The sequence below is a fragment of the Vibrio sp. Y20_XG_PY13 genome (assembly GCF_024181925.1).
Classification (GTDB): Bacteria; Pseudomonadota; Gammaproteobacteria; order Enterobacterales; family Vibrionaceae; genus Vibrio; species Vibrio parahaemolyticus.
Map to the genome: position 1 here is coordinate 230,104 of NZ_JAMZAL010000001.1, position 57,671 is coordinate 287,774.

Below are 57,671 nucleotides of genomic sequence, written 5' to 3' on the forward strand. Positions count from 1 at the left end.
AGCCTTGGCACCTGTTGGCAGCGAAAATCCTTGCTGACAACGGTCATAAAGTATTGATGCACGGTTATCACGACCGCCAATCTGGTCGTTTACACGCCGAAGATTACCTTGATAAGTTTGCGATCAAGAAAGCGGAATCAGCAGAAGACGCAAAGCGTGTGTTAGAAACACAAAACATCGTGTATCTACCGCTGAGTGTGTTTGCGCCGCAAGCAGAAACCATGATTGGTTGGAAGAATCGTTATGGTCTTAGAACGCCGATTAATACCGTGGTTCGAGCACTGAACCCGGGGCAGGCGACAGTCGGTATTCGTGGTAGCTTCCATCCTGGTTTTCAGCAGCTCCATGCTGAAGTCGAGTACGAAATTGGCCAAACGGCGCATGCTGTGGTGTCGTTTAAAGGCCAGTCGGGTGAGTCAGAATACAACCCGAAAGTAAGCCAGACAGTATGGCTTAGTCAACCCAGTGGCGTGACATCTCACTACTGGACAGAGCAAATGCTGTCAGAGGTGCCAATGCCTACGGTTTGTCCATTTGGTACAGAAGAAACCGACATGAATCAAATGGCGAACACGGTGTTAGCTACCATGACGGTTGTCTTGTTTGCTGAAATGCATGACAGAGAACAAGCTTTTGAACGTGCATTTTCGTACTGGGCGTCGTATTGCGCAGCGAACTGATTGCATGACTGCCTAACGATACAAAGTTGTTGGATCGGAATCCTTTATCTATTGTTTGTGTATGCTCGTCAGTGATGAATTTATCACCACAAGTCTCTCTTTGCTGGTTAGCATAAACATCACCATTGCGGTGATGGGTTTACTTTTCGATAAGAAACGAGGACATGGATAATGCTAAAGCACACGACGTCAAGTGAAAAGGCGGCTCACCCCATCCCGCAAGAGGCCTTCGATTGGTACGACGAATACGCGCACGGAAAGATCTCGCGCCGAGAATTTCTTAATCGGCTTGGTGGCCTTGCGGTGCTAGGGTTTAGCATGACCGCACTGGTTGACGCGCTGACACCAAATTACGCGCTTGCCGAGCAAGTCTCCTTCAATGATCCTGAAATCAAAGCCACGTACGAAACCTTTTCGTCGCCGAATGGGCATGGTGAAGGGCGTGGTTACTTGGTGATGCCTCAGAAAAAGACCATCAAATCACCAACGGTTTTGGTGATTCATGAAAACCGTGGCCTCAACCCCTACATCAAAGACGTCGCTAGACGACTAGCGAAAGATGGTTTTATCGCCTTTGCTCCCGATGCTCTCTACCCGTTAGGTGGGTATCCGGGAAATGATGATGAAGGGCGAGCAATGCAAAAAGAGATGGACAGAGCCAAGATTGAGCAAGACTTTATAGCGGCCGCTAAATTTATCAAACAGCACGAACATGGAAACGGCAAGCTTGGCGCGGTTGGTTTCTGTTTTGGTGGTTATGTCGTCAATATGCTGGCAGCAGTTATGTCAAATGAGCTCGATGCAGGCGTACCTTTTTATGGAACACCCGCTGCAGAAGAGATTCAAAAACAAGTGAAAGGCCCATTAATGTTGCATTTCGCAGGGTTGGATAAACGTGTGAATGACACTTGGCCTTCGTACGAGCAGCAGTTGATTGCTTCAGGTGCGAAGTACCAAGCTTTGATGTATGAAAACGTCAATCATGGTTTCCACAACGACTCAACCGCACGTTACGCACCCGAGGAAGCGGCTCTTGCTTGGGAACGTACCTTAGCTTTCTTCAAAGAACATCTCATCGCCAGTTAATCGGAGTTGGCACATTCCTTGTTTTATCTCCTTTAGTGAGTGAGATATTAACAAGGAATGTGCATGACTCAATCAACGTCAAAAACACCCATTATCGTCTGCTGTGACAGCCTTCAAGAGCAAGCTCGATTGTCCGGCTTATTGAGCAAAGATTACGACAACATCATCGGTAGCCAATTGGCACAACTAGAAGCGTTAATGCAACGAGAACCGTCAGCAAGCGTTGTGGTTGGATGGCAGCAACCAACCGCGGAACTGCGTTTGATCGTCGATTTCTGCCGACAAAAATCGGCACCACTTCTTATCGTCTTAAAGCAATTATCATCGAATGATATCAATCGGTTATCAAGCCAAATGGATTATGTGTTGATGCCTCATGATACTGAGTTTGCTCTTCAACCTTGGATTGACCACGCAACTTTGGTACGTGAGCGGTTCGAGAGAATGAATTCAGAAATTGAATCGCTGACGAACAAGATTGAAGAGCGAAAGCTGGTGGAAAAAGCCAAAGGCTTATTGATGAAAGTGCACAATGTAGATGAGGAACACGCGTACAAAGCAATGCGAAACTCTGCAATGCAATCGAGTCAAACGCTTACTCAAGTTGCGAAGAACCTGATTACGGCATTGCAGTTAATGGATTAACTTCTCTACTACTTTGGAGTTATGGTGAAAATTCTACCGTGGTGCGTGTTGCACTAACAGTAAGCAAATACAATTGTTTGGTAACTAGGGTTAACTCTAATTTGCTGTATTTAAAGTAAAAAATTAGTTGGCACAGTAATTGGATTAGTTAGAACGGGTTTATTGTTGAATCGCTTATCTCAATTATCAATGGCGGTAATTGCAGACTTAGCAACGGCGCTACTGCTCTTCGGAGTAGTAGCGCTTTTTTTATGGGAGCAATCCAATGAAATGGAGTTCGATGCTGAAAGTGTCAGCAATTTCGTTATCGGTAATCACCACGGTTAGCGCAAAGGCAGGGTTGAGTGAGCCAGAAATTGAAGACCTGAAGTTTGGTTTTATTAAGTTAACCGATATGGCGCCGCTAGCGGTTGCCTACGAGCAAGGCTTTTTTGAAGACGAAGGGTTATACGTCACGCTCGAAGCGCAAGCAAACTGGAAAGTGCTGTTGGACCGCGTTATCGATGGTGAACTCGATGGCGCGCATATGCTGGCAGGGCAACCGTTGGGCGCAACGATTGGTGTCGGCACAAAAGCAGAAGTGATTACCGCGTTCAGTATGGATTTGAACGGCAACGCAATCACGGTTTCCAATGATACTTGGGAACAGATGAAGCAGTACATTCCAAAACAACCAGATGGCAAACCTGTTCACCCAATCAAAGCAGATGCACTGAAGCCTGTGGTCGACAGCTATCTGGATAAAGGCAAACCGTTCAATATGGGCATGGTGTTTCCTGTTTCTACTCACAATTACGAGTTGCGTTATTGGCTAGCGGCTGGTGGGATTCATCCCGGTTTTTACGCCCCAGATTCTGGTGACAACAGTGGTCAGTTGGATGCTGATGTTCTTTTGAGTGTTACACCGCCACCACAAATGCCAGCCACAATGGAAGCGGGCACAATCAAAGGGTACTGCGTCGGCGAACCATGGAACCAGCAAGCCGTATTCAAAGGCATTGGTACGCCAGTCGTGACCGATTACGAAATCTGGAAGAACAACCCAGAGAAAGTGTTTGGTGTGTCCAAAGCATGGGCAGAAAAGAACCCCAACACGCACATTCGTGTCGTGAAAGCCCTGATTCGAGCTGCGCATTGGTTGGATGAAAACAACAATGCCAACCGCCAAAAAGCGGTGAAGATGTTGGCGAAAAGCGATTATGTGGGAGCCGATGCCGATGTTATCGCCAACTCAATGACAGGCACGTTTGAATACGAGAAAGGCGACAAACGAGATGTACCAGACTTCAACGTGTTCTTCCGTCATAACGCCACGTACCCGTACTACAGCGATGCGATTTGGTATCTGACCCAAATGCGCCGCTGGGGACAAATCTCAAGCGAGAAATCCGATGATTGGTACATGGATGTGGCGAAAGAGGTTTACCGTCCAGATATCTACCAACAAGCAGCTCAAGCGTTAATTGAAGATGGTGTGTTGAGCAAAAAAGACTTCCCAGATTTCAGTGCTGAAGACGGTTTCCGTGCGCCACAAACACACTTTATCGACAACATCGTTTATGACGGTCGTGAGCCAAATAGATATCTAGAGAAGTTCTCTATCGGGCTTAAAGGAAAAGACAAGGTTTAACCATAGCGATAAACGCCACAGGCAAGGGGATTCGCTTGTGGCAACAAGGATGTAAATATCTTAGGAGTGAGTATGTCTAGTAACGTCATTTCCCTTTTTCCTGCTAAGCAGGTAGTGAACCGAAGTCGGTTGGTGCTTTTACCCGTCATTGGTTTGCTGATCTTTTTGGCAATGTGGCACTTAGCAGCGAGAGAAGTACAAACTTCATTAGGTACGCTACCGGGGCCAGTGCAAACTTTTCAGCAGTTCAACAACCTTGTCGATGACCATTGGCAAGAGCGAGAAAAGGAACAAGCGTTTATCGAGCGTCAGGAAAAACGTAATGCTGCGAAGTTAGCCAAGAATCCAGATGCGGAAGTGAAGATTCGTCCTTACACAGGTAAACCGACGTTCTTCGATCAAATCGTAACAAGCTTAGTGACTGTGACTGCGGGCTTTCTGTTGGCGACAGTTATCGCGATTCCACTTGGCATCGTGCTTGGTCTTAATCAAGGGCTGTATCAAGCGTTCAACCCAATCATTCAATTGCTCAAGCCTGTATCACCTTTGGCGTGGCTGCCTATCGTAACCATGGTGGTGAGTGCCACTTATGTGAGTGATGACCCGATGTTTGCAAAGTCGTTCATTAACTCTCTGATCACAGTGGCGCTGTGTAGCTTATGGCCGACGCTGATTAACACTGCTGTGGGCGTGACGAGCGTTGATAAAGACTTAATCAACGTGAGCAAAGTGCTTCAACTTTCGTGGTGGCAGCACATTCGCACCATCGTTTTACCTTCTGCCATTCCAATGATCTTCACCGGTTTACGTCTTTCTTTAGGTATCGCTTGGATGGTGTTGATTGCGGCAGAAATGCTCGCTCAGAACCCAGGGTTAGGCAAGTTCGTTTGGGATGAATTCCAGAACGGCAGCTCGGCATCATTGGGTCGCATCATGGTGGCGGTCATCACTATCGGCTTTATTGGTTTGATGCTCGATAGAGGCATGCTGCAACTTCAAAAGTGGTTGTCTTGGAATAAACAACAAGCGTTGAGATAAGGGAAAAGATCATGGAAAAAGCATTATTAGATCTAACGCGTTTAGGGATGCGATTCCCAACGCCAGATGGCGAATTCATCGCGCTTAAGAACGTCGATTTACAAATCAATAAAGGTGAGTTTGTATCCCTGATTGGTCACTCTGGCTGTGGTAAATCAACTGTATTGAACTTAGTCGCAGGGCTGTACATGCCAACAGACGGCGGCGTGATAGTCGATGGGCGAGAGGTGGCAGGGCCGGGACCCGACCGCGCGGTGGTGTTCCAAAACCATTCATTATTGCCTTGGTTAACCGTGTATCAAAACGTTGAGCTCGCAGTAAAACAAATTGCCGGCAAAAAGGGCAAAGCGTGGATTCAGGAGCAAGTGAATCACTATTTGGAGTTGATTCAAATGCAGCATGCCGCGCACAAAAAGCCGGATGAAATCTCGGGTGGTATGAAGCAGCGAGTCGGCATTGCGAGAGCACTGGCACTTCAACCGAAGGTTTTGCTAATGGATGAGCCATTTGGCGCGTTGGATGCGTTAACTCGTGCGCATTTACAGGATGCACTGATGAAGATTCAAGCCGAGCTGAACAACACCGTCATCATGATCACCCATGACGTGGATGAAGCGGTGCTGCTATCCGACAAAATCGTGATGATGACCAACGGACCGGCTGCAACTATTGGTGAAGTGTTAGAAGTGAATCTACCTCGCCCTCGTGAGCGTGTTGCACTGGCAGATGATGCGCAGTATCAGAAGTGTCGACAAGCGGTGTTGAAGTTCCTTTACGAGAAGCAATCTAAAACCGAGATTCCAGCTTCGAAAGAAGACAAACCCAAAACCGCAGCGCAAACGGCATAAGGAGGCAGCGATGAACAGTCCTTTAACGATCCCAGTAAAGAACGCATTGAGCCACATCGTTGTGGTAGGCAACGGTATGGTCGGGCAACACCTCGTCGAGCAATTAGTGCAGAAAAATGCGCATTTGGAGCACCGAATTACCGTGATTGGTGCAGAGCGTTTTATCGCGTATGACCGTGTACAGTTGTCCTCTTTGTTCGCGGGTAAGTCTCATGATGATTTAATGCTGAGTAACCAAGAATGGTACGACATGCATGGCATCCAACTGGTACTTGGCAGTCAAGTAACAGGCATCGACAGAGAGCAAAAGCGCATTCTGCTTGATGGTGAAGATGTGCTGGGTTACGACCAACTCGTGCTCGCGACCGGTTCGTACCCGTTTGTGCCGCCAATTGAAGGTAAAGACCGCGATAACGTGTTTGTCTACCGCACGCTTGATGACCTTTCACAAATCAAGAAGGCATGTGAAGGCGCAAGAACAGGCGCAGTGATTGGTGGTGGCTTGTTGGGTTTAGAAGCGGCAAACGCACTCAAACTATTGGGGTTAGAAACTCACGTTATTGAATTTGCACCCCGCCTGATGCCCGTACAGTTAGACGATGGTGCCGGCTTAGTGCTGAAAGAGAAGATTGAAGCGCTAGGGCTAACCGTTCACACCTCAACGGGTACGGAACGAATCTGCGATGGTGAAACGGCTAAGCATCGCATGGTGTTTAAAGACAAAGATCCTCTCGAAGTGGATGTGATTGTCTTTTCCGCAGGGATTCGCCCCCAAGATGAGTTGGCAAGGCTGGCTGAGCTAGAAGTAGGCGAGCGAGGCGGTATTGTGATTAATAACCAATGCCAAACCAGCGATGAGAACATATACGCGATTGGCGAATGTGCCCTTTGGGAGCAGAAGATCTTTGGTTTGGTCGCTCCCGGTTACACCATGGCGAGAACCACCGCCGATGTCTTGACTGGAATGCCGAGCGAAGGTTTTAAAGGTGCAGACATGAGCACCAAACTCAAACTACTTGGGGTGGATGTGGTGTCTATCGGTGATGCACAAATGCAAACCGAAGGCGCACAGGAAATGGTCTTGCAAGATGCGGTCGCAGGCATCTACAAAAAGCTGGTGGTTGATGCGAGTGGCACTCAATTGCTTGGTGCGATTCTCGTTGGTGACAACAGCGATTACGATGCGCTCTTACACTGTTATTTGAACAAAACGGTCCTGCCAGACCACGCGGCGAACCTGCTGTTTGATACTGGAATGCTTGATGGAGAGATGCCAGACAGCGCCATTATCTGTTCTTGTCACAACGTCACAAAAGGCGACTTAGTTGCCGAGATTCAAGCTGGCACTACCAACCTGACGGACCTTAAAGCCAACACCAAAGCCGGCACGGGCTGTGGTGGCTGTAGCAATATGGTGAAGTCGGTATTGGATACTCAACTGGCAGCCATGGGGGTAGAGGTTAACAACCACCTTTGTGAGCACTTTGAGCTCAGTCGGCAAGAGATGTTCCATATTTGCCAAGTGGAACAGATCAAAGACTTCGACACCTTAATTGCACTGCATGGCAAAGGGCATGGGTGTGATATCTGTAAGCCGACAGCGGCATCTGTGTTTGCTTCTTTGTGGAATGAACACATCATGGAGCCTAAGCATCAGTCTCTACAAGATTCTAACGATGCCTTTATGGCAAACCTACAAAAAGATGGCTCTTATTCGATTGTGCCTCGTGTCCCTGGTGGCGAAATTACACCAGACAAACTCATTGTGATCGGCGAAGTTGCTCAGCAATATGATCTGTACACCAAGATCACTGGCGGTCAGCGAGTGGATTTATTTGGTGCGCAGTTAGAGCAACTTCCTGAAATCTGGCAAACCTTAATTGATGCTGGTTTTGAAACAGGGCACGCCTACGGCAAATCGGTGCGCACCGTGAAATCTTGCGTCGGCTCTACTTGGTGCCGCTATGGTGTTGATGACTCGGTCGGATTAGCCATTGATTTAGAGAACCGCTACAAAGGATTGCGAGCGCCCCATAAGCTTAAGTTTGCCGTATCGGGTTGTACTCGCGAGTGTGCAGAAGCGCAAAGTAAAGACATTGGGGTGATCGCCACCGAAAACGGCTGGAATCTATACGTTTGTGGTAATGGCGGGATGAGACCACGACACGCTGATTTGTTTGCATCCGACCTATCCAAATCAGAGTTGATCACCATGATCGACCGGGTTTTGATGTTCTACGTCAGCACCGCTGATCGCTTACAGCGCACGTCAGTGTGGATGGAGAACATGGAAGGGGGCTTAGACTACCTTAAACAAGTGATTTTGGATGACTCTCTCAACCTATGTGACTCATTGGATGAGCAAATGGCACGAGTCGTAGATACCTATCAATGTGAGTGGAAGAGTACGTTGGATAATCCTCAAAAATTGCAACGCTTCCGTCCTTTCTTGAACAGCACGTCGGGTAGCAAAGTCTTACCGTACCAGCGTGTGCGCGGTCAGCGTATTCCCGTGAAACAGGAGGTGTAAATGGCAGCTTTAACCAAAGTGAAATTGTGTCAGCTTGATGACCTAATGCCGTTCATCGGTGCCACGGTGTTGATTGAAGGCGAGCATGTCGCGCTATTCTACATTCCTGATAGCGGTGTTTACGCCGTTCAAGATTGGGACCCAATTGGTAAGGCTTATGTGATGAGTCGAGGGATTGTCGGTGATATCGACGGTGAGATTTGTGTTGCATCACCGCTATACAAACAACACTTCAGTTTAAAGAGTGGGCAATGTTTGGAAGATGATGCGCACTGTCTAAAAACGTGGCAAGTAACGGTAGACGATAATCAGGTTTGTTACTTAGTCGAAGAATGATCCTCGAAATTAGTTTGCTCGATATGAGTGAATTCTTAGCGTAAGAGACAAGCGAATAAAGCTCCAGAGACAGCACAGTATGGCTCTGGAGCTTTTTACTATTTGGAAGGATTCACTTGCAGTTCGGTATAGCCGGTCGAGTTGTCCATCGCTCTGGTAAACTCAAGTTCTGAGTAAGAATGGATGATCAACTCTGCGGTGGTATCTATAACCGTGCCTTCCATTAAATGTCCACCCCAGACTCGTCCTTCACGATCAGACACCGAGATATGAACGTGTTGATGTTCAGGCGTCAGGGTTCCCATCACAGAGACGATTTCAAATGGCTCTTTTTTGGTTAACGTACTCTCTGCACCTGCCAAACGAAGGTTGAGGTCAGAGATACAGCCAACGCATGAGGCAATCGAGCCTGCTTTGATACCGTGCTGCTCGACCAATTTCGCAAGGCTCAGTTTTAAGTCCATGCCTTTGGTAAGACGTACTGCTATCACTTCAATCGACATGTTACTTCCTAATCAAAACCAGCAAGCAGGAAAGGGCCGTATCTAAGTCGGCATAACGTTTGGCTTTGCCAAGTACGCGCATGCCTTGCATGTTGTTGAGAACGAAACGAGCGAGTTCTTCTGGTTTCAGCGTTTTCGGCACTAAGGTTTCTTTTTGTGCGTTTTTCAAGGCATCGGTAATGATGTCGATTAAATGATCAAATAAAAAATGCCCTTTTCTCAGTACATCATCGTCTTCGCCGGCGTGCTCTATCAACGCATTTTGAATAAAACACCCACAACTTCGCTTGCGTTGCAGGTCCGCAAAGGACTTAAGGAAAGACTCAAGTTCCGGCAGGGATGCGCCGTCTTTCTCTAAATCGGTGAGTGAGGGCAACGAGACTTTTTTTAGATAAGCATCCAGTGCTTCGTAGTAAAGCTGCTGCTTATCACCATAGGTGTTGTAAAGGCTAAAGCGGTTGATATTCAACTCGTCAGTGAGATCAGAAATGGATGTATTAGCAAAACCTTTGCGCCAAAAAACGTCCATAGCGACTAAGAGTTTTTCTTCTCGATCGAAGTTGGCTTTTCTTGCCATATGCGTACCTACCTGAGCGGTTTTTCTCAAACCACTCCTAAACTTATTGAACAACTTTTTGGAAATGAAGTTCTTGACTGATCGTTTATAAACTGGCTACAGTATATCCTAACCAATCGGTTAGAAAAAGAAAAAGGATACAAAATGAAGCTCTATGAAACAGCAATGACTCCAAGTTGTAAGCGAGTTAGCATTTTTTTAAAGGAAATTGGTGGAGAGGTTGAGCGTGTCGCGTTGAACGTGCGTGAGGGCGATAATTTGTCTGAATCTTTCAAGCAAAAAAGCGTGAATGGCAAAGTGCCATTACTGGAGCTAGACGATGGCACAACGATCTGTGAAAGCGTGGCTATTTGCCGCTATCTCGATGAAGCGTTTGAAAATGACTTAGCTCTGTTTGGCGCAAATCAATTAGAACGAGCACAGGTGGAAATGTGGCACCGTGTCGTCGAGTTCCAAGGCCTTTATGCGGCATTCCAAGCGTTTCGTAACATTACGGCGATCTACCAAGATCGTGAAAACTGTGTGGCAGCGTGGGGTGAAGAATCCAAGTCTCGCGTCCTCGAGTTTTTGCCAACATTAGATAAACGTTTGTCAGAGAGTGAATACATTGCGACAGACCAGTTTTCCGTTGTCGATATTACCGGTTATATTTTCATTGGTTTTGCGGTGAATGGTTTGAGTATTGAAGTCTTCGAGAAGTACCCAAACATCGCTCGCTGGTTTGAACAAGTGTCTACCCGAGACGCATTCCAAAGCTAATTTTTTCGCAGCGAGCGTTTTCTCTCTCGCTGCGTATTGAACGCCAATGACAAAAAGGTATTCAAATACTTCAAGTTTTCTCTTCTTTTTTTACTCATCTCCTATAATTATTTTTATATACAACAACCTCAATAGGCTTCAATGCGTTTTAGAGCAGAGTGCTCTTAGTCTGTAGACGTTCTTTTCATTTAGAGATGTCTGGCAAGAGACAAGGAGAGGTTATGAATCTTCAAATCAAAACCATCAACAACGTACTGTTTGCTTCGCTCGTTGTTTCTATTTTTGGTTTAGTTGCGATGTACCTGAACTATACGCAGCAAAGTGATCAAATAGAACAATTGCGCGGGCAGCTTATCGAAAAAGAAAATCAGATAGTCATTTCAAACGAAGCATTGTCTTACACCCGTTATCAGCATCAACTATTAGCCGAAGACTACAGTCGTTTTAGAGATGAGCAGTCAATAAATAGAGTACTTCGTTAGTCGCTACAAGCGTTGAGGAGAGAGATGAAACCAATCTTATTGGTCGACGATAGCAAAACGGTATTGCTTTACATGACCTCCGCATTGCAAAAGCAAGGGTACGAAGTCGTCGCGGTGGAGGACGGTGAGTCTGCAATTGAAGTCCTGACGCACCGAAAAGATATTCAGTTTGTTCTCAGTGACCTGATGATGCCTGGGCTCAGTGGTATTGATTTGTGTCGTCTACTCAAATCTGCGGCGTTTGAGCGGTATATCTTTTTTGTCCTGCTTTCTTCACGCAATGATCAGGGCTCGATTGTCAAAGGCATTGACGCTGGCGCGGATGATTTCGTAGATAAAAAAACATCGGTAGAAGAGCTTCAAGCACGCATACGAGCAGGGTTTCGTACTCTCGATTTGCACAATATGTTACTCGCGAGAAATCAAGAATTAGACGTCGCTTACCAAACGATTCGACAAGATCTAGAATCTGCTGGTGATCTCATGAGGCAGCTTTTACCGATAGAGCAGCAAATCGGAGTGACAAAATTAAGTTATTCCTATCTTCCTTGTTCTCAGCTTGGTGGGGATATGCTCGGTTATACTGCGCTTGATGAGCAGCATGTGGCGTTTTATGTATTCGATGTTTCTGGGCACGGTATCTCGTCTGCTCTGATGTCGTTTTCCATTCAAAAAACGTTATCTCGAAGCTGTGGACCGGAGTCGGTAACGACAGATCTTGTCGAGGGCGAATATGTTGTTTCGGAGCCGAATGTGGTGGTGGAGAGGCTCAACCTTCGATATCAACAAACGCCTGACAGCCAATTGTACTTCACAATCGTTTACGCAGTTTTGAATACTCAAACAGGCAAACTGAGGTACTGTACCGCCGGTCACCCTAAGTTCTTATGGCGACATCAATCAGAAGCAACCATTGATATGGTTGGTGATGAGAATTTTATAGTAGGCGCGTTAGCACCAATGCAATACAAGAGCGGGGAAATTACGTTAGAACCAAACGACTCGATTTGGTGTTTTTCTGATGGCGTGGTTGAAGCGCGGTACGACAATGAGCTTTTCTCTGTAAATCGTTTAATCGCGAACGTACAGAGCGTTTCTGGACTTCCATTTGAAGCACAGGTTTCTTCTGTCGTCGAAAGCATTAAACGTTGGCAAGTGAAGGAAGAGCTAGACGACGATTTGACGCTTTTACAACTTCAATGGTCTGGTCCAAACACGTCGACATGTGAGGGTGAGGATGACTGATTACGAGTTTAAAAAAACGTTTCTTAGCTCACTAAAATCTTCCCGTGAGGCGAGTAAGCAGCTTGCCGAGTTTCTCTTTCAACATCAGGTATTGGTAAGTGATGTCCAACACCTCGAATTGTGCGTAGTTGAGGTGATGAACAATGCCTTTATACACTCCTACGATGAGCAGGAAGGTGAGCCGATTGAGCTCGAGTGTGCAATCTTATCTGACTCTAAGTCTACTCAGATCGAAATGCGTATTTCTGATTACGGTCGTCCTATTAAAAAATCGGTTTTCCAAGAGCACACGAATAAAGAAATAAAAGCACCAAGCTTGTTTGATGAAGACAGCTGGATGTCGTCAGGAAGAGGATTAATGTTAATAAGTAATCTAGTTGACAGTTTTCAGGTACTGAGATGTGGTCGAAAAAATACGTTTGTATTGATTAAAAGAGAGGGGCGTCTAACAACCAAGCAAAGTTCTGTCACTTTACCTAGTTCTTAGTTTTCGTCCATGACGAATTAGCGTTATTTATTTGTTATCGGTGGTGGAAGCCGATGACAGAAGCGCTTCTAGTTCTTCTCTGGTCAACAAGTCTTGCGGATTTAGCATCCCGCTCTCGTCGTCCAAGGACATCTTGGTTCTGCTGATCAAATATCGCTTTTGAGTAGGAGTTAAGTCCTTGAGCGACTCAATCAACTCCTTGAAATGGTTGTTGTCCATGTTCATAATTTCCCCGTTCTAAGCCTTAAGGTGTTTTATTTTAAGTTGTCTAAGTAAGCGAAAATCTGCTTTTTAATTGTCACCAGCTCGTTATTAACTATAGTTATATCTTCGCATTCTGGTGCAGTATTGTTTCTTGTATTTGTTTCTATCTTCTCCAGCGCAACAACTGCGATATCTTCTCCAAAGCCTTCTAGAATGCCTTTCAAGCTGTGTGCCATCAGATACAGCTCTGGCCAATTTTGTTGTACGAACATTTCATTTAGTTGTTCTGTCGCATCAGAGTAATCCTCCAAGTACGTTGAAAAGACAGCAATGATGATGTCTACGTCATTGTCCATGTATTGATTGAGCAATTCGAAGTTGATCATTTTCACTCCCTGTCGGTTACGTGATAGCTAAACGGTTCGGGTATCTGGCTAGAAAAAGAACCAGAGAGATAATCGCTTAACCATCGCGACCAATTTGGTGGCAATGCCCTTTGTTTTAAGAAGTTAACCACCGACTCCGAATTAGAATGGTATTGTTGGTCCGGCGCTGCCAGAGCGTTCAGTTTTGTCTCTACTGAAAATGGATAATCGTATTCGTGTGGTACGATATTGCACTCTTGAAGTCGGACTGATGAACACGATTGATTGATGACTCCGAGCAAGCTGCGTCTGATAGAAAACTCACCAAAAAATGCTAATAGCGGAAGGGCTTGTTTCAATAATGCTATCGGCATTTGTGTTGGAATATCGTAAAAGTAACTCAATGACTCTAGCAATTTTAGGTGCGCTTCTGCCGCGCGAGACTCGACGAGAAGTAGCTTGCACTGCATGAGCTGCTTAAAAGCTAATAGATTGACTTGCTGCTCTTTACCCAACTGCTTTTGCGTGAGTAAACAGAGTTCATTCAGTTGAACAAGCACTTTCCTCTTGGAATGAATATGAGTAAGCGTTTTAAAATGGTCGCTGACTAAATCAACGTAAGAAGAAAGGACATTAAGCCATTGGGCATCGGTTTGTGATAAATGGGCTGCATAGGTACGGCCTAGCTCATAGAGATCTTCAAACAGGCCCAACTTGGCAGTAATTCGGGATGCTGAGAGAAAACGAGAACCATTACTTGGCGTGAGCGAAAAAGCTCTTTTTGCCAAACAGAGCGCATGTCGTTGTTGCCCCAAGCTTTCATAAAGACCGATCAAACTGTCAATGGCAGCCAAGCAGAGCGGATTCCGAGTTACATAATCAGCCAGAACTTTGACTGCTTCAGATATGTGCCCTTGATGATGCAACAAAAACGCCGTCGCACACACTTTACTTGCATGCTCTTTCTGACTGCAGAGAGGTAAATAATCCTCAAGTAGTGTGTAGTCACGTCTTTCAACTAAAGTATCGATAATCAGAGATTCAACACAAATACTGGACGCGTGGGTCTTGTGAAGCAAGATGACATCAGATAGTAAGAGAGGTTGTGAAGCCAGCAGTCTTTTTGTTACAGCGGCAATGTGCTGTTGTTCTTGCAGTGCTTGGAGCATTTTCGTGTAAAGTGCTTTTGTTTGAAGGGGTTTTGTTAGCAGGTGACGAACCCGCCCAGAGCTAGAAAGTGCTGTGAGAACTGTCTCTTTTGTGGCATCGCTAGAAATCATAAGCACAGCGGTTGTGTCTGAAATCAGTTGCGCTCTGCTCAGGAGGTGAACGAGATCCAAACCTGTGTATTTTTCTGCAAGATGGTAATCAATCACTAAGAAGGAATAAAAGCGAGTTTTTGCGGCGAGTAAGGCCGCTTGCGTGTTAGTCACGCAAGTGATGTTAGAAGCTTTTGCGCCTAATGCAATGAGTTGGTGTTTCACTAGCAGTGATGATGTAGAACAGTCATCAACGACCAGGATATTGATATCACCAACGGCGACTCTTCCCTCGGCCAAAGTCTATCTTCCTTACTACAGCTACACTAATAAGCTAGTCATCTGAGTGCATAAAGGCAAGGCGTTTTTGAGGAAAGGGGCTTAGAAGCCCCTTAAATGAAACAAAATTCGTTAACTTTGCTTGGAATCTTGCTCAATTTGTTTCATCAAATCGTTCGCTTTCTTCATTGCTCGTCTAGCGCTGGTGGTCTTTCTCTTATTCAACAGAATGTCGGAGAATTGTAGATACTTGTCCGCTGTTTGGAAGCGTAGGTCATTGATATCTTGGAATCCAACAGGGAAGTTTTCAGAGAATTTATCGACGTCTTTAACTAACTTATCCAAATGTACAGTGGTTCTTGCTTGCTTTAGGCGATAGTACAGGCCATCAAACTCGTCTTGATACAAGATTCGAGCGGCATCGATAGGGAAAGGTAACGGATTGCTCGAATCTATCGCCGTTTCATAGAGCTTCATTTCGAGCACCGCATCTTTCATCGCATTGCTTATCTCTAAGTTAGCTTTATGTTCATCGCTATTGGTGAAGAACGTGTTGCCAACCTTTATCAATGTTACTAATGCCGCTGCATCACGATCTTTCAACGCGTCACTTAAGTGTTTACCAAACACGTCACTAGAAAGTGAGCTCGGTACGAAAGGGTAGTCCTGATGGATCTGGTTTAGCTCTTCTTTCAGCTCATAGATAGACTTGGTATCTTCTTCCTTATCGTAACGTGATTTCTCCAAATGACTGTTAATCTGACGAGCAATAGAAAGTAGAGTAGAGTGCTTACTTGATTGAATGTCTAATGCAAGAACTTCGATTTTATGTGAGTCCGGGTAGTATCCCTTGGCCTTTTGTAAAATAGCCTCAATCTCATCGTAATTCGGATAGCTAGTTGCATCGGAATTGAGTACATCGTCTATTTCTGATTCAAATTGACCGAGTAAATAGGGCTTATGTAGACGGAGCAACCCAGCTTTAATTAGAGGATGAAGGGCATCGTCACCATCGATTAAAGAGCGGCTATGCTCCGGCGAGGTACTTAATAGAAGCTCTGCATTTTGGATAACTTCGTTTTGTTGACTGAGCTTTGCTTCTAGACCGGAAATGGCAACTTGCTGTTGATTGTAGACTAATCCAAGACCTGCCACAAACAACAAGCTGGCTGCGACTCCAGTGGCCAAGGGCCAATATTGCTTGTTCAAACGACGCTTAACTGTCTTTGCATTAAAATCAGCGGGAATTGTGCCAGTTGAAAAAATCTTCGAGAAAATCGGCCACTTCGCTATTGGCATATTTGCTGGTTTAGAGACCTTAATATTTTTCTTTAGTGCTTCATTGACAGGTGTTCTTGAATATGGATGCTTACAACTCAACAATTCATACGTAATACAACATAAGGCGAACATATCATCGCTTATGTTTGGTTCTTTTCCTGAGAGCAGGTTGAGTGAGGCGTAGTTAGGCGTGTAGCCCAGCGTTTCTAGATCTTCTGTTTTACGTTTTGCTGCATACTGATCTTGTTTGATCTGGTGAGTTTTCGACACACCAAAATCCAAAAGCTTTACATGGCCTTCGGAGGTTAAAATTACGTTGGCTGGTTTTAAGTCGGCGTGTACAACACCGAGCGAATGAGCATAGGATAGTGCGTCGAGGATTTGGTTGAGGATAGAAAGCATTGCATGGTACTTCAAACCATTTGGACGAGATCGTTGGATTAAACTTTCCAACGTTTCGCCGTCAATATATTCCATCACTAAAAAGTAGATATCACCGTCGACTCCGAAATCAAAGACCCGGATTACGTTTGGATGACTAAGTCTTTGTGTTTGTTGCGCTTCTCGAATCAACATTCTTGCTGTCTCTGGCTGAGACGCAAACTCTTTCTGTAAAACTTTTAGAGCAACATAAGGGGACTCCGAGCCAGAAGACTCAAGAATTTTGTCTTTTGCTAAATAAACATCACAGAGTCCACCATGACCTAAAATAGACTCAATTTCGTAACGGTTTTTTACTGTTTGCCCAATTAAATTTGAGTTAATAACACTTTTGTTTTTTGTGTTCTTATTATCACTTTTGTTGATAGGTGGTATTGTGTTTTCTTTTTGAGACAGTTTTGTATCCGTTTCATTTATATTTTCAGCGGAGTCTTGTTTATTAACGTTTTTAGCGGGTTCAATTGCGTTTTCTCTTTTTTGAGTCTTTACAATTTTTGTTTTATCTCCGCTATCGCTGCTATTTATAGATTTGTCTTTATTTTTTTCTTCCATCACAAGGACTCCATATAAATGATGGGGTTAATATATATATTCCTGCTAAATGAAAAATACTTCGGTTAGATTTTCTCGGCCAAACTAACATCGGTTTTTTGACGGGTGAAAGTTTCAGTGTCAAAAATTTGAACCTGGTTGGATATTTAAAATTGTTCAACAATTCATGATTGCTTTGATAAAAAAATGATTCATTATGCCGTCAATAGTTTTTATAACAGCTATAAGAACTCTATTAATCTTAATGTTAATAATTAAAGATTCAAATCTAATTATAAAAATCGATATATAAATATTTAGCAGGTCTTTGGCGAGGTTTTTCATGAAATTGGTATTGACCATAACGAGTTTCCACAAATTTACTCCGGAAATAGAGAGTGAGTTTGTGTTTGAATCAAGTGATGAGCATGCAAAGGTAACCTTCGGACGCTCAGAACAATGTGACTGGACGTTACCAGACCCTGAGAGAGTTATTTCTGGGACTCACGGCGAATTGATTAAATTTGGCGATAAATATCTAATTAAAGATTTATCAACAAATGGCACATTTGTTAATAATGCAGTTACTCCAATCGGCCAAGGGAATGAGCTTGCTTTGTCCCATGGTGACACTGTTGCTTTAGGCGATTATCAAATACAAATTAGTATTAGTGATATCTCTGAAGATAGGACAGAGCATCAATTTACATCTAACCCAGAGGTTAAGACGCCAGTTGGATTCGAACAGCACGTAGAATCGATTCCAGAGATGGAAGATTTTGGTTTAAGCGCTGCCGAGTTGATGGATGAAAGTGTCCCATCAGATTTTCAGTTAGACATTGGTCTAGTAGATGATTTTCTAGAAATTCCGAGTCACGGAACTGAAGTACCACAACCTAAAGTTACATCAATGCAGCCTGATACCAACGCTAAAAGTCAAAAACCTACAGTGCATCGAGGTGAACTGGAAGCCTTCATTTATGGCATGGGGATCGACCCCAATATGGTACCAAGCCAAAATCGAGAGCAGTGGTTTGAACAATTAGGTCAGTCGTTTTCTCTTATGCTTATTGGGCTAATGGAGACTCTTCACAATCGGGCTGTATTTAAACAAACCAATCGCGTTAACCATACTGCATTTAGAAAGTCTGAAAATAATCCACTAAAGTTTTCAGCAAATTTGGAAGATGCAATTCACAATTTGTATAACCGTAAAACGTCAAGCTTTTTAAAGCCTAATGCCGCAATAAAAGAAGCATTTAACGATATTGAAAATCATGAGCAGGCTTTAATGCAAGGAGTAGCGGGTACGGTATCGAGTGTCATGTCTCTCGTTGAACCTAATACTATTTATTCAGATGCATTGGCTAAAGACAATGTAATTAACAAGGTTATTCCAGCAAGAAAATATGCTCAGAGTTGGAAGCGCTTTGAAGGTATTCATAGCCAATTAATAGATGAACTTGTCAATAAAGAGTCTCCATTTTATTTAGAAGATTTTGCTAAGCACTACGAATTAGCGCTCAAGAATAAAGGTTAAGGTGGGATTGTGAAACAAATTTATAAATCATTTTTGCTGTTTATATTTTTAGTATTAATGGGATGCTCCGCCGCTAATTTAGTGGTCGACCCATATGCGGATTTAGAAATAACGGCAAATCATAATATCAACCCTGACTCGAATGGAAGACCATCACCAGTTGTTGTATATGTATTTGAACTTACATCAAATACACTGTTTGAGAGCCAAGATTTTTTCTCTATTTATGAGGAGCATGAAAAAGTACTCGGTCCAGACTTGGTGAATAAATATGAAATATCTTTGACACCAGGCCAAAAAGAAATCTACCAAGCTAGTATGTCTCCTAAAACAGAATATTTGGGTATCGTAGCCGCGTTTCGCGATATTGAGAATTCAAATTGGCGACAAGTCATTAAAGTAGATAAGACGGGTTACAACACTTATCAAATCTCGTTAGAAGATCTGTCTTTGGTCGTACAATAACGTTTAGTTGGCTAATTATAAATGATGCAATACTCCAAGACGGCTTGGTGCGAGGGGATGTTTCTGCGTCCCCAGCATTTTCAACAGCACGAACGCGCAATATCTAATGAATATAAAGGCTTACACAGTTTAGGTGGCTCATATAACTGGGGCGTTTGGAATTGCCGTGTAAAAGAACATGCCTTAAAAACAGGCTTGATTGAACTTGATAATCTTCAAGCAATTCTTCCTGATATGACGCTGATAGACTTTTCAGCAACGACAAGTTTTCTGTCTCCTTTAAAGGTAAAAAAAGGGACGGAAAATACCTTAGTGAAGGTGATCGTTCCACTCTCAAAAGTCAGCAGTAAAATGATCGCGGATCCAAGTGAAACAACGGTTTCTCGGTATTTACTTCAAGATCTAGACGTTATTGATAACCTGACGGGCCAAGATGAAGAAACGATTCAAGTGGCCTCATTAAATATCGAGCTGAAATCAAGCAATGAGCAGTTAACAGGTTATATAGAGCTACCAATCCTTAAGATTAAAGAAGTTTCTACGGAAGGAGAGGTCATTCTTGATGACTCTTACGTACCGCCACTTCTAAACTTGTTAAATGACAAGGTGATGACGGGGTATCTACGTAATGCAATGGCAATGACCAAGATGCGCGCAGATGTTATCGCTCAACGACTTGTTAAAGGAAAAGCGGCTTCAGCATCTGCGGTAGATTTCATAATGCTGCAAATGTTGAATCGATATGAAGCCATATTGAAGCATTTTAGTGAGCTGGAGAAAGTACACCCCTTAGAGCTTGCGACAACCTTTAAAGGCTACATAGGCGAGTTGGCAACGTTTTCTCACACCACCAAGCGCTTACCTAATCTCAAAGCTTACGATCACCTTGAAGTTGCAAGTGTGTTTGCTGAACTTAATCAAGTCCTTAGTCAGTACTTGAGTGTCGTTCTTGATCAGACTGCAAGTAAGTTGCCACTAGAAGTACGTCAGTACGGTATCCAAGTGACACCACTTCCAGATAAGCGACTATTGGAATCATGTCAGTTTGTATTGGCGATTAAAGCGGACACAACAACGGATGAGATTAGACGCTTAGTCCCTGCGCAATTGAAGCTTGGTCCGGCAGAACAGATTAGAGATCTAATCAACAACCAGATTAATGGAATTAACGTAGCTCCTTTAAGTGTCGTGCCACGACAGATTCCATATCAAACGGGGTATGTTTATTTTGAGGTCGTTAAGAAGGGGCCATTCTGGATGCGACTTAAAGACAGCGGTGGTATTGCACTGCATTTATCTGGTCATTTCCCAAATCCGGACATAGAGCTTTGGAGCATTAATCAATAAAAGTGGTAAGTATGGAACAGACGATAGTAAAACCTACTCCTGGCGGAAGAGCGGCTGTATCTAAAGCTCAGCCTCAAAGATCAGCAGACAGTACTGTTGTGATATCCAAAAGCCCTGAGTTGGTTAACAACGATTCAGTTGTTGCTTATGGAGATAATCCACTATTGGCAGAAGCTAATGGTCTACTTTCGATTATTGGACAAATCAGAGCAACAGCTACTCATTCCGATCCTTTATTTCTCAAAGAAACGCTCGCGCAAAAACTTAGGGATTATGAGAATCGTCTGCGTCAACATGATGTTGACTTGGAAACCATTGATACCGCACGTTATTGTCTGTGCTGTTCTTTAGACGAAGCAGTATTGAATACCAATTGGGGGAGTCAATCGTTTTGGACACATGATTCTCTGTTGAGCTCTTTTTACGCGAGCAGCCAAGGTGGAGAGGCTTTTTTTAAGCATCTAGATAGCTGTTTGGCTCATCCGGAATCCCACTTAGATTTACTAGAGCTAATGTACGTATGCTTATCTTTGGGTTTTATAGGCCAGTATCGTTTAGAAAAAAATGGGCTTGAAGCTCACCGTAGATTGAGAAAACAAGTTGTATCAGTGCTTAAGTCACATGGTCGCGGAGTACAGCAAGAGCTTAGTAACAAAGTAGAACAACATATATTGGCAGGTGCTCAGGTTTCGGAACGTGCACCTCTGTGGGTGGTTTGTTCGGTAACTTCCGCACTGCTTGTTTGTATTTTTATGTACTTCAGTTACGAGTTGAACAAAGCTTCCAACCAAACTTTTGCTCAATTGGTAAACCTGATTCAACCAACCCCAGCTGTTAGTAATCCCATGGTTGAGTCAAAGTCAGCACCTATTGCCGAAAGAATATCTATGTATTTAGCAACGGAAATTGGCAAGGATCTTGTCACTGTGGAGGCGCTGCAAGATAGAGTTCGCATTTCTCTTAGAGCTCAAGACCTATTTGAATCTGGTAGTGCGAGCGTTGTGGCTTACATACAGCCAGTTATTTCTAAAGTTGCACGTACCTTAGAAGCGACACAAGGGAAGATCATAATTACCGGGCATACCGATGACCGTCCGATATTTACCAGCAAGTACCCATCCAATTGGCACTTGTCTTTAGCTCGCGCAACTTCTCTTTCCGAACAGTTAATCGCCAACAGTGCACTTAAAGGTAGAGTGATTCCTGAAGGATTGGGTGATGCGAGACCTTTGGTAGAAAATGACAGTGAAGAGAACCGAGCAATGAATCGTCGAATTGAAATCGATCTTATTGTGGGCAACTAACGGTTGGGCAATGAAATGAGTATTAAAGAAATAGGCAGAGTATTTACCCAAAGATGGTTTCTTGGTTTAGTTGGTGTAGCCGCGTGCTCCATTTTTATTTGGGTTGTGGGTCCTCTGATCACGGTTGCAGGTTACGAGCCGCTTAAAAGTGATTTCCAACGTTTAGTTACGATCTTAGTGATTGTTTTTGCTTGGGCGCTTATCAACTTAACAAAGCAGCACAAACAGAAAGTTAGAGAAGACGAAAGTATTCAGACGTTGCTTGAAGTAGACAGTCAGTCAGACAAAGAAGCCGCCAGTGAAATTGACGTAATGCGCGATCGTATAGAGCAAGCGATCAAAGTTGTGACAAAAACGCATAAAGGAAAGCGTAGTTTGTACGATTTACCTTGGTACGTTCTGATTGGTCCTCCTGGAACAGGTAAAACCACGGTTCTAAAGCAATCTGGCTTGGAATTTCCGTTAGCTGAGAGCTTAGGAGCTGACTCTATAGCTGGTGTAGGTGGAACACGTCACTGTGATTGGTGGTTTGCTAATAAAGCAGTACTTATTGATACAGCAGGACGTTACACCACGCAAGATAGTCAAGAAAAGGTTGACTCTAAAGCTTGGCACGGTTTCTTGGGGTTGCTTAAGAAATACCGCACTCAAAGGCCTATCAATGGCGCTATCGTTACAGTCAGCCTAGCAAGTGTGATGTCTCAAACTCGTACAGAGCGTAGCTTACATGCCAGATCAATAAAATCTCGCCTTCAGGAACTCAAAAATCAGTTGGGTATGCAATTCCCAATCTATGTTCTGCTGACGAAAATGGATCTGGTTGCTGGCTTTAATGAATTTTTTGCTGATTTAAGTAAAGAAGAGCGTGAGGAACTTTTTGGATTTATGTTCCCACGAGAAGTTGATGACGAACGTGGTGTCATTTCTCTCTTTAATAAAGAGTTTCACGGCATGTTGGAGCGGCTCGATGCGCGCATGTTACGTATATTAGAAACTGAAGATGACTTAGAAAAGCGCACGCTAATATTCGAATTTCCAAAACAGCTGCGAGTTTTACAAGCAAACTTAGATGAGTTTTTGTCTGAGATATTTGCGCAGAACACGTTTGAAGAGCCAGCCCTTATTCGCGGTGTTTTCTTGCTTAGCTCTGTTCAAGAAGGCATTCCTGTTGATCGACTGATGAGTGAATCAACTAATGGATTGGGACTAGGGAGGTTGCCTTTAGCGACAAACGTTAACAGTTCGCATAGCTATTTTGTTAAGAATCTTTTTGAGCGAGTCATCTTTAAAGAGCAATTACTAGGTACCGTTAACCGCCACTATCAAAAGCAATCTGGATGGATGCGTACGGGCATATACGTGGGTTGTGTTGGTGTTCTTGTTGGTGCTTCTGCTCTTTGGTTCCTGAGTTATCAATGGAATTCAAAGTTAATTGTCGATACCAATAGCCAAGCAAATCATATTGAAGCGATGATAGGTGCAGAGAGCCTTGATTTTGAATCGGACGTTATCAGTGCTGTAGACACGTTAGACAAGATCATGATGTTGCCACTAGGGAAAAATAGTGAATATGGTCATTCTGATGCAGTGAAAAAGTTTGGTCTGTATCAAGGTGACAAAGTTTCTCAAGCAGCAAATAACGCGTATTCAGATGCTCTTTCTCAACACTTTGCTACTCTGCTGTCAGAGAGTTTGGTCTCGGAAATGGAAGCGAATAAGCAGCATCGTGAATACTTATACGAGACGTTAAAGACGTATTTAATGTTGTTTAATCCGGAAAAGTATCAACAAGAAGAGGTAATTGCTTGGTTCAACTTCTACTTTGAACGTCAGTATCCAGGAGAGTTAAACAAAGAGCTACGTGAGCGTTTGCTAGTGCATACTAAAAACTTACTAGAGAACGACGAGAAAGGCTTCTCAATGGATGCGACTGCTATTAGTGCAGCACGAGAAGTTCTAACGCAAATGTCACTTCCAGAGCGTGCATATCAGCGTATGAAGATGCAGTTTGCTAAAAGCCACGTTCCGTCTTTCCGTTTAACAGACGTGTTAGGACCTAAAGGTTTAGAACAATTTGAGCGAGCAAGTGGAAAACCTCTATCGCAAGGTATTTCCGGTTTTTATACCTACAACGGTTTTCACAGCATTTTCCAAATTCAGATTAATCGCACCGTCAAAGGATTGATGGAAGAAAACTGGGTGTATGGGGATGATCTTAAAGCTCATGAAATTGATCATGATAGTGCTATTCAGGGGGTTCAAGCCCGCTATTATCAAGATTATGTCAATGAGTGGAAAACTCTGATAGAGGATATTCAGCTTAAACAAGCTCCAAGTTTGGCTTTAGCAACAGAGCAATCAAGAGTTCTATCCGGTGTAGAAAGACCAATTGAATCACTTCTGCGTGCAATACAAAAGGAAGTGGGGTTATCGAAAGTAACGTTATCGGAAAATCAAAAGGCAGCAACGGAAGTCGCAGCAAAGGTTGCAAAAGTGAAGTTTTCTAATACGGCAGACAAACTCGATATGTATTTGCCTGAAGAGAATGGATTTAATGTTGCTCTACCAGGTAAAGAAGTTGAATCCCATTTCACCGAAATCTTACGACTTAGTGAACAAGACTTTGATGATATTCAGCAAGCGATGGTGAATTTGCGTTCGTACTTATCTGATTTGTCTAGCTCTGGCAACAATCAAAAAATTGCTTACAAAAGCATATTGGATGGAACGGTGACTCAGGATGTTGCTGCCTCCTTTGCTAGAGCAAAAGATCTCTTACCAAAACCGTTTAATCAATGGTTGGGAGAGTTGTCACAGGAATCGGTTAAGTTTGCAGAAAGCGGCTCTAAAGATCATCTAAATCAGCTTTGGGTGACTAATGTAGTGCGTCCTTATCAGCGGACTATAGCAGGTAGATACCCATTTGAACCTAATGCAACGAAGGAAGTTCGTCTAAAGGACTTTCAACGATTCTTCGGGTACGGTGGTACGTTGGACTCGTTCTTCCAAGAATATCTGGAGCCGTTTGTTGATACGTCTAAGAGTCGTTGGAGACTAGAAAAAGAAATTGGTGTAAGGCCTGAGACGCTTGCGGTTTTTCAAAGGGCAAAACGCATTAGACAATCGTTCTTTGAATCAGATAACTCGCTACGAGTCGAGTTTGGTATGAAACCCGTATATCTAGATCAACACATTACTCGATTTGTGCTAGAGCTAGGTGACCAAGACTTGGTTTATAAGCACGGTCCTGCGAGATCGAAGGAACTTCGCTGGCCATCGGGTCAAGATCAGACACGTATTGTGTTTACACCGCCCGAATCAAAACGAGAAATTGCTCATACCTATGAAGGGGAATGGGGCATTTTCAAACTATTGGACCAATCACTCAAGGCTCGACCAGAGTCCCGCAACGACAACATTGTCATGATCGATTTGAAGGGGAACAAGGTTCAGCTTGAGTTGATTCCATCTAGTGCAATCAACCCATTTTGGTCTAATGAGATGGAGAGGTTCAGATGTCCGCAAACCTTGTAACGCCTGAGTGGGGCTACATCGGAAAAATGCCGGCTAAAGGTGACTTTGTTAAGGACGGTATTTCTCCTGAATTTGCAAACCGTTGGCACGACTGGCAGCAAGCTGTTATTGCAGTGAGTAAAGAGCAACTGGGTGACACTTGGAATGATTATTTTTTAATTGCACCAGTTTGGCATTTTGCACTGGATGTGAGTTACATGGACGATGCTACGTATATCGGCAGCATGATTCCAAGTGTAGATGCATGCGGTCGCTACTTCTTTTTTACTGTTGTTCGAGCGGTAAAAGGCAAAGCAGCACAGTATTGGGCACAAAGTGGCTGGACTGAAGATAGCCAGGCTCTAGCACTGTCAGTGTTAGATGATGAATTTGTATTTGATGCATGGCACCGAAGCATGCAGGAAAAGTGTGAGCTTGTTTCTGAAGTATCGATATGCAATGAAGAAATGGCGCTTTTGTACCAAAGCCCGATCTCAACAGTGTTTAGCTTTTCAACTGAAGTAAAGCAAAACACGTTGTTAAATCATCTAATTGAGAGTCAACAGAGAAAACCATGCTTCTGGTGGACAGAAGGCTCTACTCATATTGAATCATGTATGTTTGTTAGCACTGGGCTGCCATCTATTGGCCAATTCTCTGCAATGTTAGATGGTCGTTGGCAAATGTGGAGTTGGTAGGAAGCAAAGAATGAATTGGAATTATTTTACTTTTGCCAAAACTCATGCAGGTAAAGTTCGTCCTTATAATGAGGATGCGTTATTGGATATGACTGAACAGCATATATGGGTTGTTGCTGACGGCATGGGCGGTCATAGCGCTGGCGATATCGCGAGTCAAATGCTGGTCGACAGAATTGCACGCCATATGCAAGATGTGCCAAACACCAATATAGATGATATTCGCGTAGCAGTGCAGCAAGCGAATTTTGAGATCTATCAATATGCTCAAATGAACTTAGATGGAAAGACAATGGGCACAACATTGGTGTTGTTGTTTATTCAGGATGGTTATTACCACTGCTTATGGGTTGGTGATAGCCGCATTTATCAACTAAGAAACGGTACTTTTGTACAAAAAACTCGTGACCATAGCCAAGTGATGGAGTTAGTTGAGCAAGGCTTGTTGGCATTTGAAGACGCAGAGTCCCATCCATTAGCCAATGTAATTACCCGAGCTGTTGGGGTTGATGAGATGGTGACGATAGACCAAGTATCGGGACAGCTTGCGGATGGTGACCAGTTCTTGTTGTGCAGTGATGGACTTTCCAAGGAACTAAGCTGTGATGAAATGCATAAAACTCTATGTGCAGATTCAGTTAACCAAGCTGGTTTGGCATTGATGCACTCTGCTCTGGTGCGTGGCGCTAGTGATAACGTGACGTGTGCGCTCATTAAAGTGCGTCAAGAACCTAGTGAGTTTGACTCCGCTAGGCGAGATGATGCGACTATTCCTGTGTTTTTGAGGGGGAGAGTATGAGTAACACGATGTTTGATTGGTATGAGCAAGTCCTTGCACCAATTTCGGAAGACAATCCGACTGGCATTGATCCAAGAGAGGATGTCTCTCCTCAGTCTGCTTATTATCGACTTAAAGATCAGCGAATGGTGGCAAGAAACGCAGAGCGAAACGCCATCATCGAAGAAGAGAGTATTCATACACATAACAACTTATGGCGCGTTTTTGTTGAAGAAGTACCAGAAGTTCTCGCTACACAATCAAAAGATTTTGAGTTTGTTGCCTGGCTAATAGAAGCATTAACTCGGCTTTATGGTTTTAGAGGCATGGGCGTAGGCTACAAAATTGCTAGCGCGTTTGTTGAGTCATATTGGGATGAGCTGCACCCAATGCCTGATGAAGACGGCATAGAAACGCGGATTTCTGCCATCACCGGACTTAATGGTATTGATAGTGAGGGAACGCTGATCTTTCCTCTTGCCTCGATTCCATTGACGGATATGGGTGTAGAGCAAGCTTATGCATATTGGGAATACCAACAAGCTATTGAACTCGAGCGCTTGGACGAAGACAAGCGAAGAGCACGAGTAGATCAAGGCGCAATTGAATTGTCGCGTATCACTGACACTGTGAAATCAACTTCTGATGAGTTTTACCAGTCTCTGATTGCAGATCTCGAGTTCGCTACAGGTGCTTTTAATGAGTTCAGTCAGCGACTTGATGACGCTGTAGGGGATGTAACGCCTAGCTCATATATTTCAAAAAGAATTGAATCAATACACGCGGCACTTAAGCACTTGTTGGGTAATCGTTTTAAGGATAAGGCTGAGGTCTCCATTTCTGACGAAAATGGTGATGAAGAGTTAGAAGAAGCAAGTCAACAAGCAGTTACTCACAACTCATCTGCGTTATTAGTTACAAACATGCAATCTCGAGAACAAGCTATTCAACAGTTGCAACATGTGGCGGACTTTTTTAGAGAAAGCGAGCCTCACTCACCAGTTTCTTACTCCATCGAACAAATTATTCGTTGGTGTGGAATGCCTCTGCCTGAATTACTGGCGGAACTAATCTCCGACGGAGACGCAAAACGAAGCTACTTCCGTTTGGTTGGCATAGCAGAACAAAATGAAAATTAATAAAGGGAGAATGGTATGACGAGTATCCACTCGAAACTTTCACGAGTACGGAAGCCTCGTGTTCACATTACCTACGATGTTGAAACCGAAGGAACAACTTTGAAAAAAGAGCTTCCTTTTGTGGTGGGTGTTATGGGCGACTTTGCAGGCCAAAATACCGAAGCATTGAAACCATTAAAGGATCGCCGTTTCATTCAAATCGATCGTGATAACTTCGATGATGTACTTAAAAAGATGAGTCCATCGGTTAAGTTCAAAGTCGCAAACAAGTTAGCAAATGACGATTCTGAATTTGCGGTTGAACTGAGCTTTAAATCGATGCAAGACTTTGAACCAGCAGCGATTGTCAATCAAGTAGAACCATTGCGTCAGCTGATGGAAACTCGTAACAAACTGCGAGACTTGATGACTAAAGTCGACCGTTCGGAAGAACTTGAAAACATCCTAGAAGAAGTTCTCAACAATACAGACAATTTGGCAAAACTAGCTGGTGAGCTAGATCTTGGCAAAAAAGCGCCATCAGAAAGTACTGAGGGAGCAGAATAATGACGACTCAAGTTGAAAAACAACTCGATCCTACGGTGGGTGAACAAACCACTTCATTTCTTGAACAGGCTATTGGTGCGACGAAGCAAACAGAAGCATCGAGAGCAGAAGAGCTGATCAAGACACTGACTGAAGAAGCGATGAAGGGGACGGTTTCTTGGAATAAAAACCTAACCGTAACTTTCCGTGAAGCGATTAATTTGCTTGATAGACAGATTTCAGAGCAGCTTTCTGAAGTTATGCACCATCCTGAGCTACAAAAGTTAGAAGGCTCATGGCGTGGGCTGAATTACTTAGTCATGAATTCTGAGACAAGTTCTACGCTGAAAATTCGCATGATCAGCATCACGAAGAAAGAGCTTCATAAAGACTTAAGTAAAGCGGTTGAATTCGATCAAAGTCAAATCTTTAAAAAAGTGTACGAATCTGAATTTGGTAGCGCTGGTGGTGAACCGTATGGTGCTTTAATTGGTGACTACGAGTTTACAAACCATCCAGAAGATATTGAGTCTTTGCGTTTAATGTCGAATGTTGCTGCTTCGGGTTTCTCACCATTCTTGTCTGCTGCTTCTCCTGCGCTATTTGGTTTTGATGAGTGGACAGAACTATCTAAACCGCGCGATTTAGATAAAGTCTTTGAGTCGTTGGAATATGCGCAATGGCGCTCTTTCCGTGAAAGTGCAGATTCTCGTTTTGTAAGCTTAACGATGCCTAAAGTATTAGCCCGCCTACCATACGGCCAAGCTACGTCTCCTGTAGAAGCGTTTGGCTTTGAAGAGTTTGATGTGGATCCTGTGTCGGGTATCGCCGTTAATGCTGATCACAATGATTATTGTTGGATGAACTCATCGTATGTGCTTGGCGTCAAACTGACGGATGCATTTTCTAAGTATGGTTTCTGTACTGCTATTCGTGGCGCAGAGGGTGGTGGTCGAGTTGATAACCTACCAACACACTTCTTCATGAGTGATGATGGTGACCCAGATATGAAGTGCCCAACGGAAATTGGCATTACAGACCGCCGTGAAGCGGAATTGGGTAAACTGGGTTTCTTACCGTTGTGTCACTACAAAAATACGAACTATGCCGTGTTCTTTGGTGCTCAAACTTGTCAAAAACCAGCAAATCATGAATCTCCAGAAGTGGCAGCAAACGCGGCAATTTCAGCAAGACTTCCTTACATGATGGCAACCTCTCGTTTTGCACATTATTTGAAAGTAATGGCTCGAGACAAGATCGGTAGCTTTATGGAAGCAGAAGACGTTGAATCTTGGTTGAACCGTTGGATTCTTGGCTATGTGAACGCTTCTGAAGGTGGCGGTCAAGAAATTCGTGCGAAATACCCTCTTGCCGACGCTCGCGTACAAGTTAAGGAAATTCCAGGTTCGCCTGGTTCTTACAACGCGGTTGCTTGGCTCAAGCCATGGCTTCAAATGGAAGAGCTAACCACGTCTTTAAGACTCGTTGCTAAAATTCCTCAGTCGGGTGGCTAAATAGAGTTAATGGCTGGTCACTTCGACCAGCCATTAAGCCAAGCTTATGGTAGTTATGACGAAAATAGATGCATTGAACTTTCTAGACCCAGAGGAACTCACACACGAGTTTACACCGATGGGCCTGGCTGAGTTTGACAGTCATTGGTTGACTCAATTTGTTGAATGTTCAGATTCAATACTTGCGGCACGAATTTGGTTGGAAGGCACGCAATCTAAAGATTTTGCGAGTTTTCGCCATAGCATTGTGAGCACGATTAATACCATTGACACACTATTACAGAAGCAGCTCAATGAGATCATTCATCATCCAGATTTTCAGAAATTAGAGTGTAGTTGGGTAGGCGTTCGATATTTATGTGAACAAGTTGATAAACCATCGTCTGACTCCGTAAAAATTAAAGTTCTATCTGCAACATGGAATGAAGTAAGTAAAGATGCGCTCAAGGCTATCGAGTTCGATCAGTCTGCCTTGTTTAAATTGCTCTATCAAAATGAATATGGAATGGCCGGAGGAGAACCCTTTGGTGTGGTTGTTGGTGATTATCAATTACGTTATGACCCGAGAACAAATTATTTTGATAGAGATATCTCTGTGCTAAGCAAGATATCTCAGTCTGCTGCTGCGGCATTTAGTCCATTTGTAATGTCTGCGTCTCCTGAAATATTCGGTGTGAACACATTTGCCGAACTTTCGTCGACTCGAGACGTTGCGGCACAATTTGAACAAATTGATTATGTCAAATGGAGACAGTTGCGAGATAACGATGATACCAAGTTTATTGGCTTAACCGCTCCTAACGTGCTTTTTCGACAACCCTACAAAAGTGATGGTTCTCGAAACGATCAATTTGAATTTCAAGAGAATATTGACGATTCAAATAACGATTTATTGTGGGGAAGTGGAGCATTCTGTTTTGCTGCTGTTTCGATTAGAGCATTCCAAGAGCACGGTTGGTTTACTCACATGCGAGGAATAAAACAGGGGGATTATAGTCAAGGCATTATTGTTGCTCCTACAAGAAACAAAACGCGCATTAATGGCAAAAATGACAGAGATAGATGCCCTTTAAATCTAAAAGTCTCTGAGCGTAAAGAGCAAGAACTGTCTGATTGTGGGTTCATTCCGATTTCACCAGTTCCTGAAACAGACATGGTCGGCATGACTTCCAATGTTTCGTTGTATAAGCCAAAACTGTACGAAGAGAAGCATGTTGCGACTAATGCAAAACTCACCTCAATGCTCCAATACACGATGTGTGTATCGCGTATAGCACACTACGTCAAAGTTATGGGGCGAGACAAGATAGGTGGCTATCAGGACGCGGCATCGCTCGAGAGGGAGTTTCAGACTTGGTTACATCAATATACAACGGCTTCAGACGAAGCTTCGGATGAACTCAGAGCTAAGTACCCATTGAACGAAGCGAAGATCAAAGTTAGAGAGAAACGCGATACGCCAGGGCACTTCTACTCGGTGATACATTTACGCCCTCATTTTCAGCTCGACCAAATGGTCTCAAGTATCAAATTAATTACGGAATTATCACCAGAACATTTGGTGTAAGGAAAGAAAGATGACTCAGTGGAAAAATGCCTTATCGGAAGGGCAGTTGCAACAAGCTTTAGAACTACTAATCGAAGCAATAAAGGCATCTCCCAAGGATGCCAGTTTGAGAAGCTCTTTTATTGAACTGCTTTGTATTGATGGTGATTTTGAGCGAGCTGATGAGCAACTGATGCAGTCTATTAAACTGTTTCCTGAATATCTTCCAGGCGCTAGCCAGTTAAGACATCTGGTTAAAGCTGCTCAAGCGCGAAAGGATTTCGCTCAAGGAGCGGCAACCGCGAAGGTATTGGGTGAGAACGAAGAACTAACTAAGTCATTGGTTAGCTTCAACTTATCAATGGTGAGTCAAGATTATGAACAAGTTTCTGAACTTGCTCTTCAAATCGAAGAACTGAGACAAGAAAAAGGCTTTTTAGCTAATGATACTTCGTTCTCAGACGTGCGGGATATTGATGATCGTTTAGGTGGTTACATTGAACTGTTTTCTACCGCAGGCAACTACTTCCTCGTCCCTATTGCTAGCATCAACACTTTAGAAATCAAATCTGCTACCTCTTTGCTAGAAAGTGTTTGGCGTCCCGTTGAGTTTGACATTGACGGTTTAGGTGAAGGTGAAGGCCATATGCCGATGACTTACGTGGATTCAGAAAGTGATGCTCAGAAACTAGGTCGTGAAACGGACTGGAAACAAATAGCTGATAAAGAAGTTTACTTAGGTTTAGGTCTGAAGTGTTGGCTTGTCGGTGAAATGGCGCTGCCGATTTCTGACTTACAAAATCTACAAGTAATAAAAGAGTTGGCGTAAGAGCAATTATGGCTTTAACGGTTTCACTGCTAGACAAGTTGATTGATAGCGACCCAACTACCAGAGAAGAAAAAGATTTTCCTGTCAGTCAGCAACACATGCTCAATGGTTTGTTAAGAGACTTAGAGTCGATGCTTAATAGTCGTATTGGTTGGAAAAATATTCACGAAGACTTTTTAGAAGTTAGATACTCAATTCTGAACTATGGGTTACCTGATTTTTCTTCAATGCCTTATAGCAGCCAAGATGGACAAAGTCAGTTGTGTGACATCGTTTATGAAGCTATTCGGGAGTTTGAACCTCGGTTAAGAAATCCGCACGTTCAAATTTCTGATGAAAAAAATGCGATAGATCGAACCTTACGGTTAGAAATTAGCGCAACTTGTTTGATTGATAATGATATCCACGAGTTGAAATTCAATTCGGAAGTCGAGCCTGTGAACTTAGGAATGAAGTTGAGTCGAGCGAAATGAGTGAAGAGTTTCTAAAATACTACAATCGTGAATTGGCCTATCTGCGACACAAAGGACAAGAGTTTGGTGAGCAATATCCTAAAATTGCGGCTAGGTTACGTATCAGCGAAGAACAAGTTGAAGACCCACATGTTGAACGTCTGTTGGAAGGTTGTGCTTTTTTAACCGCTCGGATAAGACAAAGTCTGGATAACAGTTACCCACAGTTTACGGAATCACTGATGGGACAGCTATATCCGGACTTTCATGCGCCAATTCCTTCGATGTCCGTGATCAAATTGAACTGTTCAGAGTCAACCACTAGTTCATTTGCTATTCCTGTGGGTGAAAGAGTCGAAGTTAGTGCCCCTGGATATCAAGATTGCCAGTTTCGAACCAGTTACCCGACAACAATGTATCCACTCGATATTATCTCTGGTTCATTTGAGAACGCGCCTTTCAAGCCTACTGGCTCTAAGTGGGAGCACAATGCGCACTCTGTACTAAGGTGTCAGCTGAGTGCTCATGATTCAGAGTCCTCTATCAATTCCATGGGTATCGATTGTTTGCGTTTGTACTTAAATGGACAGACGCAATTAACACTCAAGCTATATCAAATGTTATTCCAAAGTTTGATTGGTCTTTCAATCGTGTTGGATGGTAAAGAAATCATGCCTCTAACTAAGAGGCATCTTCAATCGGTTGGTTTTGGGGACGAGGAGCAAGTCGTCCCTTACAGTAAGAGAAGTTTTTCGGGATCTCGTTTATTGGTCGAGTACCTTCATTTCCCGGAAAAATTCATGTTCTTTGACTTGATTGAGCTCGGCTTAGATAAGTTAGAGATTCAAGGGCAGGTCGAAATTTGTTTTTACTTCGATACAAGCGATGACTGGCTACCAAAGCAAGTAGACGAGGAAAGTGTCATGGTTGGCTGTGTTCCCATTGTAAATCTGTTCAAATCAACCATGGAACCTAAACGTCTCCTTCCAACAGAGTACGAGTATCAATTATCTCCTCAATACCAAGATGCAGAGAGTAATGAAGTTGTCTCGATTTCTGATGTTACCTTGAGAAACTGGAACAAAACTTACGAGCACTTACCCTGCTACCATTCAGGAGAGCACACGCATTACATGAGTGCGAGTGAAGTGTATTGGTTAATGAGACGAGAGGATAAAAACTGGGCCGGTGGCTACGATGAGCCTGGTCGAGAGACTTATGTTTCTTTTGTTGATAAGCAATACCAGTTGTTCAGCCCTGAAAGCAGAGATAATTGGCTGATGTATGTGGAAGCTGAGTGTTGCAATCGTAATTTGCCACAAAAAATTCCATTTGGTGGCGGGCTACCAAAGGTTCAGTTACCCAATGTTGATGATAATTTTAAATCAATCAGGTGCTTAACGTCTCTCTCCGAAACGCTTAGACCAGAGATGGATGAAAGCACACGATGGCAGCTTACCAAGCTATTAACATTAAACCATTTTACTGAAGCTGACGGCCTAGCAACGTTAAAACAAACATTGAACTTGTATGCATTTGCAGGCACTGCCGAAACAAAAGCCGTTATAGATGCTCTAGTCAAGCTAGAGTTTGAACATACAACCGGTAGGGTTAGTCAGAAAGGAAAAGTTGGTTTTGCACATGGAGTAAAGCTGATTCTAACAGTATCCGATCAGATACTGCCAAAAGAGCAGATCTTTTTATTGGGTAGCGTGTTATCTATTTACTTTGCTCAATATGCGGAGATTAACGTGTTTACGCAGTTAGAGATTAAGTTGAAATCAACCAGCAGCTCCTTTCACGTATGGCCTGCGCTGACAGGTGATAAGGTGTTGTTATGAGCTCAGAGGACTTCTACCGCGAGCTAAAGCAACGTTCTTTGTTTGAATCTATTCATCTTATTGAGCAAGAGCTTTTGAAAGTTGAATCGCAAATTGGAACAGATGCATTACCAAAAAACGAGAAACTCAACTTAAAGGTCAATGCGTCTTTAGGCTTTGAGAATGCGCAACTCGTTTCTACTAAACCATTAGGTAAAGATAAATTAGCGCTTGAGACAAATTTGATTGGCTTGACGGGGGAGCAGGGTGTACTGCCTCAGCATTACAGTGAGCTTGCATTGCATCGACTGAAAGAAGGCGATCATGCGATGGTGGACTTCTATGACATTTTTAACCACCGGCTTTTATCCCTCTATTATCGAAGTTGGCAGTTGAGTCAGTTAACCATACAAGCGCGTGCGCATGCAAAAAATCAGCGCTCCCCATTAACTGATTGCATGTCGTCATTGACTGGCGATGGGAATGATCTAGCACTGCATTATGGCGGCATGTATGCATCTCCAACACGAAGTAAAGGTGCATTGAAGAGCATTTTGGAATGTTTGTCTGGTTGCCAAATTCGTATTCACGAGTTTCAAGGTCAATGGATGCGACTGTCTAAATCTGAACAAACTCGTTTGGCATCGAAAAGTATGCCCGAAGGCCAGTTTGCACAACTCGGTGCTGGTGCGTCACTAGGAAAAAAAGCCTGGAATATCAATGCAAGTACAACAATTGAGTTTCTCCCAAAGGAAAGTAAGCAAGTCAAAAATCTATTACCCAAGACCAATACATTGAAAACGATAAAACGGGTAGCAGGTGACTTCATTGGCAAACACAAGCACGTTAAGTGGCAACTTACGACTAAACATAGTCTATTGCCTCAAGTTCAAATATCTAAGCAACAAGGTCAGTTAGGTGTCGGCTCTGTACTGAAAAAACATGAACGTACGGAAGATCGCAACATAACAATTACGGTTTAAAGGAAACATAATGGCTTCATTATCACTTTCAGCGTTGGTCGAAAGATTGTCTCCGCAAGCGAAGGAAACGCTAGAGCAAGCGGCGGCAATGGCAAGTTCGCGTACACATCATAGTATAGAGTTGACCCACTGGTTGTTGGCGATAGTTCAACATCCATCCGGTATTTATTCAGAAGTGTTTGAAGCTTTTGATATTGATGAAAGAAAAGTCGAAGAACAACTGCAAGCTCAGCTTGAAAAATACAAAACTGGATGCCAAACCGTCCCAGGCCTTTCTGCTCATACTGTAACCATGATGCAGAATGCTTTGATGTGCGCAACGATAGAGTTTCATGAAGAACAAGTGAACTGTATCCACTTACTGTTTGCATATCTTTCTGATGACACGCTAGTGAATATGATGAATGCTATTAGCGCGGAGCTAGACAAAGTCGAACCATCTCGCCTAGTCGTAATTAAAGAGCATGTGAGCGATGGTGGAAACAATACTTCTAAGGCGACGAGCAGCTCGAACTCTGCATTGAATCAGTTCACAACGGATCTTACTGAGCAAGCTAAAGCTGGAAAAATAGATCCTGTTATCGGTCGCGACAATGAAATCCGCTTGATGATCGATATCTTATTGCGTCGCCGCCAAAACAATCCGATCTTAACGGGTGAGGCTGGTGTAGGTAAAACTGCGGTAATTGAGGGGCTGGCGCAAAAAATAGTGGATGGGGATGTTCCTCCGGCTTTACATGATGTTGCCATCAAATCACTCGATCTTGCTTTGCTTCAGGCGGGTGCGGGGATGAAAGGGGAGTTTGAAAACAGACTTAAAAATCTCATTCGAGAAGTTAACGAATCTTCGCAGCCAATCATTCTTTTTATCGATGAAGCTCATGGTCTAATCGGAGGTGGTGGTCAAGCGGGACAAGGTGATGCTGCTAATATATTGAAACCAGCGTTGGCTCGAGGAGAGTTACGGACCATCGCTGCAACTACTTGGGCTGAATACAAAAAATATTTTGAGAAAGATGCCGCGTTAACGAGGCGCTTCCAGGTTGTGAAAGTAGACGAGCCGACTCCTGAGTTAGCGGTAGATATGCTTAGAGGCTTGGTTAACATCATGGGGCAACATCATGATGTTTATATCACAAGCCAAGCACTGAATGCTGCGGTACAACTTTCTGCTCGCTACATCAACGGACGCCAACTACCAGATAAAGCAGTATCGGTATTAGATACTGCATGTTCGCGTGTTGCATTGAGCCAATCTGCCACTCCGGGCGCGTTGGATAGCAAAAAGAAAAAGCTAAACATCAAAGAAGCGGAGTTTCAACAACTTTCCAAAGAGGCTCTGTTAGGCGTAAGTCACGATGAACAGCTTAATAATATTCGATATGAGATCGATGAGTTATCTAATCAAGTCATAGAATTAGAGGCAATTTGGGAACAAGAAAAGCAGTGGGTTCAAGAAGCTAAGTCCTTGAGAGCTAAGGTGATAGAAGAGAATGCCGACTGTGACAAAGAGCGATTACAGGAAATCGAATCGAACTTAGCGCTCAACGCGCAACCTTTAGTCTTTTCTCATGTGAATGAATCTTTGATTGCTGAGGTAATTTCTGATTGGACAGGTATTCCACTTGGAAAATTGCAAGATGACGAAATTGAAGCGGTTCTTAACCTAAAAGATAGCTTGTGCGAGCGAGTGGTGGGGCAAGATCATGCTCTAGAAATCATGTCCGAAGTGATCAAAACAGCAAGTGCCCAATTGACGGATGAAACCAAACCTAATGGCGTGTTTTTATTAACTGGCCCTAGTGGTGTCGGAAAAACGGAATCTGCTCTTGCTATCGCAGAGAAAGTTTATGGGAGCGAAGACAACGTAACCACGATAAATATGTCGGAATTCAAAGAAGAGCATAAGGTTTCATTGTTGTTAGGCTCTCCTCCTGGATATGTCGGATACGGTGAGGGGGGCGTTCTAACGGAAGCCGTAAGGCGTAAACCTTACAGTGTGATTCTGTTGGATGAAATGGAAAAAGCGCACCCCGGTGTGCAAGATATTTTCTATCAAGTGTTTGATAAAGGCTCCATTAAAGATGGTGAAGGTCGAGATATCGATTTTAAAAACACCATCATTATCATGACGGCGAATACTGGCACAGAAACCACAATGTCTCTCTATGCAGATCCAGATTTAGCGCCAGAACCGGAAGCTTTAAAAGAAGCGCTTAGAGATGACTTGCTAACAGATTTTAAACCTGCATTTTTGGGGCGGGTTAATGTATTACCTTACTTGCCTCTCGGAAAAGAAGTCCTAACGGAAATAACTAAGTTAAAACTCAACAAAGTATCTAACCGTATCCGAAAACATTATTCGGCAGGGTTGTATTTTGATGAACAACTAATTAATGACATTGTAGACAATAGTAATGAGTCAGGAAGTGGTGCTCGTGTAGTTCAAACCACCATTGAAAATAATTTACTTCCTAAAATTTCTCATGAAATATTGAATGCAATTCTTAATGGTAAGACGTTCGATGAAATTAATGTTAGAGGTTCAATTAAAGAACTAGAAGTCTCACTTATTTAACAAGTTTAACTCTGTAAATAATAATTGAGAGTTGCTTCATAATAACTATTATTAGTTATAAATATCGCTTAATTTAAATCTAATTTAAAGATATAAAGGAGCGTATTTAAAATGAAGTTTTTGATACATCAATCATTAATTATCATTATTCAGATAATTTAATTAATACGAAATATGTCAATTAATAATGCTCTAGGAGATTAGCATGCAGTCTAATACGTATCTTAAATACGCAGATATTAAAGGTGAAGCGACAGCGGAACAATATAAGGATTTAATTACACTACTATCTGTAGATTGGAGTGTTGGTCGTGAAATTTCTTCTTACACGGGTACAGCAATGGACCGTGAAGCAAGTGCAACACGCCTATATGATTTAACTATCACTAAACTTCAAGATCGTTCGTCTCCTGATCTATTCAAGGAAGCAACAATCGGTAAAGGTAAACCTGCAGTATTCCACATCACTAAGCAGGGCGAAAAAGTTGAAGAAATCATGAAAATCGAACTGACTGATGCGATGATTTCTAACTACTCAGTATCGATTCAAGATGATCGCCCAGTAGAAACTATCACAATTTCATACACTGAAATGATGATGACAGTGACACCTACTGATGACAAAAACAACACATCTGCTCCGTTGGTTTACGGTTACAGCGGTGTTAAAGGTCAACAAATGTAATTTATTGTGCGGAGGGGTTATCTCCTCCGCCATTTCAAAAGGAAATATAAGTATCCAATGAAAAAAGCAAGTCAAGACAACAACTTTATCCGTATTTCTTCTCCGTTTGGAAAAGATGCTCTTATTCTCAATTCGTTCGAATATAGAGAAGGGATCTCGGAGCTTTTTTCATTGCGTGCTAAAGCTTATTTTAATGATCAAAAAAATGAGCTCAATGAAATCGTGGGTAAAGAAGTAACGATTTCAATGGAAAATAGTAGTCGTGTTTCTAAAAGTCCGCGTTTTTTCCATGGCATTGTCTCTGCTGCAAAGCTCGAAGGCCAGAGAGTGATGAATTCTCATAATGGAGAAAACTACAAAAATATTGAAATTATTGTTGAACCGAAAGTTAAGTTCGCAGCGTACAGAAATAATTGTAAGATCTTTCAGAAGAAAAATATAAAAGACATTATTTCCGAAGTGCTTTCAGAGCATGGTGTTGCATTTAAATTTGAACTAAAAAATACGTATCCCCAATATTCCTACAAAGTTCAGTATGAAGAATCTGATCTTGCTTTTGTTCAGCGCCTCCTAGCCGAAGAGGGGCTCTCTTTTTGCTTTAGTCACTCTAAATCATCCCATGTCCTAGATATTTTTGATGATGTAAGCTTTTACAAACCCAGTCCTGAGTTTATGGTCGATTTCGATACAGGCAGTTCAGAGTCGAGTCACATTTCTGCTTGGAACGAAACACAAGTTTTAACGACTAAATCAAGCCAGAAGTCTGGCTTCAATATGCTAAAACCAGCCTCACAACCCAAAAACGTAGCTGCTGGTGATACTGCACTGTTTACCGTACCTGCGAGTGAGTATTTTGAGTATCTGGGTGAAACAGAAAGTGACGATCAGTACTCGCTTCGAAACACTCACGCAATTGAATCCCTTCAACAGAACGTTTATCTATGTAGCGGAGAGGCGAGTTGTCGAACCTTTTCTGTGGGTAAATGTTTTAAGTTCAAAAAACACGAAGATAAATCGCGAGTAGGAAAAGAATATGTCTTGGCCTCTGTGACGATTTTTGCTTCTGTGTTTAATCAAACTGGTCTGGGTGGCACCGCTTCTCAAGGTGTTCGTGTTGCGTTTACTTGTGTGGACTCTAAAACCATTTTAAGGCCGGCGGTTACTTACCCTAAACCGCAAATTAAAGGTCTTCAAACAGCCATTGTGACTGGTAATAAAGACGGTGAGGTATACGTTGATAAACATGGCAGAATAAAAGTACAGTTCCATTGGGATCGTTTGGGTAAGTACGATGTAAATAGTTCGTGTTGGATTCGAGTTGCTCAAAGTGTTGCCGGAAATGGATGGGGTGCGGTGTTTCATCCTCGGGTAGGGCAAGAGGTTATCGTAGAGTTTGTGAATGGCGACCCAGATCAACCTATTGTCACGGGTGCGCTGTATAACGGGAGCCAGTTGCCCCCGTATTCTCTTCCAGAGAAAAGTTCTCAAAGCGGTTTTAAGTCCCGCTCAGTTCAAAAAGGAAACGCCAATTTCAACGAGTTACGCTTTGAAGATAAACCTGGCGAAGAACACATTTACCTTCACGCAGAAAAGTTGTTCCAAATGTTAGTCGAAGACTGCGTGGATATTGTAGTTGAGAACAATAAAGTTGAGAAAGTAACCAACGATGTAACTCAAGACGTTGGAAAAAATGCGATGTTAAAGGTGGGAGAGAACTATACCTCTGACACTGGAAAAGTGTTGTCCCTCAATGCAGGGAAAAGTATTGAAATTAAAGTCGGTGGAGCCTCAATTCAAATGTCGAGTTCTGGCGAAATCAACATTAAGGGCAACAAGATTTCTATCAATGGCTCTGCAATCGCATTGAAAGCAGGACAAATCTCTTTGAATTAAGAGGGAACTGAGAATGGGTAAACCAGCAGCAGTGATTGGAAGTTTTCACCTTTGTCCAAAGAAAACAGGCAAGATCCCTCATGTTGGAGGTCCTGTTGTTATGGGTTCTCCAAATGTAAAAATAGGAGGCATCCCTGCCGCGAGAAAAGGTGACAAACTCGTTTGTATCGGGCCGCCTGACAGCATATCTGCGGGGTCTTCTAGCGTTAAGATTAATGGTAAACCGGCTGCTAGATCAGGGGACTCTACATCTCATGGTGGAAAAATTCTCGTCGGTGTACCGACCGTCCTCATCGGGGGATAGATGCGAATTGGTTTTAAGATGCCTTTATGTCTTATTGACGATGAGGAAGTACAAGTCAGCTCTATTCTCGATGCTTCATTTAGGTTTTCCGGTGAAAGAACACAAAACGTTAACAATGAAGTTTATGAAGAACGACTTTTTAAGCTGATTGCGTCACATGGGAGAAGCTTAAAACAAGCAGAAGTATCTGGTTGTGTTTGCGTATTGTTGCCCCAACTCAGCGACAAAACGCTACTGAAAAAAATCATGCTTGAGATATCCTCTGCCTTAGGTGGTCATCCAAGTACAAATATCTACTTGTATCCTTACGGGCAGGCATCCTTTTTGATGGCTCTTGGAAGAATAGAAAGAGAGTTGGTCTCAAGTCGACCTACCTGGGTTTTGGGATTTAATGCCAAAAATGATGACGTGAATGGTTCGCGTAGTTCGGTCGTGGCGGCGAAATGCGAGCCGTGCAAAGGTGGTTTATTCAGCAGAAACGTTTGTGTTGATTTAGATGCCACACAACAGTCAATCGCAGTAGAGAAGGTCCTTCAGCAGTTAGGGCTTAACTGTAAATATCCAGTGAGTGACTTTACTGTATCTGTTGAAGGCGAAGAGCCTATTTGGATGCATCATATTCAGAGCTTCTCAACGTGGATTACCTCCGACACTAGATACCATTTTCTGAATGTGAAGTTAGGTTCGCTTGGGGCCTGTAGCGGTATTCTCAAAGCTGTCTGCCTGTATCAACAACAAATGAACGAGATGAGTGAACGCTTTCACGCTGTTCAGCTAGACATCGAGCCAAGTGGGTATGTTGTTGGAGCCTTATTTGGTCGAAATGAGAGCGAAAATTCTTAGATCAATCAACACAAACCACATGAAAAGCTTACGAAGTCACGATATCCTAACGGGATAATAAGATAACGCCATGTTTGTGGCAGAAAGTGAATTCGAATGAAGTTTATCCACACCTCAGATTGGCATCTTGGCCGACAGTTTCACAATGTCTCTTTGCTTGAAGATCAGCAGGCAGTTCTTGAGCAACTTATCCAATATATTGAAAACAATCCGGTTGATGCTGTAATCGTTGCCGGAGATGTCTATGATCGCTCCGTTCCACCAACGATTGCTATCGAGTTGCTTAATCGAGTCGTAAAGCGAATCTGTGGTGAGCTCAATACTCCTATGATATTGATTTCAGGCAATCACGATGGCGCAGAGCGTTTGGGTTTTGGTTCTGAGCAAATGAAACGTTCGGGATTGCATATCATCAGCAACTTTGAAGATATGTTAACGCCAGTTGTGATTGAATCGAAAGCCGCTGGTCATGTGGCTTTCTATGGAATGCCATACAATGATCCTGAACAAGTACGTTATGTGTATAAAGAGCCGGTGTCGACACACGATGAAGCTCATAAACTGATTGCCGAAAAAATTACAGAGCAGTTCCAATCTGAGCATCGAAATATTCTAATCAGTCATTGCTTTGTAGATGGTGCTATTGAATCTGAATCAGAGCGACCACTCTCTATCGGTGGCTCTGATCGAGTTAGCCACGAGCACTTTTTAAACTTCGATTATGTCGCGTTAGGTCATTTGCACCAACCTCAAAAGAAAGGTGAGGAGTACATTCGTTATTCTGGTTCGTTGATGAAGTACAGCTTCGGTGAACAAAATCAAAAGAAAGGCTTCACATTAGTTGAAATCGGCAAAGATGGCTTTATTGGGGCGGAACATATTGAGTTAACGGCGCCTCATGAAATGCGTATCGTTGAAGGCGAATTGGAACAAATTCTAGAGTGGGGCAAAACGGACCCGAAAAATGAAGATTATTTACTGGTGAGATTAATGGATAAACACGCCATTTTGAACCCGATGGAGAAACTTCGCACGGTTTACCCGAATGTTTTGCAGCTAGAAAAGCCAGGAATGCTAATTGGTGTCGAGCAAGAAATGGCGCAAGCTAAGCTCGCTCGCAGTGAAATTGACATGTTCAAAGATTTCTTTGCTGAAGCACAGGATAGTGAGTTATCAAATGAGCAAGAGCAAGCAATCAGCAACATCATTAAGCAACTTTCACAGCAGTAAGGGCCAAATATGAAACCAATCAAACTCACGATGCAAGCCTTTGGTCCGTTTGCGAAAACAGAAACTATTGATTTTGAAAAGCTTGGAAGTAATGCTTTATTTTTAATTAATGGACCTACGGGTTCAGGTAAAACCTCGATCTTAGACGCGATTTGCTTTGCGCTATATGGCGAAACCACTAGCAATGAACGTCAAGGGATCCAAATGCGCTGTGATTTAGCATCGCCACAGCTGCTAACCGAAGTAACTCTAGATTTCTCTTTGCATGGCAAAGTTTACCGAGTGACTCGCGCGCCGGAGCAAGAAGCTCCGAAAGCCCGTGGTGAGGGCTTGACCGTTCGCAAACACACGGCGTCATTGTATGAATTGGGTGAGACAGAAAAACTCATCACCAGCAAAACGACCCAAGTTAAAACTGAGATCACTAATATTATTGGTTTGAACGAAACTCAGTTCCGTCAGGTTATGGTATTGCCTCAAGGTAAATTTCGCGAGCTGTTATTAGCAACGTCTAAAGAGCGTGAAGAGATCTTTGGCCAGTTGTTCGAAACGGATATCTACAAAAAGATTGAATACGCCTTAAAAGACAAAGCAAGCTCGATAAGCAAAGCAAAAGATGAGTTTGATAACCAAATTCGTGGCGCGCTTCAAGTTGCGGGAGTGACATCAGAAGCGGAATTAACAGAACAACGTGAAACGCTGTCTGTCCAATTCGCGTCAGCGCAAAAGCGAGAGCAGGAATCGCTTGCTCAGTTAAATGCCGTGAAAACAGAAATTCAGAGAGCTGAAACGTTAAGTAATGAATTTAAAAAGCGTGAACAAGCAGAAGCCTCGCTCCATCTGCACTTGCAACAAACTGAAACCATTTCGGCTCGCCAACTGCAGTTAGAGAATGCGAAAAAGGCGAGTAGGATTGAACTGCCTTATATCACGCTGCAAAATGCCGCCCAGCAAGTTCAAGATTTAAACCAAAAGGTTGCCGTTCTTTCTCAAGATTTAAAAGCCGCTGACGACGTCTTAAAAACGAAGGAACAAGCCTTCCAACAGGCAAAAGAACAAGCTAATCGGGTTCCTACGCTGACAGAGCAGCAATACCAACTTGAAAGCATGAAAAGCAAGTTGGTCGAGAAGGTTGAACTGGATAGTGCCATCGCTGCAGGACTTCAGCAGAAATCAGAATTTGAAGAAACGCTAAAAAAATACATAGTGTTTAGGGAAAAACTGACGCAAGACGCCCTGCAAGCGCAAAAAGTGTTGGAGCAAGCTCGCATTGATGTCGCAAGTATTGGTGGTGTGGATGCAGAGATCAAACAGCAGCAGCGTTTGATGTCGGATGTTCAAAAGTTAGGTAATTTAAATCAAGAGCTTTCAAAGTTAGATGCATTGACGTCAAGTAAACAAGCCTCGGTAACTCAAGCCAAGTCTTATTATGAAAACCTTCAACGTGAAGCGGATGCGTTAGAGCTCAGTTGGCATAATGCGCAAGCGGCAGTTCTTGCTCTTCGTTTACAAACTGGAGAGAAGTGTCCCGTTTGTGGTAGTACCGAACATCCTCAGCCTGCTCAATTTGTTGGTGATGAAGTCACAAAAGAGCAAGTTCAACAGGCTCGTCATCAGGAGCGTGAGGCTCAAATCACGCTGAACCAATTGAGCAACCAGTTGGAACAACACAATATTGCGATTGCTCAATACACGCAGCAAATTGAGCAAATGGTTTCGGAGTTAGGGCAGAACGCGAACCTAGAGCTGCAAGCATTACAGGCATCAATTCATCAACTCAATGAACGATTACAGCATTTGAACGCAATTAATATTGCTCAGCTTGAGCAAAGCGTGAACGAGTTGAATCAACGTTGTGTGGTTGGCGAAGGTAAGATCAACGATTTGCAAAACCAGATGGCTGCAAATGAATCGACGATTAAAGCAAATCAGCAGCAGTTAGCGAAATTGAGTGCGTCATTAGATGATAAATACACATCACTAGAGCAACTAGAAAACGACTTGACTCAGATACACAAGCAAATTGTTGAGCTGAATAACGGCCTAGAATCTGCGCAAGCACAGTTACAACAAGCTGTGCTGGCGAAATCAAATGTCGATAGTCAGTTGACGACTCACCAACAGTGGCTGTTGGAAGCGAATAGTAAACTGGAAAATGCTAAAACCGAATGGGAAAGCGCACTAAAAGCGAGTGCGTTTGCTGATGAAGGGCACTTCTTACAGAGTAAAGTGAGTGAACAACAAACTCAAACTTGGCAACAAGAAATAGATAACTTTAAGCAGACACAAATTCAGTTAGAACAAACTCTTGCGGATTTAAATCAAGCTTTGAAGGCGGTCGATAAGCCTAATTTAGAAGCGCTTAACGTCAGTTTAAGCACTGCTCAACATTCGTATCTAGAAATTAGAAATCAGCTGGATAGCACGCGTTCACTGTTTGAGGGTTTGGAAAAAGTTCGCAATGAAATTTCGAATCTGCACGATAAAAACCGTAAATTAGAGGAAGAGTACAAAGTTTTCGGTACGCTTTATGATGTCGCCAGTGGTAAAACGGGCAGCCGTATCAGTTTACACCGATTTGTGTTGGGGGTTTTATTGGATGATGTGTTGATTCAAGCTTCTCAACGACTGAGTTTGATGAGCAAGGGTCGATATATTCTAGCGCGTAAAACAGAGGGTTTTAAGGGTGCAGCAGGGCGAGGACTTGATCTCGTGGTGGAAGACGGTTACACCGGAAAAATGCGTGATGTTGCAACGTTGTCGGGTGGAGAATCCTTCATGGCAGCTTTAGCTTTGGCATTAGGCTTGTCTGATGTCGTGCAATCTTACAGCGGTGGAATTCGTTTAGATACGTTATTCATCGACGAAGGCTTTGGTAGCTTGGACCCTGAATCTCTCGATCTGGCGATTCAAACATTGGTCGACTTGCAACAAACGGGCCGCATGATTGGCGTAATTTCGCACGTGTCTGAACTCAAAGAGCAGATGGCGTTGCGAATCGATGTTGAACCGTCTAGGTTTGGTTCTACCGTTTCGGTTAAATCTCAGATGCTAATATCTAAATAAAAATCAAATAGTTAAATGAAAACAAAAAAGCCCCTTTATGGGGCTTTTTTATCGACTCTGACACTTATTGTTCGCAGAAGTGACCTTCTTTTGGCGATTGAGTAATCGCGTACTCTCCGTCGAGATTACGATACACAATAGTGTTCCAAATCGAGCCATCATCCATTTCAAATTCAATTGCGTAGTTCACACCGCTCACTATTTGTGCATGAACTGTCAGAATTTGTTTGAATGACGAAAGGGTATCCATTTGTTTCAGGACAAAGGCCATCGCCTTTTGTGCATCAGGGGTAGCATCAAATTCGTTCCACCCACCTGGCATGTTTCCCTGTGTATTACATACATCTGCCGAGGCTGTTACATGTGTCGTCTCTTCTTGGTTTTTTGGTTGGCAACCAACAAGCAACCCCAAAATTGCACAAGTCGACACTATTTTTAACATCATAACCATCACCTCTATTCATATCGGGTCGTATTATAGTGGTGATGAGATCACGCCATTGTCTATGTTGTGCAAACTTTTGATATGCACAAAGTTAATTCGATGAGTAATTGGATCGAGTTTACATAGAAAATAAACACGATAAATCAAACATTCTGTTCTTGATAAATCAGTTTACAGTGTAAAAACTCGTGATGTTGTTGCCTACGAAGACTCAATTTACTCGAGAGTTGGGGCAGCGTTAAGCGCAATAAATCAAATTTAATATGAGTCATAGTTCACATGTTTGGCGTTTGAATTTCTTATCAATCATACAAAACACTACTATCACCGACCTGTAAAAATAAGCTGTAGTTTTGACTAACTGCAGCGTTCTTCGTTAGTTTGTTGCCAGCGCTATGGAGGGCGTTATATGAAAAGGATAAATGTCATTGGTAGTAGCGGCAGTGGTAAGTCTACTTTCGCAAAAGCCTTAGCTCAGAAGCTCGACGTTACACATATCGAAATGGACAAATTGTTTTGGAAAGCGGGCTGGCAAGAAAGCACCGACCATGAGTTTTTCAGCAACTTAAAAACGGCCCTCACGCAAAGCGAATGGGTTTTGGATGGAAACTATTCTCGAACTGAAAGCATAAAGTGGCAAGACGTCGACACGATAATTTGGTTGGACTATTCAAGAACGGTGACGTTTTACCGAGCGATCAAACGTGCACTCACTCGTATTTACACAGAGCAAGAGCTGTGGGAAGGGACTGGTAACAGAGAAAGTCTGTATCGACTGTTCACAAAAGACTCCATCGTATTATGGTCTATTAAAAACTACGCCAAACGACGACAAAAATATCTTCAACTGAAACGTGAATTGAGCGGCTCACCCATTCAATTTGTTCATTTGACTAACCCGAAAAAAGCACAAGCTTATCTCGAAAAACTATAAAATAAGTAAAAGCTAAGAGAAAACAGATAGATGGACATTATTTTTGTGCGACATGGCGTGCCAGATTTTTCATTAGCTGATGAAAGATGCATGACGCAGTTAGAGAAAGATTACGCGCCATTAGATCGAGCGTATTTATCGGAACTTCATCAAAAGCTTACCAACGCCGTATTCGATGATGCGCAGGCTATTATTTGTTCACCATATACGAGAGCGCTCCAAACGGCGGAGATCCTTAACCGTCGTCATGGATTTGAATTGTTTGTCGAACACGATCTGAGAGAGTGGCGGGCGGATACTGCTGGTGGTTATATTTCGTTGGCTGAGCGAGACCGGCGTTGGCACGAATATCGCGAGTTGCTAAAACTAAGACTGCCGATGAGCGACGAGCGCTATGAGCATGTGACAGCGTTAAAAGCACGAACGATGGCGGTTTTGGAAAGGTACAGACAATATGACAAAGTTATTGTCGTCAGTCATTTCAATGTTTTTGAAGCTTTGCAAGGTTATCAGGAACAAGGGTTGGCTTGCGGAGATTCTAAAATCTTTCGTCTGTGATCGATTTTCAATCTTATAGAGTAAAATCAATGAGTAATCGCTATTGGAGTTAAAAATGAAATCTATAAAAGCATGGATGTTGTTATGTTTGATCGCGATGTTTGGTTGTACGTCAAAACCAGATGATGTTGAGCCTGTAAACAACTTTGCACTCCAACCCTACCTCGGTAAATGGTATGAAATCGCTCGACTGGATCATTCCTTTGAGCGCGGCCTCTCTAACGTTACGGCTGAATATGAATTGCGTGAAGACGGTGGTGTCACGGTTATCAACCGTGGTTATTCGCAAGAAGATAAAAAGTGGACACAAGCCGAAGGCCAAGCGTATTTCGTTGGAGATGAAAACATCGGCCATCTTAAAGTTTCATTTTTTGGTCCGTTCTATTCCTCGTACATTGTGTTCGAGCTAGGAGAAAACTATGAGTATGCCTTTGTCTCAGGTTTTAACCATGATTACTTGTGGCTACTATCTCGGAAACCAAATGTCGATAAGGCGACGGTGGAGCGATTTAAGCGAGTCGCCAAAGAGAAAGGCTTTGCGCTAGATGAGTTGATCCTGGTCGATCAAAAACAGTAAATTGTCCAACTGCTGACCTTACAGTAAGGTTCGATGCTTCATAAAGCTCAGTGGTGTTTGTCCCGTTTGTTTTTTAAAGAACGCAATGAATGCGCTGTCTGATGAAAACTCCAAACAATGGGCAACATCACTGACTTGCCTCTCCTCACACAACAGCTCTATTGCCTTTAACAATCGCCATTGCTGACGCCAATCTTGATAAGACATGCCTGTTTCGGACTTAAACAGTCTTGTAATTGTCTTACCGCTTGCCCCGATTGTTTTCGATAAATGGTTGAGATCAGGAGCAATGAATCCGTCTTTTGTCATCGCGTTTCGAAATGAAGCCAAACGACGATCCGATGGCAATGGTAAAGTGAGCTCGAATTGCTTCGCTTGATAAAACTCTTCCCAAAACAATATGGTTGTCGCATTCGTTTTGGTTTGTTCTATGTCCCACTCCCACAAAGCCATTTTATTGATCAGTGCTTTTAGGAGATCGTTAACTTCAATCATCACGATGCTTTTCGGGCAAGAAAACTTGTCACAATCGAAATAAACAGAACGATACGCCACAACATTCGTCATTACGGCGCGATGTGGAGTATGAGGTGGGATCCACACTGCTTTGGTTGGCGGCAAAATACAAATGGAATCATTTAGGGCAAACGTCATGCATCCTTGTGGCGCGTAAAGTAACTGACCTTTATGGTGCTGATGCATCCCTGAGTCGTGTTTACCAACATCTGCAGCAATGCCGACCACGTTGGCTGTGAGCTTGTCTGCATCAAACTGAGTGTTTTCTTCAATAAGTGCCATTTGTCCGAATTTTGATGTTTTTGGTCTTAATGATGTTAATGGGTAAAGCATAACGCCTTCTATACTGCGCGCCAAGTTAAGTTTGTTACCCACTTAAGCTTCTGAATTCATCAGGTCGAAGTGGGATAGAGAGGCAAAAATGAAAACGAAACCTTCTATTGGATTAATGGTTGTGATGCTGATGTTTCCACAAATTGTAGAGACGATTTACAGCCCTGCACTTGGTGATATTGCACAGTCATTCTCAGTCACCTATACGCAAGCAGCGCAAACCCTATCGATCTACTTTACAGCATTTGCAATCGGAGTCGTGGTTTGGGGGCTACTAGCAGATAAATGGGGAAGACGTCCAACCATGCTAGTTGGCTTGCTCGTTTATGGGCTTTCTGCATTGGTTGCGATGCAAACTGACCGCTTTGATGTGGTCATGTTGGCTCGAGCGTTGAGCGCCTTTGGTATTGCGGTGGGTTCTGTGGTGACGCAAACCATGTTGCGGGACAGTTTTTCTGGCGAAGAGTTGGGTAAAGTATTCGGCGTAATGGGAATAGGAATTTCTGTCAGTCCGGTGATTGGCATGTTGCTCGGCGGCCAGTTAACCGCATTGGGCGGCTATCAAACCGTCTTTTTTACACTGTTTGTCATGGCGTTAGGCTTGTTTGTTTACAACGTTTTCAAACTGCCAGAGACACAAATTCAGAAACAGCCTTTGAATATGGGTTCACTTCTGGGGCGAATGCTGAGAGATGCGCAAATCTGGCAATCGACGTTATTAGTTGCGCTCTACAATATCGCATTGTTTTCTTACTACCAATTAGGTGCTTTCACATTTGAGGCGTTAGGTTTTAGCTCATCGGAGTTTGGATACAGTGGCGTTGTACTAGGCTTAGGTACTTTTGTCGGCAGTTTGTTGAATAAATTTATGCTGGGTAAAGGACAAACGCAAACATCTTTGTTGTGGATCGCGTCGATACTGTTGTTGGCTGGTGGGTTTGGTGTCTTTTGGGCTCAAACATCTATTTGGTTTTTAGTTCCAATGTTATTGGTCGTGATGGCGTTTGGCATTGCGATACCTAACGTACTAAGCGCTGCTTTGGTGGATTATAAACAGCAAGCGGGCAGTGCTGGCGCAGTATTTGGGCTGATGTACTACTTACTGATTGGGTCGGGGCTTGGATTGGCAGGAATAATTCAAAACCTAGGTGTAGTACAGACAAGTTGTGCAGTAACCGTATTGTTAGTGACAATGTCACGAATGAAGAAATAGATTTTATTCGTAAAAAGCCCCACTAAATGAGCGGGGCTTTTTGTTGCAAATTGACCTATCCGAAAAAGTGCTTTCAAATAGCGAACAACTAGGGCTATTTGATTAGGCGAACAACCAATGAACCAGGAGCCCTGATCGACTCAATGTTGTGACTTAATACTGTGCCACTAGTCGGTGCCATGTAGCGCTGAATTTCGTCACCAAAGCTATCGTATTGAATCGCAAGCAATTGACCTTGTTCAACGGTATCCATCATTTTCACTTGTGGTAGAACGAAGCCACCAAACTCGGCTCGAATACTGATGATCTCGTTACCTTCAAGGCAAGGGATGACTGGCGAAGCTTCACCAGAAATCACTTCGTGGCGTTTTAGCACGTTAAAAATCCCCGCAACCGTACGATCAATCAGCGCTTGCTCAGTGTAACGCCCCATGCCCACTTCGATAGTAATGCTTGGAGTGCCGCTGTTGTTCCACACGGTTTCTAAAACACCTGCGTCCCCCGGATCGTTTAAGATAGCGTCTGGGTTAATTGAACGAGCCATTTCCAACGATTGTTCGATACGGAAATCGGCAAACACATACAATGGGTAAGCTGCACCACTGGTTTGGGTGTGCAGATCAATTGCAAGCTCTGCATTTGGCTTAAGCAGATTGTTCCATAATGCAAACAGGTAGCGATTGGCCTCATTGCCGTTTGCGTCGCCTGGGAAAAAGCGGTTTAGGTTTGCTGGTGAGGCATCAGGATCTGCGGAGTAAAAATCGCGGCTGTGGTTCAACATACCCGTTAAGTTGATGGTTGGAACAACAGTGACAGTGCCCGCCAGTTCTTTGCCGATTAGCTCTCGAGCTGTTTTTTGCGCGGCAAGAACGCCGTTGTATTCATCGCCATGAACACCGGCAGTGATCATAATCTTCTTGCCCGGCTTGCCGCCTTTGAATACCAATACTGGTAGGTATTGCCACTGAGATAGGGCATTGGTTGCAATGCGGAACCAGAACTTATGCTCGCCAGCAGGCAAGTCAGTTACGTCGAGAGATTGAATGACTTGATGACCCTGAATTACGTCATCCAGAAATTGTGTTGCCATTAAAGTTGTCACTCCAAAACATCGTTTTGATGCTTATTTGCCATTTGGCTTGAATCAAAAAAGGCGAGAACTTGTCTCGCCTTCTTATCTGTTAATCAGTTTACGCAAAACCCATCACGTGAGCTGCGACGACGACAATGCTCGATAGGGTAAAGAGTAATAGCATAAAGCGCCAGCAGAATTTCGCCCAGTCACCCCAGTCGATACGACACACGCCAAGCGTTGCCATTAGGGACGCAGAAGTAGGAACGATCACGTTAGTGAAACCATCACCCAGTTGGAATGCCAGAACCGCTACCTGACGCGTTACGCCAGCGATGTCTGCAAGAGGAGACAGCAGAGGCATCGTAAGTGCTGCTTGGCCAGAACCCGAGGTCACGAAGAAGTTGAAGATGGATTGGAACACATACATCAACCAAGCTGCGGCGACATCAGGAAGGCCACTGATCACACCGCCTGCGCTGTTCAAAATCGAGTTCAGTACGCTTGCTTCATCGGTAGTACCACCACCCAGAATAAGCAATACACCTTTCGCACAGCCAACCAAAAGAGCAGGAGCTAGCATGATTGCTGCGCCTTCTTTGAATGCGTCCGCCGCACAGTTAAGGGTCATGCCGTTTAGGCGGAAGATCGTACCGATAATGGCAACCACAAAGCCCATAGTGAAGAACTGAGAAGCGATTTCTGGGATGTACCATGCTTTAGCTACTACGCCCCAAACCACCCAAATCGTTGTTGCGATAACCGTTAGAATAACGAGCGTGTCTCCGAAGTTCCAACGAGAGTCGTGGCTACCTAGTTCTTGCTGACGGAAGTATTTATCCGTACGGCGGCTGTAAGAGTACTCAGGATTTGCTTTGATGCGAGACGCATAAACCATCGTAAAGGCGATACCGATGAGTGTAAAACCAACCCAAAGTGCCATACGAACCGTCATGCCCGATAGTACAGGAATACCAGCAATACCTTGTGCAATCGCAACCGAGAATGGGTTCATCCAAGATGTCGCAAAACCAATCTGAGTCGCAACGTAAGTCACCATTACGGTCGTAATGCCGTCATAACCTAGGCGAACCATCAATGGAGCGATGATGATGGCGAACGCCACCGCCTCTTCACCCATCCCAAAGACAGCGCCGCCCAAAGAGAACAGCAAGAACAGAACAGGAATGAAGAGCGCTTCGTTACCTTTGGTTTTGTCGATCAGGCGAAGGATACCGTTGTCGATAGTGCCCGTGCGCATCACGACACCAAAAGCGCCGCCGATCACAAGCATAAACATGATAACGCCGATTGCGCTGCCCCATTTTGAACCTGAAACCAGACCTTCAAATGGGAAGTTCATCAAGCCGATACCGCCGCCAGAAGCGAAGAGCCCCACTTTGTTGTAAACCAGCTCGCCGTTTTCGTCGGTTGCGTACGAGAAAGAAGACGGATCAATAACAGTACGTGTTTTTTCCGCACCATCTACCACGTAAGACACCTGTTGGCTATCAAAGTGACCAGCAGGAATTAGATAGGTAAGAATCGCAGCAAAGATACCAACAAAAAAGATTAAAATGAGAGTGTCAGGCATCTGCCATGATTGCTTTGTTGCAGCCGATTCCGATGGCTGCGCATGTGTGTGAGACATAACTTACTTCACGTCGAATCAAACAAAGCATGAAATATCGATAAAGTAGAATAAAAAGTCAATATTAATGCCTGTAGTGAACTATAAATTCATCAAATATTTGATCTAAAGTGTGTTTGATTGATTTGTATTCTTTTGTTGGTGGAATGTGTTGTTGGTCTTATATTCAGGAAAATAAATAGGCTCGTACTGCTGACGAGCCTTTTCTCACTCATTAATGCATACCGTTTAGTCGCCTGATTGCTCGGCAAAAAATGCAGCAACATCGCGGAGATCTTCATCGTTCAGCATACGTAATTGCGCTTTCATCATCTCTGCCAGTGGCCCGGTTCGCAAACCATCCTGATAGGCTTTCATCGAGTCATACAAGTATTTAGGACTTTGGCCTGCAAGGTTCGGATAGGCGTCATTACTGCTTAGTCCATTTGTGCCGTGGCAATATACGCAGCTTGGAGCTTTAACTTTGCCTTTCTCAGCATCGCCAAAAGGATTGGCATAAACGGTGGAAGTAAAAATGAGAGACGTTAAAAGGAGGGTTCTTAGCATTATGGATTCTCGATTTAGCGATAATTGACCGTAGAATAAAGCTTCCCCCAAGGGGAAGCTCAATGATCAAAATCAATCTAAAGAAGAGATTTGAGGCTCGATAGGAAGGTTTGAATACCTTCAGCAGAGATGTCTTTGTGTGTGACAAAGCGAATTGGGTTTCCTGGGCTGATGATGATGTTTTGTTGCTTGAGTTGCTCCGCGATGCTTTGGATATCGACTTTAGCATCCAACTTAGCAAACACAATGTTGGTTTGAACGAAGTCAGGATTTACCGAGAAACCCGGTAGTTCAGCTAAACCTTCCGCCAATGCTTTTGCATTGATGTGATCTTTCTTTAACTGTGCGACTTGTTCCGTGATCGCCAGTTTACCTGCTGCCGCTAGAATGCCTGCCTGACGCATTCCGCCACCGACCATCTTTCTTAAACGGCGAGCTTTCGCGACGTATTCCTTGCTGCCAAGCAGCAGTGAACCAACGGGTGCCGCAAGACCTTTCGATAAACAAATCGTCATGGAATCAAAATACTGACCAATCTCCTTGACGGGAACATCGAGCGCAACGGCTGCGTTAAACACGCGGGCACCGTCGAGATGCAGTTTCAGATTGTGTTTATTAACGAATTCACGAGCTTCCGCTAAGTAAGACAGTGGGATCACTTTACCGTTGATGGTGTTTTCTAAACTTAGCAGACGAGTACGAGCAAAGTGCGCGTCATCAGGTTTAATTGCTGCCTCTAATTTGTCAAATGGCAACGTGCCATCTGGATTGTTTTCTATTGGTTGAGGCTGGATAGAACCCAGTACCGCTGCGCCACCTGCTTCATATTTGTAATTGTGCGCTTGCTGGCCGCATAAATATTCATCGCCACGCTCACAATGTGCCATTAACCCTAAAAGGTTTGCTTGCGTGCCAGAAGTGGTAAACAACGCTGCCTCAAACCCTGCTAATTCAGCCGCGAATTGCTCTAGCTCGTTTACGGTAGGATCGTCACCATAAACATCATCGCCAACAGGGGCGCTGAACATTGCTTCGCGCATAGCTTGGGTGGGTTGAGTCACTGTGTCTGAACGAAAATCCATGAATATCTCCTTGGTCCAAATTCCTAAATGTATCCGCAAAGGCGAGCTTTGCTTAAGCAAGCGATGGTTTTGGCATCGGTAATGGTGCCATCAATAATTTTTTCTTCGAGCTGTTCTCGTGACAATGTCACGACTTCAATTACTTCATCGTCGTCACACTCGTAGCGATTGGTTTTGGCTAAGTGTTCGGCGACAAACAAATACTGAATTTCATCACAAAACCCAGCAAGCGGTGTCACTTGACCGAGTGGGGTAAATTTTTCTGCGCTGAAGCCGGTTTCTTCTTCCAACTCACGTTGCGCGCAGCAGAGCGGGTCTTCGTCGCCTTCACGAGTACCTGCTGGTAACTCCAGAAGCCATTTATTGAGAGAGGGCCGAAACTGATTCACTAAGACTATATCGCCATTGGCGGCGATTGGCAGTATTACAGCAGCGCCTGGATGGTGAATGGTGGTGTGTGAAATGACTTGACCAGTAGGAAGCTGAACGTCTTCTTCAACCAAAGAAATTTGCTTCCATTTATGAATTGTTTTGCTCATGCAGTTGTAAACCCTAGCAATGACCGCAATTTGACGTTTTTGAACATTAACCACAAACGCTGGGAAACAAAAGCAAAAACTGTTGCAAGGCCACGAAAGCGTTTGCACTTTCAGTGAGCTATATCTCATAAATGGAAACTTTGATTGCTCAGCAAAGAGAGAGATAAGCATCTGTTATAAGGGTGATTCGAACAAATTACACTTGTAACAAAGTGATAACAAATGTATAAAAATAAATACACAGCATCAGTTCAGCAGCCGGAGTACGTATGATCCAACCTTCTTTTGCATCCAATGCCGAAAAAGCACTACTTTCCGAGCGTATTAACAAGCTTGCAAAAGCGTTAACTGATGGCGTTTATGAACGCGAACACACCATCAAACTCTGTCTCCTTGCCGCTTTGGCTGGGGAGAGCGTCTTTCTTTTAGGTCCTCCAGGTATTGCAAAGAGTCTTATTGCAAAGCGTCTTATCCAAGCTTTTGATAACAGCAGTTACTTTGAATACTTGATGACTCGATTCTCGACACCAGAAGAAGTGTTTGGTCCTTTGAGTATTCAAGAGTTGAAGGACAACGGCCGTTATGTCCGACTCACCAAAGGTTACCTACCTACAGCGCAAGTCGTTTTCCTTGATGAGATTTGGAAAGCGGGCCCTGCGATTCTGAACACTCTGTTGACCGTCGTGAACGAAAAAACATTCAAAAATGGCAGTGACATTGAACGTGTTCCAATGCGTTTGCTGGTTTCTGCTTCCAACGAATTACCAGATGAAGACAGCGGCCTAGACGCACTGTACGACCGAATGCTCGTACGTGTGTTCGTAAACCGAATTCAGAATAAGCAAAACTTCAAATCCATGCTGACCGTTGGCACATCGCAAGAAGCGCAAATTCCGGAAGGTTTGGCAATTACCGATGAAGAGTATCACCAGTGGCAGCAACAACTCGATAAACTGACGCTCACCGACAATGCGTTTGAAAAGCTGTTTCAGCTAAAAACGATGCTGGAAACCAAAGTGGAAGCACAATTTGGTGACGCAGCACATACCGACATGTACGTGTCTGACCGTCGCTGGAAAAAGGCGGTGAAGTTACTGAAAGCGAGCGCTTTCTTTAATGGTCGTGATGAAATTAATCCTCTTGATCTGTTGTTATTGCAAGACTGTCTCTGGAATAGCCCTGAGTCGCGTGATGTCGTGCGTGAAGTGGTACAAGAATTCGCGCTCAAGCACGCTTTTGACCAACAAGACGCAGAGCAGGAAATCGAGTACTGCCGCGAGTCTTTGATTGATGTTCAGCATGAGCTAGAAGATACCTACCGTATGACGCTGACCTCTGAAGCAGCAACCGGTATTTTGCGCAAAGAAACCATGCGTTTCGATACTTCGAAGGCGAAAACCTACAAAGTGGGTGCGGCCGTTAACCTAGTGAAGTTGGTTATCTTGCAAAGCAACATGTCGGTATCGGAATCGGAAAAAGGCGATAGCCGTTGGGTTTATGTACCGAAAGATGAACTGGACCGTGTGATCAAAGATGGCCAAGGTGATGTGTACGGTTACGTAAACCAAAACACCAATATGTGTCGTCTGCGTTTTGATGTGGATGCGGCGAACAACTTGGTGATCCGCGATATTGCTAACCGCGGTATTTTGGTGAGCTTGGTAACGCAACAAGGTTTGGACATTGAGCTGTACCAAAAATGGTTGTCGCAAAGCGAAAAAGCCGTAAACCAACTGAGTGAAGCAGAGCACCACATGCGTAAAGTCAAAGCGAACTTTCATGATGCACTGCCACACAGTTTTGTGGATCCTGAATTACCACGTCTTATGGAGTCGAGTCTGCAACAGGTGAGCCAACGACTTGAGTCTATCCAAGGTGAAAGCGAGAAGATCATTCAACGCTTTAAAAACTTACATCAGTTTTTCTCTTAAGGAGACGACATGTTAG

The 57,671-nt window shown here is 43.5% G+C and carries 53 protein-coding genes (2 of these 53 only partly in view); 40 read left to right on the forward strand and 13 right to left on the reverse strand.

Annotation, left to right across the window (positions count from 1 at the left end; all coding sequences use genetic code 11):
* The 8 genes from NL646_RS01050 to nirD form a co-directional block, all read left to right on the forward strand.
* Positions 1–680, forward strand: the 3' portion of a protein-coding gene (locus NL646_RS01050) for a glycosyl transferase family protein (RefSeq protein ID WP_025575342.1). It extends 274 nt beyond the left edge of the window; 680 of the gene's 954 nt are visible here — the last part of the coding sequence; the start codon falls outside the window, past its left edge; the stop codon is at positions 678–680.
* Between the two features lie 168 nt (positions 681–848).
* Complete coding sequence (locus NL646_RS01055) at positions 849–1,766, forward strand: dienelactone hydrolase family protein (RefSeq protein WP_171055870.1); 918 nt, start codon at positions 849–851, stop codon at positions 1,764–1,766.
* A 63-nt stretch (positions 1,767–1,829) separates the two neighbouring features.
* Complete coding sequence (locus NL646_RS01060; RefSeq protein ID WP_021450804.1) at positions 1,830–2,411, forward strand: ANTAR domain-containing response regulator; 582 nt, start codon at positions 1,830–1,832, stop codon at positions 2,409–2,411.
* Between the two features lie 265 nt (positions 2,412–2,676).
* On the forward strand, positions 2,677–4,041 hold the full coding sequence (locus NL646_RS01065) for a CmpA/NrtA family ABC transporter substrate-binding protein (protein WP_253663732.1): 1,365 nt from the start codon (positions 2,677–2,679) through the stop codon (positions 4,039–4,041).
* 72 nt (positions 4,042–4,113) lie between these two features.
* A complete protein-coding gene (locus NL646_RS01070; protein ID WP_077672909.1) occupies positions 4,114–5,079 on the forward strand; it encodes an ABC transporter permease in 966 nt (321 codons plus the stop codon).
* 11 nt (positions 5,080–5,090) lie between these two features.
* Positions 5,091–5,927 carry an ABC transporter ATP-binding protein gene (locus tag NL646_RS01075; RefSeq protein ID WP_005463767.1) on the forward strand — a complete coding sequence of 279 codons (837 nt, stop codon included), beginning with the start codon at positions 5,091–5,093 and terminating at the stop codon, positions 5,925–5,927.
* 10 nt (positions 5,928–5,937) lie between these two features.
* On the forward strand, positions 5,938–8,457 hold the full coding sequence (nirB, locus tag NL646_RS01080) for a nitrite reductase large subunit NirB (RefSeq protein ID WP_253663733.1): 2,520 nt from the start codon (positions 5,938–5,940) through the stop codon (positions 8,455–8,457).
* Complete coding sequence (gene nirD, locus NL646_RS01085) at positions 8,458–8,793, forward strand: nitrite reductase small subunit NirD (protein WP_140262373.1); 336 nt, start codon at positions 8,458–8,460, stop codon at positions 8,791–8,793.
* A gap of 98 nt (positions 8,794–8,891) precedes the next feature.
* Here nirD and NL646_RS01090 read toward each other — a convergent pair whose 3' ends face one another.
* Together NL646_RS01090 and NL646_RS01095 are read right to left on the reverse strand one after the other, a co-directional pair.
* Positions 8,892–9,296: a PPC domain-containing DNA-binding protein gene (locus NL646_RS01090; protein WP_047731915.1), complete on the reverse strand. Its 405-nt coding sequence runs from the start codon at positions 9,294–9,296 to the stop codon at positions 8,892–8,894.
* A 1-nt stretch (position 9,297) separates the two neighbouring features.
* Positions 9,298–9,873, reverse strand: coding sequence for a TetR/AcrR family transcriptional regulator (locus NL646_RS01095; RefSeq protein ID WP_025623045.1), 576 nt, complete (start codon positions 9,871–9,873; stop codon positions 9,298–9,300).
* 144 nt (positions 9,874–10,017) lie between these two features.
* On the opposite strand from NL646_RS01095, the gene NL646_RS01100 reads away from it, so the two are divergent.
* The 4 genes from NL646_RS01100 (at position 10,018) to NL646_RS01115 (ending at position 12,846) form a co-directional block, all read left to right on the forward strand.
* Positions 10,018–10,632, forward strand: coding sequence for a glutathione S-transferase (locus NL646_RS01100; RefSeq protein WP_069525326.1), 615 nt, complete (start codon positions 10,018–10,020; stop codon positions 10,630–10,632).
* A 221-nt stretch (positions 10,633–10,853) separates the two neighbouring features.
* A complete protein-coding gene (locus NL646_RS01105) occupies positions 10,854–11,114 on the forward strand; it encodes a hypothetical protein (RefSeq protein WP_015313320.1) in 261 nt (86 codons plus the stop codon).
* 24 nt (positions 11,115–11,138) lie between these two features.
* Positions 11,139–12,359, forward strand: coding sequence for a PP2C family protein-serine/threonine phosphatase (locus tag NL646_RS01110; RefSeq protein ID WP_029847176.1), 1,221 nt, complete (start codon positions 11,139–11,141; stop codon positions 12,357–12,359).
* Positions 12,352–12,846: an ATP-binding protein gene (locus tag NL646_RS01115; RefSeq protein WP_025535164.1), complete on the forward strand. Its 495-nt coding sequence runs from the start codon at positions 12,352–12,354 to the stop codon at positions 12,844–12,846. Before NL646_RS01110 ends, NL646_RS01115 begins: the two co-directional genes overlap by 8 nt.
* A 27-nt stretch (positions 12,847–12,873) precedes the next feature.
* Here the strand turns inward: NL646_RS01115 and NL646_RS01120 are convergent, their stop codons facing one another.
* The 4 genes from NL646_RS01120 to NL646_RS01135 all read right to left on the reverse strand — a co-directional run bounded on the left by NL646_RS01120 (position 12,874) and on the right by NL646_RS01135 (position 17,227).
* Positions 12,874–13,065 (reverse strand): hypothetical protein, encoded by a 192-nt coding sequence (locus NL646_RS01120; RefSeq protein WP_005480239.1) that lies wholly within the window; start codon positions 13,063–13,065, stop codon positions 12,874–12,876.
* 35 nt (positions 13,066–13,100) lie between these two features.
* Complete coding sequence (locus NL646_RS01125; RefSeq protein WP_253663734.1) at positions 13,101–13,436, reverse strand: Hpt domain-containing protein; 336 nt, start codon at positions 13,434–13,436, stop codon at positions 13,101–13,103.
* A gap of 2 nt (positions 13,437–13,438) precedes the next feature.
* Positions 13,439–14,974, reverse strand: coding sequence for a response regulator (locus tag NL646_RS01130; RefSeq protein WP_025500157.1), 1,536 nt, complete (start codon positions 14,972–14,974; stop codon positions 13,439–13,441).
* 111 nt (positions 14,975–15,085) lie between these two features.
* Positions 15,086–17,227 (reverse strand): serine/threonine-protein kinase, encoded by a 2,142-nt coding sequence (locus NL646_RS01135; protein ID WP_253663735.1) that lies wholly within the window; start codon positions 17,225–17,227, stop codon positions 15,086–15,088.
* A 322-nt stretch (positions 17,228–17,549) separates the two neighbouring features.
* Here NL646_RS01135 and tagH point away from each other — a divergent pair, with 322 nt between their 5' ends.
* The 22 genes from tagH (at position 17,550) to NL646_RS01245 (ending at position 46,258) form a co-directional block, all read left to right on the forward strand.
* On the forward strand, positions 17,550–18,746 hold the full coding sequence (tagH, locus tag NL646_RS01140; protein ID WP_253663736.1) for a type VI secretion system-associated FHA domain protein TagH: 1,197 nt from the start codon (positions 17,550–17,552) through the stop codon (positions 18,744–18,746).
* A 9-nt stretch (positions 18,747–18,755) separates the two neighbouring features.
* Positions 18,756–19,211 (forward strand): type VI secretion system lipoprotein TssJ, encoded by a 456-nt coding sequence (tssJ, locus tag NL646_RS01145; RefSeq protein ID WP_005463795.1) that lies wholly within the window; start codon positions 18,756–18,758, stop codon positions 19,209–19,211.
* 21 nt (positions 19,212–19,232) lie between these two features.
* Complete coding sequence (gene tssK, locus NL646_RS01150) at positions 19,233–20,558, forward strand: type VI secretion system baseplate subunit TssK (protein ID WP_301339266.1); 1,326 nt, start codon at positions 19,233–19,235, stop codon at positions 20,556–20,558.
* 11 nt (positions 20,559–20,569) lie between these two features.
* Positions 20,570–21,862 carry a type VI secretion system protein TssL, long form gene (tssL, locus tag NL646_RS01155; RefSeq protein ID WP_023585078.1) on the forward strand — a complete coding sequence of 431 codons (1,293 nt, stop codon included), beginning with the start codon at positions 20,570–20,572 and terminating at the stop codon, positions 21,860–21,862.
* A gap of 15 nt (positions 21,863–21,877) precedes the next feature.
* Positions 21,878–25,396, forward strand: coding sequence for a type VI secretion system membrane subunit TssM (tssM, locus tag NL646_RS01160; RefSeq protein ID WP_031852031.1), 3,519 nt, complete (start codon positions 21,878–21,880; stop codon positions 25,394–25,396).
* Positions 25,378–26,073: a type VI secretion system-associated protein TagF gene (gene tagF / locus NL646_RS01165; RefSeq protein WP_253663738.1), complete on the forward strand. Its 696-nt coding sequence runs from the start codon at positions 25,378–25,380 to the stop codon at positions 26,071–26,073. The genes tssM and tagF overlap by 19 nt, the downstream gene beginning before the upstream one ends.
* A gap of 10 nt (positions 26,074–26,083) precedes the next feature.
* A complete protein-coding gene (locus NL646_RS01170; protein WP_140166106.1) occupies positions 26,084–26,872 on the forward strand; it encodes a PP2C family serine/threonine-protein phosphatase in 789 nt (262 codons plus the stop codon).
* On the forward strand, positions 26,869–27,990 hold the full coding sequence (gene tssA / locus NL646_RS01175; RefSeq protein WP_005480330.1) for a type VI secretion system protein TssA: 1,122 nt from the start codon (positions 26,869–26,871) through the stop codon (positions 27,988–27,990). The genes NL646_RS01170 and tssA overlap by 4 nt, the downstream gene beginning before the upstream one ends.
* Positions 27,991–28,005: 15 nt before the next feature.
* On the forward strand, positions 28,006–28,536 hold the full coding sequence (tssB, locus tag NL646_RS01180; RefSeq protein WP_005463809.1) for a type VI secretion system contractile sheath small subunit: 531 nt from the start codon (positions 28,006–28,008) through the stop codon (positions 28,534–28,536).
* On the forward strand, positions 28,536–30,029 hold the full coding sequence (gene tssC, locus NL646_RS01185; RefSeq protein WP_005463811.1) for a type VI secretion system contractile sheath large subunit: 1,494 nt from the start codon (positions 28,536–28,538) through the stop codon (positions 30,027–30,029). Before tssB ends, tssC (NL646_RS01185) begins: the two co-directional genes overlap by 1 nt.
* A gap of 55 nt (positions 30,030–30,084) precedes the next feature.
* Positions 30,085–31,596 carry a type VI secretion system contractile sheath large subunit gene (gene tssC / locus NL646_RS01190; RefSeq protein ID WP_005480259.1) on the forward strand — a complete coding sequence of 504 codons (1,512 nt, stop codon included), beginning with the start codon at positions 30,085–30,087 and terminating at the stop codon, positions 31,594–31,596.
* 10 nt (positions 31,597–31,606) lie between these two features.
* A complete protein-coding gene (locus NL646_RS01195; RefSeq protein WP_005463815.1) occupies positions 31,607–32,404 on the forward strand; it encodes a type VI secretion system accessory protein TagJ in 798 nt (265 codons plus the stop codon).
* An 8-nt stretch (positions 32,405–32,412) separates the two neighbouring features.
* Positions 32,413–32,877, forward strand: a complete 465-nt coding sequence (gene tssE, locus NL646_RS01200) for a type VI secretion system baseplate subunit TssE (RefSeq protein ID WP_015313304.1) — start codon at positions 32,413–32,415, stop codon at positions 32,875–32,877.
* Positions 32,874–34,697: a type VI secretion system baseplate subunit TssF gene (tssF, locus tag NL646_RS01205; protein WP_140262386.1), complete on the forward strand. Its 1,824-nt coding sequence runs from the start codon at positions 32,874–32,876 to the stop codon at positions 34,695–34,697. Before tssE ends, tssF begins: the two co-directional genes overlap by 4 nt.
* Complete coding sequence (gene tssG, locus NL646_RS01210) at positions 34,694–35,659, forward strand: type VI secretion system baseplate subunit TssG (protein ID WP_021450826.1); 966 nt, start codon at positions 34,694–34,696, stop codon at positions 35,657–35,659. The genes tssF and tssG overlap by 4 nt, the downstream gene beginning before the upstream one ends.
* Before the next feature lie 10 nt (positions 35,660–35,669).
* Positions 35,670–38,237 (forward strand): type VI secretion system ATPase TssH, encoded by a 2,568-nt coding sequence (gene tssH / locus NL646_RS01215; RefSeq protein WP_237458761.1) that lies wholly within the window; start codon positions 35,670–35,672, stop codon positions 38,235–38,237.
* A 205-nt stretch (positions 38,238–38,442) separates the two neighbouring features.
* Positions 38,443–38,922 carry a type VI secretion system tube protein Hcp gene (locus NL646_RS01220; RefSeq protein WP_005375967.1) on the forward strand — a complete coding sequence of 160 codons (480 nt, stop codon included), beginning with the start codon at positions 38,443–38,445 and terminating at the stop codon, positions 38,920–38,922.
* Between the two features lie 57 nt (positions 38,923–38,979).
* Positions 38,980–40,815 (forward strand): type VI secretion system tip protein TssI/VgrG, encoded by a 1,836-nt coding sequence (tssI, locus tag NL646_RS01225; protein ID WP_021450828.1) that lies wholly within the window; start codon positions 38,980–38,982, stop codon positions 40,813–40,815.
* A gap of 13 nt (positions 40,816–40,828) precedes the next feature.
* Entirely contained in the window at positions 40,829–41,119 is a 291-nt protein-coding gene (locus NL646_RS01230) for a PAAR domain-containing protein (RefSeq protein ID WP_005499010.1), read from the forward strand.
* Entirely contained in the window at positions 41,120–41,962 is an 843-nt protein-coding gene (locus NL646_RS01235) for a transhydrogenase beta subunit (RefSeq protein WP_237458762.1), read from the forward strand.
* A 96-nt stretch (positions 41,963–42,058) separates the two neighbouring features.
* A complete protein-coding gene (locus NL646_RS01240) occupies positions 42,059–43,192 on the forward strand; it encodes an exonuclease SbcCD subunit D (RefSeq protein WP_237458764.1) in 1,134 nt (377 codons plus the stop codon).
* 9 nt (positions 43,193–43,201) lie between these two features.
* Positions 43,202–46,258 (forward strand): AAA family ATPase, encoded by a 3,057-nt coding sequence (locus tag NL646_RS01245; protein ID WP_253663739.1) that lies wholly within the window; start codon positions 43,202–43,204, stop codon positions 46,256–46,258.
* Between the two features lie 64 nt (positions 46,259–46,322).
* On the opposite strand, the gene NL646_RS01250 is transcribed toward NL646_RS01245, so the two are convergent.
* Positions 46,323–46,703, reverse strand: coding sequence for a cystatin domain-containing protein (locus NL646_RS01250; protein WP_025526163.1), 381 nt, complete (start codon positions 46,701–46,703; stop codon positions 46,323–46,325).
* 409 nt (positions 46,704–47,112) lie between these two features.
* Here NL646_RS01250 and NL646_RS01255 point away from each other — a divergent pair, with 409 nt between their 5' ends.
* From NL646_RS01255 to NL646_RS01265, 3 genes are read left to right on the forward strand one after another with little or no spacing between them, the layout of a single operon-like run.
* Positions 47,113–47,637 carry an AAA family ATPase gene (locus tag NL646_RS01255; RefSeq protein ID WP_005463833.1) on the forward strand — a complete coding sequence of 175 codons (525 nt, stop codon included), beginning with the start codon at positions 47,113–47,115 and terminating at the stop codon, positions 47,635–47,637.
* Positions 47,638–47,667: 30 nt separating this feature from the next.
* A complete protein-coding gene (locus tag NL646_RS01260) occupies positions 47,668–48,195 on the forward strand; it encodes a histidine phosphatase family protein (protein ID WP_005463834.1) in 528 nt (175 codons plus the stop codon).
* Between the two features lie 55 nt (positions 48,196–48,250).
* Positions 48,251–48,772, forward strand: a complete 522-nt coding sequence (locus tag NL646_RS01265; RefSeq protein ID WP_021450835.1) for a lipocalin family protein — start codon at positions 48,251–48,253, stop codon at positions 48,770–48,772.
* Between the two features lie 18 nt (positions 48,773–48,790).
* On the opposite strand, the gene NL646_RS01270 is transcribed toward NL646_RS01265, so the two are convergent.
* Positions 48,791–49,570 (reverse strand): helix-turn-helix domain-containing protein, encoded by a 780-nt coding sequence (locus NL646_RS01270; RefSeq protein WP_021487060.1) that lies wholly within the window; start codon positions 49,568–49,570, stop codon positions 48,791–48,793.
* Between the two features lie 139 nt (positions 49,571–49,709).
* Between NL646_RS01270 and NL646_RS01275 the strand changes: the two genes are divergently transcribed.
* The gene (locus tag NL646_RS01275; RefSeq protein ID WP_253663740.1) at positions 49,710–50,834 is read left to right on the forward strand and encodes a multidrug effflux MFS transporter; all 1,125 of its coding nucleotides are present in this window, start codon (positions 49,710–49,712) and stop codon (positions 50,832–50,834) included.
* Positions 50,835–50,928: 94 nt separating this feature from the next.
* Here the strand turns inward: NL646_RS01275 and NL646_RS01280 are convergent, their stop codons facing one another.
* The 5 genes from NL646_RS01280 to NL646_RS01300 form a co-directional block, all read right to left on the reverse strand.
* Positions 50,929–51,924 carry a succinylglutamate desuccinylase/aspartoacylase family protein gene (locus NL646_RS01280; RefSeq protein ID WP_065766225.1) on the reverse strand — a complete coding sequence of 332 codons (996 nt, stop codon included), beginning with the start codon at positions 51,922–51,924 and terminating at the stop codon, positions 50,929–50,931.
* Positions 51,925–52,024: 100 nt separating this feature from the next.
* Positions 52,025–53,557 carry a putative basic amino acid antiporter YfcC gene (gene yfcC, locus NL646_RS01285; RefSeq protein WP_005463845.1) on the reverse strand — a complete coding sequence of 511 codons (1,533 nt, stop codon included), beginning with the start codon at positions 53,555–53,557 and terminating at the stop codon, positions 52,025–52,027.
* Between the two features lie 228 nt (positions 53,558–53,785).
* Complete coding sequence (locus NL646_RS01290) at positions 53,786–54,103, reverse strand: cytochrome c (protein WP_005498990.1); 318 nt, start codon at positions 54,101–54,103, stop codon at positions 53,786–53,788.
* A gap of 77 nt (positions 54,104–54,180) precedes the next feature.
* Positions 54,181–55,185 (reverse strand): low-specificity L-threonine aldolase, encoded by a 1,005-nt coding sequence (gene ltaE, locus NL646_RS01295; RefSeq protein WP_053048132.1) that lies wholly within the window; start codon positions 55,183–55,185, stop codon positions 54,181–54,183.
* Between the two features lie 23 nt (positions 55,186–55,208).
* A complete protein-coding gene (locus NL646_RS01300) occupies positions 55,209–55,724 on the reverse strand; it encodes an NUDIX hydrolase (RefSeq protein WP_021821731.1) in 516 nt (171 codons plus the stop codon).
* Positions 55,725–55,993: 269 nt separating this feature from the next.
* On the opposite strand from NL646_RS01300, the gene NL646_RS01305 reads away from it, so the two are divergent.
* A complete protein-coding gene (locus NL646_RS01305; protein WP_005480265.1) occupies positions 55,994–57,655 on the forward strand; it encodes an ATPase RavA domain-containing protein in 1,662 nt (553 codons plus the stop codon).
* A gap of 9 nt (positions 57,656–57,664) precedes the next feature.
* On the forward strand, positions 57,665–57,671 hold the 5' end (the start) of the coding sequence (viaA, locus tag NL646_RS01310; RefSeq protein ID WP_005463855.1) for an ATPase RavA stimulator ViaA. Its footprint extends 1,448 nt past the window's final position; the window shows 7 of its 1,455 coding nt (coding positions 1–7); the start codon lies at positions 57,665–57,667; its stop codon lies beyond the right edge, outside the window.

Coding starts and splice junctions, on each gene's coding strand:
- tssH (WP_237458761.1), top strand. CDS start 35,670: ATGGCTTCATTATCACTTTCAGCGTTGGTCGAAAGATTGTCTCCGCAA.
- NL646_RS01110 (WP_029847176.1), top strand. CDS start 11,139: ATGAAACCAATCTTATTGGTCGACGATAGCAAAACGGTATTGCTTTAC.
- NL646_RS01105 (WP_015313320.1), top strand. CDS start 10,854: ATGAATCTTCAAATCAAAACCATCAACAACGTACTGTTTGCTTCGCTC.
- NL646_RS01275 (WP_253663740.1), top strand. CDS start 49,710: ATGAAAACGAAACCTTCTATTGGATTAATGGTTGTGATGCTGATGTTT.
- nirD (WP_140262373.1), top strand. CDS start 8,458: ATGGCAGCTTTAACCAAAGTGAAATTGTGTCAGCTTGATGACCTAATG.
- tssK (WP_301339266.1), top strand. CDS start 19,233: ATGATGCAATACTCCAAGACGGCTTGGTGCGAGGGGATGTTTCTGCGT.
- NL646_RS01090 (WP_047731915.1), bottom strand. CDS start 9,296: ATGTCGATTGAAGTGATAGCAGTACGTCTTACCAAAGGCATGGACTTA.
- tssC (WP_005480259.1), top strand. CDS start 30,085: ATGACGAAAATAGATGCATTGAACTTTCTAGACCCAGAGGAACTCACA.
- NL646_RS01290 (WP_005498990.1), bottom strand. CDS start 54,103: ATGCTAAGAACCCTCCTTTTAACGTCTCTCATTTTTACTTCCACCGTT.
- NL646_RS01075 (WP_005463767.1), top strand. CDS start 5,091: ATGGAAAAAGCATTATTAGATCTAACGCGTTTAGGGATGCGATTCCCA.
- ltaE (WP_053048132.1), bottom strand. CDS start 55,185: ATGGATTTTCGTTCAGACACAGTGACTCAACCCACCCAAGCTATGCGC.
- NL646_RS01240 (WP_237458764.1), top strand. CDS start 42,059: ATGAAGTTTATCCACACCTCAGATTGGCATCTTGGCCGACAGTTTCAC.
- NL646_RS01280 (WP_065766225.1), bottom strand. CDS start 51,924: ATGGCAACACAATTTCTGGATGACGTAATTCAGGGTCATCAAGTCATT.
- NL646_RS01250 (WP_025526163.1), bottom strand. CDS start 46,703: ATGATGTTAAAAATAGTGTCGACTTGTGCAATTTTGGGGTTGCTTGTT.
- NL646_RS01070 (WP_077672909.1), top strand. CDS start 4,114: ATGTCTAGTAACGTCATTTCCCTTTTTCCTGCTAAGCAGGTAGTGAAC.
- NL646_RS01100 (WP_069525326.1), top strand. CDS start 10,018: ATGAAGCTCTATGAAACAGCAATGACTCCAAGTTGTAAGCGAGTTAGC.
- yfcC (WP_005463845.1), bottom strand. CDS start 53,557: ATGTCTCACACACATGCGCAGCCATCGGAATCGGCTGCAACAAAGCAA.
- NL646_RS01120 (WP_005480239.1), bottom strand. CDS start 13,065: ATGGACAACAACCATTTCAAGGAGTTGATTGAGTCGCTCAAGGACTTA.
- NL646_RS01115 (WP_025535164.1), top strand. CDS start 12,352: ATGACTGATTACGAGTTTAAAAAAACGTTTCTTAGCTCACTAAAATCT.
- tssA (WP_005480330.1), top strand. CDS start 26,869: ATGAGTAACACGATGTTTGATTGGTATGAGCAAGTCCTTGCACCAATT.
- NL646_RS01170 (WP_140166106.1), top strand. CDS start 26,084: ATGAATTGGAATTATTTTACTTTTGCCAAAACTCATGCAGGTAAAGTT.
- NL646_RS01300 (WP_021821731.1), bottom strand. CDS start 55,724: ATGAGCAAAACAATTCATAAATGGAAGCAAATTTCTTTGGTTGAAGAA.
- tssI (WP_021450828.1), top strand. CDS start 38,980: ATGAAAAAAGCAAGTCAAGACAACAACTTTATCCGTATTTCTTCTCCG.
- NL646_RS01235 (WP_237458762.1), top strand. CDS start 41,120: ATGCGAATTGGTTTTAAGATGCCTTTATGTCTTATTGACGATGAGGAA.
- nirB (WP_253663733.1), top strand. CDS start 5,938: ATGAACAGTCCTTTAACGATCCCAGTAAAGAACGCATTGAGCCACATC.
- NL646_RS01095 (WP_025623045.1), bottom strand. CDS start 9,873: ATGGCAAGAAAAGCCAACTTCGATCGAGAAGAAAAACTCTTAGTCGCT.
- NL646_RS01195 (WP_005463815.1), top strand. CDS start 31,607: ATGACTCAGTGGAAAAATGCCTTATCGGAAGGGCAGTTGCAACAAGCT.
- tssB (WP_005463809.1), top strand. CDS start 28,006: ATGACGAGTATCCACTCGAAACTTTCACGAGTACGGAAGCCTCGTGTT.
- NL646_RS01220 (WP_005375967.1), top strand. CDS start 38,443: ATGCAGTCTAATACGTATCTTAAATACGCAGATATTAAAGGTGAAGCG.
- tssC (WP_005463811.1), top strand. CDS start 28,536: ATGACGACTCAAGTTGAAAAACAACTCGATCCTACGGTGGGTGAACAA.
- NL646_RS01060 (WP_021450804.1), top strand. CDS start 1,830: ATGACTCAATCAACGTCAAAAACACCCATTATCGTCTGCTGTGACAGC.
- NL646_RS01135 (WP_253663735.1), bottom strand. CDS start 17,227: ATGGAAGAAAAAAATAAAGACAAATCTATAAATAGCAGCGATAGCGGA.
- NL646_RS01255 (WP_005463833.1), top strand. CDS start 47,113: ATGAAAAGGATAAATGTCATTGGTAGTAGCGGCAGTGGTAAGTCTACT.
- NL646_RS01305 (WP_005480265.1), top strand. CDS start 55,994: ATGATCCAACCTTCTTTTGCATCCAATGCCGAAAAAGCACTACTTTCC.
- tssF (WP_140262386.1), top strand. CDS start 32,874: ATGAGTGAAGAGTTTCTAAAATACTACAATCGTGAATTGGCCTATCTG.
- tssM (WP_031852031.1), top strand. CDS start 21,878: ATGAGTATTAAAGAAATAGGCAGAGTATTTACCCAAAGATGGTTTCTT.
- NL646_RS01065 (WP_253663732.1), top strand. CDS start 2,677: ATGAAATGGAGTTCGATGCTGAAAGTGTCAGCAATTTCGTTATCGGTA.
- NL646_RS01265 (WP_021450835.1), top strand. CDS start 48,251: ATGAAATCTATAAAAGCATGGATGTTGTTATGTTTGATCGCGATGTTT.
- tssG (WP_021450826.1), top strand. CDS start 34,694: ATGAGCTCAGAGGACTTCTACCGCGAGCTAAAGCAACGTTCTTTGTTT.
- NL646_RS01230 (WP_005499010.1), top strand. CDS start 40,829: ATGGGTAAACCAGCAGCAGTGATTGGAAGTTTTCACCTTTGTCCAAAG.
- tssE (WP_015313304.1), top strand. CDS start 32,413: ATGGCTTTAACGGTTTCACTGCTAGACAAGTTGATTGATAGCGACCCA.
- NL646_RS01125 (WP_253663734.1), bottom strand. CDS start 13,436: ATGATCAACTTCGAATTGCTCAATCAATACATGGACAATGACGTAGAC.
- tssL (WP_023585078.1), top strand. CDS start 20,570: ATGGAACAGACGATAGTAAAACCTACTCCTGGCGGAAGAGCGGCTGTA.
- NL646_RS01245 (WP_253663739.1), top strand. CDS start 43,202: ATGAAACCAATCAAACTCACGATGCAAGCCTTTGGTCCGTTTGCGAAA.
- tagH (WP_253663736.1), top strand. CDS start 17,550: ATGAAATTGGTATTGACCATAACGAGTTTCCACAAATTTACTCCGGAA.
- NL646_RS01260 (WP_005463834.1), top strand. CDS start 47,668: ATGGACATTATTTTTGTGCGACATGGCGTGCCAGATTTTTCATTAGCT.
- NL646_RS01270 (WP_021487060.1), bottom strand. CDS start 49,570: ATGGCACTTATTGAAGAAAACACTCAGTTTGATGCAGACAAGCTCACA.
- tagF (WP_253663738.1), top strand. CDS start 25,378: ATGTCCGCAAACCTTGTAACGCCTGAGTGGGGCTACATCGGAAAAATG.